This window comes from Marinobacter sp. Hex_13 (assembly GCF_001566815.1).
GTDB lineage: Bacteria > Pseudomonadota > Gammaproteobacteria > Pseudomonadales > Oleiphilaceae > Marinobacter > Marinobacter salarius.
In genome coordinates, this window is record NZ_LSMM01000002.1 from 53951 (window position 1) to 111621 (window position 57671).

A 57671-nucleotide genomic window follows, 5' to 3' on the forward strand; every position below is an offset into this window, starting at 1 on the left:
CGAGAAAGGACCACTATGGCCGACAAAGAACTGCGCCCCAAATCCGATAGACAGGCCATCGACCAGTTTATCAACGAGGTTCGCACATTGCCTAAACAGGGTGGCGGGCAGGGCAGGCTGATATTCGCGCTGGATGCCACCGCCAGCCGGGAGGCAACCTGGGATGAGGCCTGCCACTTGCAGAGTGAACTGTTCATGGCGACCCGGGATTTGGGTGGTTTGGCTATCCAGCTTTGTTACTACCGCGGCTTTGGCGAGTTCAAGGCCACAGGGTTTGTGACGGAGACCGGTCAGTTGTTGAACCTGATGAACGGCGTTTCCTGCCTGGGTGGGCGCACCCAGATCAGCCGGGTGTTGGCTCATGCCGTGAAAGAAACCCGGGAAAAGGCCGTAAGGGCGGTGGTGTTTATTGGCGACTGTTGCGAGGAACCGGTGGACGAACTGTGCCATACCGCGGGGGAGCTGGGGATGCTGCGAACGCCGGTGTTCATGTTCCACGAGGGCGCCGATGCTCATGCCAGAGAGGTGTTCCAGCAGGTGAGCAAGTTGTCTGGTGGGGCTTATGCCCCCTTCGATCGCAACAGTCCGCAGGTTCTCAAGGATCTTATGGCTGCGGTGGCGGTCTATGCTTCCGGGGGAGCCAAGGCCCTGCAGGATTTTTCCAGCAGCAGTTCTCCAGAGGTCAAGCGCTTGACTCAGCAGATCAAGTAGCGCTTGTTTCAATCCACGTTCAAGCCATCGATGGACCGATGAGTTCCGGGGTATCCGAGTGCCACTAACGCTTCTGGTCATAGCACTGTCGGTTGTTGCGTGGGTCTGGCTGCGCAACCAGCCGGCCAGCCAACGTAAGCCGGCGATGATAAAGCTGGCCTTGATGGCCGGTATCGGGATAGTGGTTCTGATGGCGGTTACCGGCCGTCTACACGCTCTGTTCGCGTTGTTGGCGTTTCTCTACCCACTGCTACGCCGGGTGCTGCCGTCATTATTGACAGGACGCATGGCGGGGGCCGGAACGGGAGATGCAAACGCAAGTTCAGGCAATCAATCCCATGTGTCCGGCGACATTCTGGAAATGAGCCTGGATCATGACTCCGGCACCATGAGTGGCAAGGTCCTGAAAGGCCCCATGGCCGGGCGAGAGCTGGCGGACCTGGGCGAAAGTGAATTTCTTGAGCTGTTGCGATACTGCCGGGCGCACGACGAGGACTCCGCCCGGCTGCTGGAAAGTTATCTTGACCGCCGGTTTGGTGACTCATGGCGTGCTGACGATGAGGCCAGCGCTGGAGGCGAAGAATCCGAAGAACAAGCCAATGCTGGCGGTCCACTTACCGAGAGCGAAGCACTGGACATCTTGGGGCTGAAGCCCGGTGCAACACAGGACGAGATCATTCGGGCTCACCGCAGGATGATGCAGAAAGTACACCCGGACCGCGGTGGGAGTAACTACTTGGCTGCCCGTATTAATGAGGCCAAGGCGTGCTTGTTGGGCTGACGGCTTCTGTCGGATCTAGGCGATCATTGTGCCAGGGGAACGTTACCCGATGTGTTAAGTGCAAAGCTGAGCAACCAACGATTCCCACGTTCAATCTTCGAAACCCGGTGTTGGTAGAGATCTGGTCGAAACAGGTATACCCGGCCAAACAAGTTGAAAATGTTCTTTTCGCAAATGAATTCACCGCCTGCTTTGGGCTTTACCAGAACACAATTGAGTTTGTACAGCCGGCCTTCGGAAGTCATGTCCAGGTGCGGTCCCACCTTGTGACCTTCTGGGTAGCGGACGAGGTACAGGTTCAGGCGTTTGGAGCGGAACAAAATCCGGGTTTTTACGTTTGCTGGCATCGGATGTGGATTCTTTGTGGAATGATGTGTTCGCTCAGTTTGCGGGCTCCGTCGGGGCGTGGTCAACTTTGGGGCAGGTTCATCGAATTTCCACTTATGCCTATATATCCAATTCAATAAGCATGCTAAAACGTCTCGCCCGGTGCTCGCTCGCTTTTTTCGGGCGCCGGGTACTCTTCCATTCATCGAGATTTCAGCATGTCAGACAAGTTCTTCTACAAAGGCCGGCAGGACGCGCGCCAGCACCACACCGCCCATGGTGGCTTCCAGACCAAGGCCAGTCAGAAGAGTGGCAGCAAGAAGTTTCCGCTAACACTGGTGGTTACCAGTGAGGCGCGCAGGCAGGAGGTCGAAGCTCAGGTGGCGGAAGCCAATCTGCATGCCAACATTACAGTGGATGCCCGCGAGGGTGCGGTTGAATCCATCACCGAACTGACGGCGCTCCTGAACAAAGGGGCGACGGTGACCACGGCGAAACTGCCTTCCCGCAATGATCCTTGCCATTGCGGGAGTGGTGCCAAGTTCAAGAAGTGCTGTGGTTGACCACGCGTTTCTCAATCGCTCTGTTTCAGACCCATTTCCCAGAAATCGATTTCCAGCCGGGTGGCGTCGCTGAATATCCGGGTAAGCTGCTCGAACCTGGCGGGGGATACATCCGCCAGTCGTTCATCCAGCCACTGGATTTCCGCGTGCATGGCCTGCTGGAACTCGTCGCTTTCATACATGGCGATCCAGGCGTCATACGGGTTTTTGTCTCCCCGAATGGTTTCTGCCCGGTTGTTCAGCCAATTGGCGATTTCCCCGTAACCCACCATGCAGGGGGAGAGCGCAACATGCAGGTCGAGCAAATCGCCGCGGTTGCCCGTGTCGAGCACATAGCGTGTGTAGGCAAGGGTGGCGCGCGCTTCCGGCAGGTTGGCAAGTTCTGCTTCTGAAATGCCCCATTCCTTGCAGTAGCTGATGTGTAGGTCCAGCTCTACATCCACGATGGCCTGCAAGCCTTCCTTTGCATGGCGGAGATCCAGCAAGGTTGGGCTTTTGTAGGCCGCCAGGGCGAAGGCGCGGGCAAACTGGATCAGGAACAGGTAATCCTGCTTGAGGTAGTGCTGAAACGCTTCGGGAGCGAGCGACGCATCGCCTAACTGCTTTACGAAACTGTGTTCAATGTAGTCGCGCCATTCTGTCCGGCAAGCCTTCCTTAGGTCTTCGAACTGATACGTCATTGTGAATATCCTTCGTCAGATTGAATGTGTTTGGGTCAGGCAACTCAACGACAAATCCTTTTCCAGCCGATAGGTATCAAAATCCCGCGCCAGAAACAGCTGGCCCTTGTAGTGCTGCATGGCTTCGGCCGCCAGTTGGTTGATATGGGGCGTACCTCCCGGCCCGGACTGGTAACGTGAGCTGAAATGGGTCAGCACCAGGTTGGGCAAGTGAGCCTGTTGGGCGAAGCGGGCCACCTGTTCAGCGGAGCTGTGTTGTGGCCAGGGGCCGACCCGGTCGGCCACGTCCTGGGTATAGGTGGCTTCGTGGATCAGCACATGGGTGCCGTTGCAGGCATCGGCCAGCAGGTCCGGGGTGTCGTTGTCGCCAGCGACGATAAGGCGGCGGGCCGCGCGGGGAATGTGCGTGTATTCGTCACTTCTGAGCAGGCGGCCATCCTCCAGCGTTATATCGTTGCCTTTCTGCAATTCGCCCCAGCCGGGACCGGGCTCGATGCCTTCCGCCCTTAATTTGTCCTGAAGTAGTTGTCGCTCCAGGCTTTGCTCGGTGAACACATAGGCGCGGCAGGCGACACGATGGGACAGTGCCACATTGGTAACCCTGACGTGCTCATCCTGCCACTGGAAATCCGATGCTTCGGAATCGATGAAGTTTAGCGAGTAGCTGAGACTGGAGTCGCTGTTTGCGAGCACTGCGCTGATGAAACGTTGTACCTGGATGGGGGCAACGATGTCCAGCGGTTCCGTGCGGCCAAGCATGGAGGCGCTGGTGAGCAGCCCTGGAAGGCCAAACGTGTGGTCGCCGTGGATATGGGTGATGAAGATGGCGCGTAATTGCACTACCGAGTAGCGGGTGCGAAGCAACTGGTGTTGCGTGCCTTCACCGCAGTCGATCAAATACCAGGGTTTGGGACCGGAGTGACACAGGGCCAGCCCGCTCACATTTCGTGACCGTGTCGGGGTGCCGGCGGATGTGCCCAGGAAAGTGAATTCCATTATTAATCCGCCCATTGCCAGGGTGGCGCATCCAACAAACCCTGCCCCAGGACTATGGTTTCGCCAAGGTCTTTGTTCAGGGCGATGGAGTTGCAGTCGCCATCCTGTTCCAGAGTTGCCACCAAACGTGGTGCGTGGGAAACGACCCACACCTGGGTTTCACGTGATGCTCGATTGATCAGGCGCCCCAAGGCAGGCAGCAAATCCGGGTGCAGGCTGGTTTCCGGTTCATTAAGCACCAATAGTGACGGTGGTCTTGGCGTGAGTAGTGCGGCTACCAGCAACAGGTAGCGAAGCGTGCCGTCCGACAGCTCCGCCTGGTTTAAGGGGCGCAGCAACCCCTCCTGCAAAAACTGCAGTATGAAACGGTTGCCGGAGTCTGCCTCAAAGTTGATGGTTGCCCCGGGAAAGGCATCCTCAATGGCATCGTACAACGCCGCCCGGTCGCCAACCTCGTGGATGGTCCGCAGAGCCGCGACTAGGCTATGGCCGTCGTGATCAAGCACCGGCGTTCGCGTACCGATTTGGGGAGTGCGGATGATGGACTGGGGATCGGTTCGGAACTGGTCGTAGAAGCGCCAGTTGCGGATGGTTTGCCGGACAGCATGAACCTCGGGCACAGCCACCGGATCGCTGATTTCGTTGAGGATGCTTTCGTAGGTGTTGAGGTGGGCGTTGTAGACTTCCCATTTACGACCGTTGCGCACTTTCACCGCAGGCCCGACCCGGTCAATCAGGCAACTGCTGGGACGGCAGACGTCTCCCGACCAAATGCACTCGCGCTTGATTTCCGGGTCAAACTGAAACATGGACGGGTCCTGGTAGCCCGCAAATCCCTGAGGGGCGGGCATGCCCAGTGAGATGGCGTAGCCGAAGTCTTCACCCACAAAGCCCAGCCTAAGCCGGCTGTTCTGTTTTTTGGCAGAGCCCTGTACGGGATCGACACCGTCTTTCATGCCTTTGGTAAAGGTCTCCGGCCCTGCCCAGAACGTGTAATCCAGCCCGCCTTCCTGCGCGATCGACGAGATTAAGTTGCCCTTTGCGGTTTCAGCCAGTAACCGCAGAGACTTGTAAAGGTTGGACTTGCCGCAGCCGTTGGGCCCGGTTACCACATTGAGGCCGGTCAGGGGCGCGACGATACTCTTAAGGCTGCGGTAGTTGGATACGGCAAATGCGTTGATCATAATCTCAAGATCACTGAGTTTGGTAAAAAAGTCTCGTTATCTCAAGCGCTCTCAGCCGCTTGAATTCGGTTTCGGCCGCTCTCTTTGGCTTTGTAGAGTGCCGCATCGGCGGCAAAGACCAATTCCTCGAGACTGCTCTTGTCATCGGGAACGATGGTGGCGCAGCCCACGCTGACGGTGATGCAATCTCGCGCCGTTGAATGGTCGTGCCTGATGTCCAATGCTTCGATGGCAACGCGGGCATTTTCAGCGACCTGTATCGCACCATTTTCGTCAGTATTGGGGAGTATCAGAATGAACTCTTCTCCCCCGTAGCGTGCCACCATGTCGGTTGAGCGCTGCAGTTGCTCCTGCAGTGTCTCGGCTACCCGGATCAGGCATTCGTCACCCATCTGGTGGCCGTAATTGTCGTTGAAGTGCTTGAAGTGATCCACATCGAGCATAACCACAGATAAGGGCTGGGGCTGCCTTCTCAGGCGCAGCCAGGTGTCTTTGAGGTAGGCGTCACCGGAACGCCTGTTGGCGACGCCGGTCAGGCCATCGCGGTCGGCCAGGCGTTGCAGTTCTTCATTGAGTTCTTCCAGCTCTGCCGTGCGTTCAACCACTTTCTCTTCCAGGAGCCGGGAATGGTCCTGTACCTGAGTGTAGAGCCGGGCGTTTTCGATGGCGACAGCCGCCTGGGCGGAGAGCAGTTGAATCAATTCCACCCGGTCGTCGGTGAAGACGGCGTCGGTCAGGTTGTTTTCCATGTAGACCGCCGCCTCAAAACGTTCCCGCACGATGATAGGGACACACAGTACTGATCGTGGATGCAGGTGAATAGTGTAGGGGTCGTTCACAAACGGGCCGTCCGCCATGGCATCGTGCAGGACCACGGCTTCGCCCCTTTGAAACACCTGGCTGATCACGCTCATTGGCAGGGCGAGGGCCTTGCCCTGACGATCGCTGAGTGTTGAGTGGGTGGGGATCTCAACCTGTGGTGACGGCTGCTCTGGCCGGATTATGGCCTCAACACTGAATGTGCCACCGGCCCGGACAATCAGGCAGCCCCATTGCCCACCGGCATTTTCCAGCAGAATCGCCAGGGTTTTCTGCAACAGCTGGTCCAGCACCATCTCGCCGGAGATCTCACGGGAGGCTTTCATAACCGATGCAAGGTCGAGACTGGCCAAATGGCTTCCTGGTGGGCTGAGGTGGGCCTGAACCCACTGACGAAGCACCGGGAACTCGTCCTCCAGCTGTTCTACCTTGCGTTGTGCGCCCCAGCGGTTGTATACCCCGTGGGCACCACGGAGATAACCCTCGGCTGAGCGCCCTTTACCTAGTGCCAGCAGGTGCCGTGCGGCGCGCTCAAAGGCAGTGGCCTCATCGCGCAGGAAGCCGTTTGCCCGTGCCGTGTCGATGGCCGTGTCATAGAGCTCCAGTGCGGCGTCGTGCCTGCCATCCAGGCGGGCGAGTTCTGCGGTCATCAGAAATTGAAGGTGGCGGAAATTCGCTTCGCAATTGTCCGCCCAACGGGTCATGCGCGCCAGGTCCCGTTCCAGGCGTTCTCGTGTGGCCTGTTGGTCAGCCCTGTTCATGGTGGGGAATAGAGTCGTGAGGGTGAGGTTGGCAACAATGTAGAAACGCACGAGCTGGGGCAGGGACATCGCGGACTTGATTAGCTTGTCCTGCTTTCTGACAAAGTGCAGTGCCTGTTCGTAGTTCCCGTAGAGCAGGTTGATCTCGGCACTGTAGATATGATGATTGGCAATGCCGGTCATGAACTGGCGCGTACTCATTGCCTCGAGACACGCCTGGTCATCAAAATCATCGGTGCTCAGACTGGCCGGTGAGTGGGTGGTGCCAAGAAAATTGCGCTGCATCTGCAGGAAGAGGGAACCGGAGTCCAGCGAATCCTGGTAGGCGCACTCGCGAACGATGTCGAGGTTTTCCTGATGCAACTGGCTTGCGGTTTCCAGATCCATGCCCGGGTCCCAGATCACGCAGTCCTGGGCACTGTAGGCCAGATAGAGCAGGTCGCCGGATTGATAGCCGGCTTCGATGCCCTTGCGGAACCAGGGCGTGAGCGTTGCCCAGTGGTTGCTCCAGTGATGAACGAACATGGCGTATACATAGATAACGCGCGCCCTCAGGCTGAGGTCATCAAGCCGTTCATTGATGGCCAGGCCAACCTTGGCGTACTGATAGCCCAGGGCGGGCTCGTTCAGCTCACCACACAAAAGCATGCCGTAGGCGGCATAGGCAAACGCCGATTCCGGGCAGTTGCCCCGATGCAAAGCCAGGTTAACCGCTTTTAGCACCAGGTAGCTGAACAGCTTGCTGCCGGAGAGAAACGCGGCCGCAAAGATTTCCATCAGCAGACGCATGGCGGTCAATGTGGCTGGGTCTTCGATGACAGGAGCGCCAACCAGATCGGTGATTTCGCGGCCAGCCAGGTTCGTCAGTACCCGTTGGCGTTCGACATCGATATCGTGCTGGCTGGGGTGTTCGGTGAAATTGACACCCAGTAGTGCCAGCCCCTCAATGGCAGCGTGAATAGACGCCTCCATTCTACCCAGCGTGGCATTCTGCCGGGTACGTATGGCGAGAATGTCGGCGCGATGCAGCCGGGAGTCCGCATGGTCCAGCATCTGTTCCAACCAATGGTCGGCCTCTTCGGTACGTCCGGTGAGGTAGAGGCAAAGCTGTATCTCTGACGCCAATGTGGCCATCAGTGAGGGCATCTGTGACCAGGCGTCGTCTGGCAGCAATTCCTCGGCGACCTGCAAGTAGTCGAGTGCCTGTTGATAGGCCGAGGTTTGTCGGGCGCGACTGCCGGCACGAAGGTTGAACTCGGCCAGTTGAAGGCGTTCTGGCCCGGACTGGATCAGCGCACGCCCCTGATTGAGATGATTAACGATATCAATCAATTGGTCATCGGCGACCTGCCCGCCGCCGTGTTGTAGCATCAGGCGCCCGACCGTTAGGTGTACCCGGGGGAGCTCGCCGGTTGCGATGAGGTTGTAGGCAGCCTGCTGCACCCGGTCATGCTGAAAACGATAGCTGGGGTTGAGCACCCGCTCTCCGTCCTGGTGTCTCGCCAGGCGATAATCACTGTGTAGCGGCAGCACGGTGTACTGTTTCAACGCCGGCAGAAGGGCCCGGGCGGTTTCCGCAACGGTATGCTCGTAGATGGTGGCGAGCGTTTGCAGGGTAAAGGTATTCCCGATGCTGGCGGCCAGTTGAAGTACGTTCTGCGTTTCGTCCGGGAGCTTTCGCAGGTTATCCAGCATGAACTCAACCACGTCATGGCTGGTTTCATCCCAACTGGCCCTGTCGAGCTGCCAGTGCCATTGGCCACTGCCCGAATCTGACCAGATTGCCCCCTGGGCATGGAACTGTCGCAGCAACTCGTTGGTAAAGAAGGGGTTGCCCTGGGCGCGGTGAAACAGCATCTCGCTCAGTGTGCGGCTTGTTTCCGGCTCGCAACGCAGGGCATCGGCCACCATTTGGTCCACCGACGATTCATCAAGCGGCCCCACAGGGATCTGATGAATTCGCCGATGGTTGTTGAGGTCATCCAGGAGCAATCTGAGGGGGTGCCCAGGGCCGACTTCATTGCTGCGATAGGCGCCAATCAACAGCAGGTGGCTCTGGTCCCTGGAGGTGACTATACGGCGTATCAGGTCGAGGGTTGGGGTGTCGCTCCACTGCAGATCGTCCAGGAACAGCACGACCGGATGGCCTTCGCCGGCAAACACTCGCAGGAATGCGGTCAGTACCAGCTGCAACCGGTTACGGCTCTCTGAGGGTGGCAGCTCGGTCACAGGGGGTTGTTCGCCGATAATCAGCGCCAGCTCCGGCACCAGGTCGATCACCAGGGCGCCGTTGGGCCCCAGCGCACCAAGCAGTTCGGTGCGCCAGCAGTCAAGCTGGTTGTCGGGCTCTAGCATGATTTGCTGCACGAGGGCACGAAAGGTGGCTGCCAGTGCTGAGTAGGCTTCGCTTTGCTGGAACTGGTCGAACTTGCTCTGGACCAGGAAGCCGCGTTCGCGGATCTGGTAGCGATCAATTTCGTTGACCAGTGCCGACTTGCCAACGCCGGAGTAGCCGTGAACCAGGCAGAAGCGGGATCGTCCCTCCACCGCCTGCTCGAACAGGCCCAGCAGCTCCTGCAGCTCGCGCTCGCGGCCGTAAAGTGCCTGGGGAATCAGAAACTTCTGCAGATGATCCTTTTCACCCAGTGTGAAGGGCAGCAGTGGCAGATCCTGTTCTATCGACGTGGCGCAACGGGATAGGTCGTGCAGCAGGCCCAGGCTGCTTTGATAACGTTCTTCCGGGGATTTGGCCAGAAGCTTCAGCACAATGTCTGAAAGGGCCTCGGGTATGTCCTCAAACACGGTGTGAGGCGCCGGAGGCAGACGACTTATGTGGCTGTGTACCCACTCCAGGGTATTGTTGGCTGTAAACGGAGGTTGGCCGGTCAGAAGTTCAAACAGCAGCAAGCCGAGGGAATAGTAGTCCGAGCGGTAGTCGAGGCTCCGATTCATGCGCCCGGTCTGTTCCGGCGACATGTAGGCCAATGCCGCCTCGGGCTGATTGGGCAGCTGTTTGGCCTGCCGCTCCTGCCCCAGCTCCGATGCTATATTGAACCCCGACAGCACCAGTGCGCCACTTCTTGAGTCAAACAGGACGTTATGGGGTGTCAGCGACTTGTGCACGATGTCCTGTGCGTGGATGTCGCTCAGAATCTGTACCAGGGCCTGGGCTATTTTCAGCGTCTGGGGCAGGGGCAAGCGTCTGTTACGGCTCTCGGCCATTACCGAGGCAAGCGAACGCTCACAGGGATCGGTGATGAGCGCCAGGTTCCCACTACCGTGTGGCAATATGTCATGAACCCTGCGTACGCCTTTCACGCCGTCGAGCCGTGAAGCAATGCTGGCTTCGTGATTGAGCGTGGCCACCTGCCTGCGGTCGGGATATTCGGTATCAAGGGTTTCAATGCAGACGTCTGCACCGTCCGAGAGTCGCCGTGCGCGATAGGCCGCCCGGCCTGCTTTTCTCCAGAGGCAGAAGGAGATTGTGTATCCGGGCAGCTGTAATTCGCTCTGCATCAGGTGCCGCTCCTGGGGATCACGCCTGGCAATGGAACACTCGATCGAAGGTGGCGCTGAAGTCCTCTTTGGCGTTGTCCAGTAGGGGGTGGCCATGGCCACAGAGAACGTGTTTGAAGTTCAGTGTTTTGAGCCGGTTAAAATCCTCGGCAGCAGGTTCCGCCGCCTGCAGCCAGACTGGGCCAATGTTGGCGGGTGTGAAGAAGCCCATCTGCTCCATTCGCTGTCGCGAGGCGTCGCAGAAGTGCTCGTCGGGTTTCAGCCAGTTCTGCAGGGCGTCACAGGCTATCAGGATGCCGCCATCCCGCTGGAGGTGGAGTACGCCTTCAGGAAGTTTGGTAGTTTGGAACTGAAATAGCGATGCGTCACTCAGGGGCAGCGTCTGGCCGAGGACGTTTGCCTCTCTTTCAGACCCGCTTTGGTCCTCCGGTTCCAGACCTGGCATCACCCAGTACTGCGCCTGGTAACGGTCAACATAGAACGCATCGTCACGCCCATGCAGAGCGCCAAGCCGAATCACGTCGGTTACTTTTCCCAGTCGGTCCAGTTCCGCCAGGCCGTCATCATCAAGGCGGACCGTATTGATAAGGATCAGCCGTTCACCGTCACGGACGATGGTCATGTTGCGGCTGAATTGCCAATCCAGGTCCATAAGGACGGTTTCCATGGCACCACTGACAAAAAACAGATCCGGCAGGATCTCTTCGATGGCATTGTGTGCCAGGGCTGGCGGGAAAGACGGCATGAGAACTCCTCAGTCTTTATCATAGTTATAGCGGCCGACGTAGCGATACTCTCTGGCGTATTCGTTCAGATAGGCGTTGAGGTATCGCTTCTGGGCCTTGTTGAGGCGTCCGTTCCGGATATCGTCCATGGTTTCATCAACCTTGCTGCTGTCCAGCCGTCTGAGGTGAAAAAGCGTCATGTCCCTGCCTCCAAAAAAGCCTTTGAGGAAGTGGTGCAGAGGCCTCGCCTCGGACATATCAAACACGGCCCCGTAGAGGGCTGTGTACAGCGGCTGTTTTGCCAGCAACGCCCGGTCAAATGTTGGGTAGTCTCCGGGTGGTGCCGCGAACGTTGGGTACTCATCAAGTTGATGAATGGGCTGATTGGCCAGTGACTCCAGGTATTTGCCATCCAGTCCGGCCTGGCGGCCTCCCTCCAGAACGATGTTCAGGTAACGACGGCTTGGTCGGCAGTCGTTGTCGATAAATTGGGGCATGCCCACATAGGTGAGAGCAGAGACCTTCGGGGCCATTGCCGCGCTAGGGTTATCCGGCTCTACCTCGATCTCTATGCGGTTATAGCCATGCCCGTAAGCTTCGGCCTGATCTAACAGAGAAAGCGCCTCGTCCGGGCATTCATGGAGCACGCCGAGAACCCGGTCGTCCGGGTGGCCGGTGTTTTCGATGTTGCCAACACCACCCTCATGGCGGAAGAAGTGCTGCACGTTGAAGCGCAACTGCCATCCGTGCAGCACCGCTTTCGTAGATGCCCGAGGCTCGACACCCTTCGCTCTCAGCGAGAGCATGCTCATGTTGGAGCCAAAGCCAAAGTAGTAAAACATAGATTCAATAGGTTACAGGTTAACCTGCCCTCAGGTACTTTTCTATAACCTGCCACGGCAAAGGCGGTGGCAGATTGGCTTATCAGCAATACGGCCAGGTATCGGTTTTCGCGGAGCTACCTTTACCCCGGGATATTGGGGCTTAATGGTAGTCTATATGGCATCATTATTTATGATCTCGCGTTGAAGTTATACCCGAGTATTGAAAGTGCCAAACCCCGTTCCCTTTAGCCTGAAACCATGACCTCTCTTTATTCACTATGATTCAGCATCTCACAGAAGCCCTTGTCCCTCTGCTGTCTTTGATACTCCTCGGGGCCATTCTTGGCCGAAAAACCGATTTTTTTGACGGCAAGGCATTGGCTGGCCTGGTTACCACCGTTGGAATCCCCGCGTTGCTGCTCCACTCCGTATTGAGCATGGATATGGGCATTTTAGGAATGGGTGCCCTTGTAGGCATTACCGTGGCCTGGCTGGTCGTCATGGCGATGGTCACTGCACTGTTGCTTACGCTAGCTGGCCTGCCGGTGAGGTCCTATCTTCCGGCGTTGGTGCACCCGAATACGGGCAATATGGGGATTCCGGTGTGCTTTGCGCTGTTTGGTCCGCAGTCGCTTGGGCTGGCGGTGGTGATTTCCTCGGTGATTCAGGTCAGTCATTTTACGTTGGGAATCGGCTGCCTGTCCGGGCGGTTTTCCATCAGGGCAATGCTGAAGAACGGGCCCGTCCTGGCATTGATCGCAGGTGCTTTTCTGTTGGCGACAAACATTCGCCCGCCTGGACCGGTGATGATAACGCTGGATATGCTGGGCTCGATTACCGTACCGATAATGCTAATGCAATTGGGCAGCTCTATTGCCAACCTGCGGCTGTCAGGCGCGCGGGATATGCTAAGGCCTCTCGTGTTCAGTCTGTATCGGCCATTGGGTGGTCTAGCCCTTGCGTGGGTGCTGTTGCTGATTTGGCCGTTGAGCGCCATGGAAGCGCAGGTTTTCCTGATTCAGTGTGCGATGCCGGTGGCGGTAATGAGCTACGTACTGTCGGTGCGCTATCAAGGGCCGTCGCAGGAGATCGCTTTGACTATTCCAATGTCGTTGCTGGTTTCTTTGGGGATTGCCGTAATTTTTGCCCTGTTTGCGTAGTGGGCAGCGCCCGGGATTGCTGCGGCGAACATCAGGTCGGCTTGCGGCTCCAACGTATTGACGGTGCCCAGTTTCCGTAGTCACCCTGAATGAACCGTGTCTACCAGCAATCGTTTGGCCGGGCGGGAGAGTATTCTGACTGATCACACGCCAGAACAATCCGGTGACCGCGCGCTAAGAAGTGCAATGCTTGTAGCGCTTGCAGCCCTTTTCTGGGGGCTTTCGGGTGGTATCGGCGCCATCCTGCTCGCAGAAGGGTGGGGCTCGTTCGTAGTCTCGTTCTACCGGGGGATTGTCGGCCTGCTGTTTGTACTTGTCTGGCTGATTCTACGTCCTGGGAACAGCGGATTGGCCAAGCCGCGGCTCTGGTTCTGGGCGGCGGTGGCCGGCCTTGGCGTGGCGGGCAACTTCTCCTTCTATTTCCTCAGTATCTCCGAGGGCAGCGTTGCCGTCGCGGCGACCCTCATGTATTGCGCCCCGGTGTTCGTGTTTCTGGTTTCCTTTGCCATCGGGCTGGAGCAGCCGACGCCGTTCAAATGCGTGGCCATTGTCATCGTTATTGTCGGCATCGCTCTACTCACGGGTATCTATGACGTTGGCGGTAGCAGTATTACGTGGGTTGGCGTGGTTGCCGGCCTGCTTTCGGGGTTGTCCTATGCATTGTTTATTTTCGGCTTCAAGTTTGCTGCCAGGAACGGCAGCCCTCAGGCTGCTCTGGTGATCGCGTTTGCCGTGCTCGGTATTGTTCTGATCTGGCCAGCCAGCCTTGTGCAGGTCATTGCTGTGCTGGGTGCACCGGAATGGCCGATGTTCATTGCGCTGGGGGTGCTCGGTGGTGGCGTGTCTTTTATAAGCTATATCGTGGGTCTCAAGCACACCGTACCAACCGTCGCTGCCGTTGTAGCGATGGTCGAACCTGTTACCGCTACGCTCTTCGGCATTTTATTGCTCAATGAGAGCTTGGGCGGCGTCCAGTTCCTCGGCATGGGGCTCATCCTGGTCACAGTGACGGCCTTGAGCGTCTATTCGAGCAAGTCCCAGTAGTAATCAACCGGGATTTCAGCGTTCTCTGGCGATAGCCATTTGCCTTCAGAAACATGAAATCTCGCCCACAATTTGGCGTGCCGTTCGATTAGCTCCTATGTTGTCGGAAAGACTCGGGGAGGAATCGTCATGGAAGCTCTCGCAAAAAAGTTGGGTCTCAGGACCAACCCGACCATCTTTTTCACGTCCGCTGGGATCATGATCCTGTTTCTGGTCGTGCTCCTGATTGCGCCCGGCCCAATCGGAGAGGCCTTCGGAGCGGGGCGTGAATGGATTGTTACCAACCTGGGTTGGTTTTTCATTTTCGGGGTGACGAGTTGGGTAGCGTTCCTCTTGTGGGTTGCGCTCAGCCGATTCGGCGCCATCCGGCTGGGCGGCAACGACGCGAAACCGGCCTACAGTAATATTTCCTGGTTCACCATGCTGTTTGCCGGCGGCATCGGTACCGTGCTGATGTTCTGGGGCGTGGCCGAGCCCATCTCGCACTTTTCTTCCCCGCCGAGGCCGAATGTCGAGCCCTATTCGGTCGAAGCCGCCGACGATGCCATGAGCTTCGCTATCTACCACCTGGGGCTGCACACCTGGGCGATCTTCACCATGCCGGGGCTTGCCTTTGCGTATTTTATCTATCGTTACGACCTGCCGATGCGCTTCAGTTCGGTGTTCTATCCGTTGATCGGCGACCGCATATACGGGCCTCTCGGCAAGACTCTCGACGTGTTCGCAATCCTCGGCACGCTGTTCGGTGTGGCGGTGTCAATCGGGCTGGGCACGCAGCAGATCAACGCCGGGCTGACGGAGTTGTTTGGTATTCCGGATGCGGTAATCACCAAGGTGCTGATCATTGCCATCCTGACGGCCGTCGCTGTGGGGTCGATCGTCGCCGGGCTGGACTCTGGTGTGAAGCGGTTGTCCAACATCAATATCGGTATGGCCGTTGGCCTGATGGTATTCGTGCTCTTCACCGGTTCGACGGTTTTCCTTCTGCGAGCCGTGGTTGAGACGTTCGGCCTCTACATATCGAACCTGCTGCCCATGGCCTTCTGGAACGACACACTTGCAAGCTATACCGGCGACGATGGCGGCTGGGGATGGCAGGGCAGCTGGACGGTATTCTACTGGGCCTGGACGGTGACCTGGTCGCCCTTTATCGGCATCTTCGTGGCGCGGATTTCACGGGGGCGGACCATCCGTGAATTCGTGCTCGGGGTCCTGTTCGCGCCATCAATCTTCACCCTGATCTGGTTCGCCATTTTCGGCTGGTCAGCAATGCAGATCGATGGCATTGGGACGGAGGCCAGGGAGGCGCTGGGCGAACAGGCGGGGGTGTTGTCACAAGCCGTAGGGGAGAGTGTTCCCCTGGCCATGTTCGCGTTCTTCGAAAACTTCCCGGGGGCTACGTTGATTCAGGGCTTGGCGGTTGTGATTGTCGCCATCTTCTTCGCGACCTCATCGGACTCCGCTTCCCTGGTGGTCGATATGTTATGCACGGGCTCTCCGGACCCAGGCCCCTGGCATCAACGCGTTTTCTGGGGTGTGTCTGAAGGCATGCTGGCAGCGATGCTGATCGTACTTGCCGGTGATGCCGGGCTGACCGCGTTGCAGGAAGTGATCACCGTGGTTGGCCTGCCGATGTTCATCCTCGTATTCGCCATGATGTTTGCCCTGTTCCGCGGCCTGGCCCAGGAGAAACTCAGCGAAGTGAGGGTGGGCAGTCCACCGCGGCCGGAGCAGTTGTGACCTGAATGCCAGGAAAGAGGATAAGTCTACGCTGCATTATATCTGCTTGTAGACCACCTCTGACAACCGGCTGCGGTTGCCATCCGTATCCAGGGTGCGGATAGCGAAGTACCAGGTGCCTTCGGTGAGCTCGTCCACCAGCAACTCGTCGATAGAGGCGTCGCCAACGGCCAGGCTTTGGTCCAGGCTGTCCTCGCTGTTGCCGTAAACCACCTCAAAGCCGGCAATTTCGCCCATTGCGAGACTGTCTCCATTTTCTCTGGTGAGCGGCGCGGTCCAGCTTAGCAGGGCTGCGTTGGCCGGAACGGTGTCCTCGGGGCTTGGCTCGGGGGCCGGCGGTTCGCTGGTGTCGTTGTCCGTTCCGTTGTCGGCGACAGTATCTCCAGTGCTGTTGTCGTCACTGGTATCGGGCTCTGGTGTATCGACAACGCTTGTGTCGTCTTCGCCGTATACCTCTGCAATGGTCTTGAAGCGTTGTACGTAGCGGTATTCGGCCACCACGAGTCTTTGGCTGATGACGCTCGAGTCCACCTCGGCCTGCAGCTCAGAGGCCTGCACTGCCGCGGCAGACACGAGATCGGCCAGAGCGATGTTTTCGCCGTCGCCCATCAGGCTGATCTGGCCGGTTTCGAGAATCTGGGTTGCCACGTTGTTCAGGACATCGGAAATGTTGTTCCATTGGGCGTTGTTGTTGACCAGGGCAAGGAAAGCCGCATTGGCAACGGCGACCTGCAGGGCATCGGCAGACACGCCGTTAAACTCGTCCAGGCGAGTCAGGTCTGGCGGGTCGAGGCGCAAGGAGCCTGCTGCCAGGCCAAACCAGCTTTCAACCCTTTCATAGGCCCCAGAGAGTGCATCGGGGGAGAGCCCATTCTCGTTACGCTCAGCCAGCGCCACGGCCAAATGGGTCAGCGGCGTGAGGTTGACGGTCTCCATGCGAAGATCACCGGCTCCGCGCAGACTGAAACTATCGTCCAGCATCATGGTGTCGCCAAAGGCAACCGGCTCGGCGCCGCTGCGTTCGCATTGGGGAACGACGTCGCAAGTCATGCGGGTATTACTGTCAGCGGTAAGTTCTACCAAAGCCCAGCTGTCCGCCTTTCCTCGCAATTGCCACACATAACTACCGTCGTTTGCTGTCAAAACCGGTTTTGCGGCCTGTCGCTGTGGAGCATAGTAGCCGTCTTTGTCGGATATCAGGCGAGTGGCGGTCACCAGGCCTTGTTGAATAACGCCTTTCATGGCGGCGCCGGCAAGCTCAACCGTTTCAGCCGCCGGAGTGGTTGACGCTTCTGACTGTGGTGTCGTGGCGTTGTCTGAGGACGTCATGTCGAGACCGCAGCCCGAAAGCAGAACCGCTAAAGATAGAGTCAGCAGTCCATGCTTCGTTAAATTATTGCCGCAAGTTGACATTGTTTCGCACCAATTTATTGACGAGTTCGGACGAATCTTACAGCGGCATTTTTCGGTTATATGCGGTCTGGTTCAGGGTTTTTCGGGTGAGAATCGTCAGGAAGTTGGCGCTTACAAAGCGATACACGGTGAGACTGAGCGTTACATGGTCTCGGGGCGATTTTGGTTCCTTAGTTCGCTGTTATTTATACAGTTTATGCAATCGACCCGGCAGCCGGGACATTTGCTTGGGCGCGGCCGGACTATTAGCGATTACAAATTTAAACGGTGGGCAGGAGTTGGATATACCTCTAAGTATTAATGCGTAGTTTTTCTGCGGCGCTCTAAGTAATCACTGCGTATTGGTTTGGTCATTCCTACGGATTGTTAGTTCTCGCTCAAATCGTGACCATAAGTCGCGAATGACGACCCGAGCATCGTTCTAATACAACAAACACAACAGGAACAAGATCATGAAAAACTTCTTGAAAGCTGCTGCGACCGCCGCAGTGGTGTTCTCCGTGCTGTTCACGTCCTTTGCCCACGCTGCTGATAAGAGCTACACCCTCCGACTCGCAGAAACCTGGGGGCCGAACTTCCCGATTTTCGGTGATGCCACCAAGAACATGGCGGAAATGGCCGAAAAAATGTCCAACGGCCGGCTCAAGATCCGGATCGATTCCGCCAACCGCCACAAAGCGCCTTTTGGCGTCTTTGATATGGTCAAAGCGGGCCAATACGATATGGGCCATTCAGCGTCTTATTATTGGAAGGGCAAAGTGCCCAACACCCTTTACTTCACCAGTATGCCGTTTGGTATGAACGCTCAGGAGCAATGGGCGTGGTTCTACCACGGTGGCGGTATGGAGCTGATGCAGGAAGTGTACGAGCCCCATAACATGCTGTCGTTCCCGGGCGGTAATACGGGCAACCAGATGGGCGGCTGGTTCCGCAAAGAAATCAAAACCCTGGAAGACCTCGACGGGCTGAAAATGCGAATCCCCGGGTTTGCTGGCGAAGTCTTTGCCGAAGTTGGCGTTAATCCTACCAACATCCCGCCAGGAGAGCTTTACACCGCCCTGGAGCGCAACACCATCGATGCGGTTGAGTGGGTAGGCCCGGCCCTGGACCTGCGTCTGGGTTTTCAGCAGATTGCTGACTATTACTACACCGGCTGGCATGAACCCGCCACCGAGTTGCAGTTCCTGATCAACAAGGATGTCTGGGAGGACCTGCCGGCGGATCTGCAGGAAGTTCTGCGTGTCTCTATGCGTACGGCATCCTACGACATGCTGACCCAATCCGTGCATGCCAATGCACAAGCTTGGGCATCCATTCGTGACGAGTACCCGAACGTCAAGGTCAAAACCTTCCCGGACGATATCTTCAAAGCCATGGTCGCGGCTAACGAAAAGGTCCTGGAAGCGTATTCCAGGGATAACGAGCAAGGTCAGCGCATTATCAAGTCACAGCAGGCCTATCTGGACAAAACACGTGCTTACATCGACATCTCCGAGCGCGCCTACCTGAACACCATGGCCGAACTGGAAGAGTAAGTTTCCCGCCATTGGCCGGATGCTTGGCGCTTCGCAAGAAGCGTCGGCATTCGGGTGTTTTCATGAGTCCTATTTAATCCCGATTGGTCCGGAGTCCCCGCTTCGGCAAGAGGAGTTGTAATGCGTTGGTTAATTGCTGTGGATGATGGGTTAGGCGCTGTATCTCGAGCGTGTGGCTGGGTCGCAAGCGTGGCATTTGTCCTGATGATGCTGAACGTTTTCTACGATGTGGTGGCTCGGTATGCCTTCAATGAGGTATCCATTGGGATGCAGGAATTGGAGTGGCACTTGTACGCCGTCGTCTTTCTGATGGGCATTCCTTACGCCATGAGGACGGATGGTCACGTGCGAGTGGACGTTCTCTATGCCGGCCGCAGTGAAGCTTTCAAGGCTTGGGTCAATCTTGTTGGGGCCCTTTTTTTTGCGCTTCCGATTGCCGCCATGATCGCCTGGCTGGGTTGGGGATACATGCTTGATGCCTATCACATGGGGGAAGGCAGCGGAGATCCGGGAGGTTTGCCCTACCGCTTTATTGTTAAAGGGCTGATTCCGTTTTCTTCATTCTGGCTGGCGGTTGCCAGCGTGGGCATGGCGACCTTCGCTCTCAGGGTTCTTGTCAAAGAATCCGCCTACGACGAGCAAACCGGTGCAGGAGGTCTGGCATGATCGGGATGATAATGTTTGGGGTCTGCCTCTTCATGCTGCTGTGGGGCTTTCCTGTTGCGTTTACGTTCGGCGGCGTTGCGTTGATTTTTGGCCTGATTGCAGAGGGGCCGCAACTGTTTGCCTTCATGCCATTCCGCATTATGAGCATTATGCAGAACACGGTGTTAATGGCGATACCGCTGTTCATTTATATGGGCATCGTGTTGCAGCGCACCCGATTGGCGGAGCAATTGCTGGAGTCCATGGGGCGACTGTTTGGTGGATTGCCCGGGGGACTGGCGATATCCACCATCGTGGTCGGTGCTTTACTGGCCGCCTCCACTGGAGTGGTGGGTGCCAGTGTCGTGGCCATGGGGTTGATTTCGCTCCCGGTCATGCTGGCGAATGGCTATGACAAAAAGCTTGCCTGCGGCACCATTTGTGCCTCAGGCACCCTGGGGCAAATTGTGCCGCCATCCATCATCCTTATCATCCTCGGTGACGTGCTCGGCTTGCCTGTAGGGGACCTTTTCAAGGCCGCGGTGATCCCCGGTGTGGTGCTTGTGGGGCTCTACATCGGGTATATCCTGTTCGTCAGTTGGCGATCGCCGGGAACGGCGCCAGCGATGCCGCGGGATAGCGATGACAGCCGGGCACAGGAAATCGGCAAAGCCCTGATGGCGATCATACCGCCGCTGGCATTGATTGTTGTGGTACTGGGCTCGATCTTTACCGGTATCGCAACGCCGACCGAATCTTCAGCCCTGGGTGCCGTCGGCGCGCTGGTTCTGGCCGTGGCCTATCGCCAGTTTTCCTGGCGGATGATGTGGGAAAGCTCTCGGGATACGGTCAAGGTGACGGCCATGGTCTTCGCCATTCTGGTAGGGGCAACCGCCTTCTCCATGGTGTTCAGTTACACCGGTGGCGACTACCTGCTGGAGGAGTGGATGCTGCAACTGCCGGGTGAGAAATGGGGCTTCCTGATCCTGACCATGCTCATTATTCTGGTTTTGGGTTTCTTCATCGACTTTGTTGAAATCTCCTTCATCATCGTACCTATTTTGGCGCCCATCGCTGAACTGATGGGTATCAATATGCTCTGGTTCGCCATCCTGATCGCGATGAACCTGCAAACAAGCTTCCTGACGCCGCCCTTCGGGTTCAGTCTTTTCTACCTGAAAGGAGTATCACCACCCGAGGTTAAAACCACCGACATCTATCGCGGTGTGGCGCCATTCATACTGCTGCAGATAATGGTGCTGATCGCGATCCTGATCTTCCCCGCGTTCTTTGGTATGTCATCCTCCTGAGCGAGTTCTGGAGGCTTTTATTAATGACGCTGAGGGCATGTTTCGATCTGGCTGAAGTACCTTGACTGGAGGTTTGGCGGGCCTTGGGAGACTCTTTTCCAGGCCCGCTCTTTTTTACGGTTTGGGTTAGACTGATGGAGTCTCGCAACCGATGCCTAGATGGCGTGTGCTTATAAAGGACAATGTGACGGTCATGTCGTTAAGAACAAAATTGATACTGCTTGCCCTGGTTCCCCTGCTGGTGGTGACCGGTATTTTCTCCGCGGTGACCTTGCACCAGGGCGACATACTCATGGAACGCGAACTGCAGATTTTTGAGCAGAACCTGCGGCGGTCCAAGGAAACAGCGTTGAAAGACTACGTTTCCATAATGCGCACCGCTATCGAATTTGTCCGTCAGAACGCGGCCAATGATGATGAAGCCCGCGACAAGGTTATGGCTCTGATGCAGGAGGCCTCATTCAGTGACGACGGCTATTTCTATGCCTACACCCATGACGGATTGAACCTGGTCCACGCAGCACAGCCGGCCCTGGTCGGGCGGGATATGTACGATTTCCAGGACAGTAGCGGGAACTATCTGATCCAGAATCTGATACGGATTGCTGACAATGGCGGAGGGTATTACCAGTATCTGTGGCAGCAGCCTTCCACCGGCAAGGAAGTGGATAAAGTTGGCTACGTTGAACAGATTGAAGACTGGCAATGGATGTTTGGTACGGGATTGTATATCGATGATATTGCCGCTGAGATGCGGGCCATCGAAGCGGGCGTGGACGCTAACGTTAAACAGACCCTGTGGGCCATTCTGTTGGCGTTGATGGTATCAATCGGTGTTGTGGTGTCTGCGGGGGTTCTGTTTAATGTGCACGAACATCGCTTGGCGGACCAGAATCTGAAAGAGCTGAGCCACAAGACCGTGCAACATCAGGAAGAAGAACGCCGCCGAGTATCGAGGGAATTGCATGATGGCATCAACCAACTGCTGGTGTCTGTGAAATATCGGTTGGAGACGGCCATGACCCATATTCCAGAGGGTGACTCCGTCGCCCAGGAGTCACTGGTGAAAGGCGGAGAGGTTTTAAACCGTGCGATACAGGAAGTACGGCGTATTTCCCATGATCTGCGCCCCAGCGTACTGGATGACCTGGGGTTGTTGGCGGCGCTCAACCAGTTGCTGGATGACTTCCGCGAACGTAGCGGGATCGTTATGGACATAGATATCCAGCCACCGCAGGAGGATATTTCCGAGGAAGTAGCTACAACGCTGTATCGTATTGTTCAGGAGGCCTTGTCGAACGTTGAGAAACACGCCCAGGCCACCCGGTTGGCGCTGAGCCTGGAAGAGGATGCGGAGGGACTCTTTCTGTGCATTTCCGACAACGGCGTGGGCATTGCCGAGAAAGATGCATACGCCAGACGAGGCATCGGGTTGCGTAATATGCGCGAGCGTGTGGAGTTTTTGGGTGGGGAGTTTGAGGTGTCTCCGCGGCCAGGAAACGGAACCCGGATAATGGCTTCGTTCAAACAATACCAGGCATAGTCGAAAGAATAAGGATAAGCCTGGCGGTCTAGTAAACCTGACGGTAACGGTCCTATGAGCACATCAGAATCTGTAGTGAAGGTCATGCTGGTCGATGACCATATCCTTGTCCTGGAAGGTATCAGGGCGCGGCTGGAACAGGAAAAGGGCATCGACGTCGTCGGCCAGGCAACCGATGGGCTGGAGGCCCTGGAACGGGTCAAAGACCTGAAGCCGGACGTGATCATGATGGATGTCAGCATGCCGAACATGAACGGGATTGAAACAACGAAAATTTTCCAGGAGCGCTATCCCGATCTGAAAGTGCTTATCCTCAGCATGCACGACAACCGGGAATACATTTCACAGCTGATGTTTCATGGCGCCAAGGGTTACATCCTGAAGGACGTATCGGTTGAGGAAATGGTGAGCGCCATTCGTACCGTGGCTGATGGCGCCACCTACATCTGCCGGGCAGCGACCGAGACGTTGTTTCGTCATGGGGAAACAATGGAGCCGGTGGAGAGCAAACTTACTCGCCGCGAGGAGGCCATTCTTTCCAGAGTGGCCAAAGGGCTTAGCAGTAAAGCCATCTCCAATGAGCTCAACATCAGCGTGAGAACGGTGGAAACCCATCGGCAAAACATTAAGTCCAAGCTGGATTTGAATACCACGGCGGAGCTGACCAAGTACGCCTATGACCAGCAGTTGCTCTGAGTCAGAATAGCCCCATCTGGGGCTGGGTCTCGTCGAGGTCCAGGGCATCAACCATGGGTGCCCGTTCACGCAGTAACTCATTCCAGAGCGCCGCCAGGGAAAGGGCATCGCCCTTGTTCGGCATGTGCATGAAAATATAGGGACGTTTCCCTTCCTCGATCCACGCAGCTGCGCGCTCAACCCAGGGTGCGAGAAACGGACGGTTGGCCTCCAGGTCGGGATGGCCGACAAAGCGGATCACCGGCGCTGCATCCACAGGGAGCAGATGCACTGGTACTCGCGGCTTTTTGCGCTGTGCATCGCGTGTTTCCTCGTTATCCGGCGTCGCGGCAAAGAGTGCCCGGCTGTCCATGCACACCCGTGCAATGCGGCGTTCTCTCAAGCCACGATTCAGGGCTTTCTCGGCCTCTCCCTTGTCAAAGAACGCACTGTGGCGAACCTCAACGGTGCAGGTCAGGGTCGGGGGCAGGGCATCCATAAATCGCCAGAGGTTTTCCAGACGCTCTGGCCCGAAACTGGCGGGAAGTTGCAGAAGAATGGGGCCAAGCACATCGTTGAGTGGCGCAATTATCTCAAGAAAGTCAGATACTTCGCGGCCAGCGCCACTCAGTAGACGGTCATGGGTGATCAGGCGTGGAAACTTCAACAGAAAACGAAAGTCATCGGGCACCTGTGACCGCCACTGTCGGCACTGTTCCTGGCTGGGCGTGGCGTAAAAAGTGGTGTTGCCCTCCACGCAATTGAGGGCACTGCTGTAACGCGCCAGCGGGCTCTGACCGGGAGGGAGTCGGCTGGTCCAGTCGGGATGTTGCCACTGGGGGCAGCCGAGAAAGTAGGGTTGTGCCATGGTCCCGTTTTACCACCGTTTATCAAGGGTCTGCTAAAAATTAGTCTCTGTATGTCACAAACATCAGGGCTGCCCCGTCTACCTCTGTAGAACCTACGTGGACATGATGCCACCTCGTGTCCCCCCATGCAGAGGAGTAAGATAATGGAAACGCGATTGAATGCCTACAAGGCCTCCCCGGATGCCATCGCCGCAATGACCCGGCTGGAGGAGTACGTTGGCAGTTGTGGGCTGGAACACAGCCTCATCCACTTGGTGAAAACCCGGGCATCCCAGATTAACGGTTGCGCCTATTGCCTGCACATGCACACCAGCGATGCCCGCAAAGCCGGTGAAAGTGAAGCACGGCTCTACCTGCTGTCCGCTTGGCGTGAGTCCGGGCTCTACACACCTCGTGAACGGGCTGCCCTGGCCTGGACCGAAGCACTGACGAACGTGGCTGACACCGGTGCACCCAGTCAGGATTACGAGCAGGGGCGAGCGCATTTCACCGAGAAGGAGTTCGTCGACCTGACGTTGCTGATCGGTGCGATCAACGTCTGGAACCGGATCAGCGTAGGCTTTCGGGCGGTTCACCCGAATGACCGTAAACTGTAACCAAGTACGCCGGGAACCAATTGCCATGAATGAACAGCCCGCGCATCAGTTTGATCACTGGCGCCGATACCTGACAGGCGTCGCGTACCGCATGCTGGGTTCGGTGACGGAGGCAGAGGATGTGGTGCAGGATGCATACCTGCGTTGGCACCATGCCGATCACCTGTCAGTCGATGATGTGCGGGCCTACCTGACCACGGTCACCAGCCGGCTTTGTCTTGATCGCCTTCGCGCCGCTCATCGGCAGCGGGAGGTCTATGATGGTCCCTGGCTGCCGGAACCTATAGTCGAAAGTCAGGACACTCCGGCAGGCGCCGAGGCGCTTGCCAGTGATGTGTCCTTTGCCCTGATGCTGGCGCTGGAGCGGTTGTCTCCCCTGGAACGTGCTGCATTCCTGTTGCACGATGTATTTGGGCTGGATTTCAGCCAGGTCGCTGTGAGCCTGGAACGCAGTGAAGCCAGTTGCCGCCAACTCGCAAGCCGCGCCCGGAAACGTGTGCAGGCTGAGCGCCCGCGCTATGAGGTGAGTTCAAGCGAGCATAATCAGTTGACCGATCGATTCTTCGACGCCGCCCGCAGTGGCGATGTGGCAACGTTGAAGGCGCTGCTGAGTGAGAACGCCATACTGCATACCGATGGTGGGGGAAAGAGGATTGCAGCGCGGCGCCTGATTCTTGGTGCCGACAGGATCAGCCGGTTCTTTGAAGGCGTGGCGCGCAAGTCTGCATCGCCCAGCCCTCGGTGGGTTAAAGCCGTTTTCGTGAATGGGCTACCGGGATGGTTGACCATCGAACAGGATGGGCTGCCACAGATCACGACACTGGATGTGGTGGATGGCCGTATCCAGTCGGTCTATGTCGTGCGCAACCCGGACAAACTAGGGCATTTGGCCAGCCACCTGCCAGAGTTGCGTGTTTAGGGTGTCACACTGGCGCCACCCCGAAGAGCCATTGGTGAGCCCACATTACCAGCACCGCATAAACCGCGAGGCCACCAACAACCGCTATGGCATCGTTCGCTTTGCTGGCCGGCAGGGTCGCAATCGGCCGCTGGGTTCTGCGTTTCAAGGAGATCCGATCCACCACGGCCCAGGCCAGGAAAGAGCCGAACAGCAACAGGTCGTGCAGCATCCCGTTCGCGAGTATGTGAGCCAAAGCCCAGAGCTTGACCGCGACGAGCATGGGGTGCCCAAGTTTTGCCTTGATCTTGCCCGGGAAATAGGTGGCCAGCAGTAGGGGAAAGACCGGAATCAGAAGGAACATGGCCAGGTGCCGGAGCCAGCCTGGAGATGTGTAAATGACGGTCGGGTCGAGGCGGGCGTTGCCATACCCCCAAACGATCAGAACCAGACCGACCAATGCGGCCAGCGAGTAAAGCCCCTTGAACGCCCCTTCGCCAAGGGAGTTGTGCAGGCGATTGCGCAGCGGTTCGTTGACGATGGACAGAGAGTGCACGCCAAGAAATAAAACCAGACCAACGATCAGTGTTGCCATTTACCCATGCTCCGTTGAGAAATTCCAGACAGTATAGTTGCGCAAACCGGGACAGGGCAGCCTCAAGCGTTTATCATCCGGAGCCTGTTTTACCGGATTGAGAAGGCCCCATGAAGTTTCCAAAAGTCACGGTCGTATTGGTTTCCGCAGCCCTGTTGTTCGTACTTTGGGAGCAGACCCGGGAGCGCCCGCAACCCGTGGATGCCCGCCGTTTTGCCAACCTTGCGGATAATCCAGTCGAACTTAGCGTAGCCATGGACTGGGTCGTTCGCCAACTCCCCGTGTTGTGTGAGGACGCGACTGGACAGGATTCGGACTCCGGGGCTCATTCGACGTGCGTCAGTGAAGGGGAGACCCGTACATCGGCCTGCCGACGTGCGGTTTATGATCGTTTTCCGAGTGTGATCGCCTCGGAACAGGTGTTCCGAGATGTCGCCCTCAGCGCGATGAACTGCCTTGTCCCGCAGTCCGGATTGGTTGAATAAGCTTTTAACCAATGACGTACAGGACGTATGGACGGTGTTTTATGCGAGTATCCCGGACGAACACCTGAATCGGCACTATAGTGGGGTAACATCAACACCATAGTGAGTTTCCGTGTTCTGTGGCCAGACGATGACCCGTACTCAATGCCTCGATAGTGTCCTCCGGCTCCAAAGCCGAGCCCTCTTTATTGCCGGGACTCTCTCTTTCAGTCAGATCGCTTGGGCGCAAATTGACACCGACAATTGTATTGTCAGCGAAATCCAGCCGGACGCCATTGATCTTGACCAGCCCCGGGATCAACTGGCTCGCCAGAGCGACTTGGATATTCCGGCAGGTGCCAGAATCGGCCGAATAAACATTATTCGGCGCCCGATCTTCGATACCACCGATCCGGAACAGGACAACTTTCTTTATCGCACGCTGAACGCCCTAAATACCCCGACCTGGAAATCGGCCCTGCGTGCCCAGTTGGTGTTCGACGAAGGTGACGTTTACCAACCGGGTACGCTGGACGAATCCGAACGTATATTGCGGCAGAGTGAGTACCTGACGGCCGCGTGGATCGGTGTTACCCGCGTTTGCGGGAATGAGCTGGAAGTCACTGTCCTTGCACGTGACACCTGGACGTTACTGCCGAGCGTTGGTGCTTCCAGGACGGGAGGCGAGAATAAAACCAACACCGGCCTTTCTGATCCGAATTTCCTGGGTTCCGGCAAGAGCGTGGGGATCTCCCACAAAAAAGATGCCGACCGCAGCGAGACCAGTGTCGATTTCGATGATCCGAACGTGCTTGGCTCCCATTGGCAGGCAGGCCTTTCCTACGATAAGCGCAGTGATGGGCGCGGTCGCAGTGCCTACCTTGAGCGTCCATTCTACAGTGAGCTGGCGGAGTGGCGATTTGGCCTGAGTGGTGAGGATGACATTCGCGAACAATCCCGCTATGTGGGGGCGGAGGCAATTGCGGACTATCGGCAGGACCGCGATTTTGCCAGTGTTGATGTCGGCTGGCGACTGGCAGAACGCAATGGCAGCCAGTTAAGACTGCTTGCCGGTTTTCGCTACGATGCCCGGGCGTTTGAGCGCTTACCGGATGAAACCAATCTGGACCTTCTGCCCGATGATCGGACACTGAGCTACCCATGGGTCGGGTTTGACTACCGTGAGAACCGCTTCCGGGAAATGACAAACCTGACTCGTCTGCAACGGGTCGAGGACGTGCGGGACGGCTTCGTGTGGCGTACCGAGCTGGGGTACTCCTCGCCGGGACTTGGAGCGACGGAAGACCGCGCCGTACTGAATATGGACTTCCGGGATGCTTTGCTGGCCACTGACACCAACTACGCCAGCTACGGGTTCAGTCAGAGCGGCACCTGGCGATTTGACCAGCACCGTTTCGAGAATCTTATCGGAACCCTGAGCCTGGAGTACTTTCATGGCGGGGCAGTGGACTGGAACAGTTGGTACACCAACCTGTCGTTCACGGCAGCGCACAATTTGACCGTGGATCAACAGCTTCTTATTGGCGGTGACAACGGCCTTCGTGGTTATCCGAGCAACTACCAGCAGGGCAACAGAAGAGCGCTGTGGACACTGGAGCGCCGTTACTTCCCGGACTGGCACCCTTTCGAGCTGTTTCGCATGGGGGGTGTGATTTTCACCGATGTAGGCAGAGCCTGGTTTGATGATGGTCGCAATAGCGGACCCGATGACGGCGTACTGACGGATGTGGGATTCGGCCTGAGGCTGGCCTCAAGCCGGATCGAAGTACAGCGAATGCTGCACCTGGACTTCGCCTTCCCGCTGGCGGGAGATGACAGCGTTGACCAGGTGCAGGTCTTGTTGCGGGGTCGTTCGCGATTCTAAGCGACAGTCATGTCACTTGATCCACTTGTCGCCCCAATGGGTGATGTCGTGCTTCTGCTCCACTTGCAGTGTGCGGGCGCCAGCGGCCGGTTCTGCTTCTTCCGCGGCAGCAATTTCCTCGTCAATCACTCGCGTTGAGAGTGACAGCCAACTGGTCACGAAGGCGGCAGCATCGCCGTTGATCTCAAGAGCGAGCTCGTCGACGTTGGTGATGTCGTCACAGGCTGAGTGATAACAGGGGTCGAAAGCAACGCCAGCCTCGCCACCGAACTTGGCCGCCTGCTCTTCGGTTTTCAGCACTTCCGCACCGGTAAACAGCCCGCCAAACGCAATGCCGTCCTCGAAGAACTGCGCGTAGTCTGAGCGGAAGCTGATTTGCGTGCCCTCTGAGGCGATTTCACGCAGGTTGAAGTACTTCTCGAACAGCGCCTCCGTGGCGGCTGATCCCGGAGGACCTGCCAGATCGAAGTCAGAACCATCGCCATCGTAGATAAAGTTGCCGAAGTTGGGCGAACCAATCATGTCGTAGTTCAGGTAGACCTTGATCTTGTCCTTCTCTTCCTGGGAAAGGCTGTTGACGTAGAACGTTGAGCCAACCAGGCCGGCCTCTTCCGCACCCCACCAGGCAAAGCGGACCTGATTACGGGGGTGAGCCCGTTTCATTTGCAGGGCCAGTTCAAGAAGCGCAGCGCTGCCGGAGCCATTGTCGTTGATACCAGCCCCTTCAAACACTGAATCCAGGTGAGCGCCCGTCATCACGACGTTGTCAGGGTTGCCCCGATTGGTTTCGGCAATCACGTTGGAGGTTTCGGTTTGCTCTCTCACCACGTTGGTTACGACTCTGAGCTGGAGGTCCTGCTGCTCAACCCAGCCAGCGCCAATGTCGTAGGTGGTGAACACGACGGGAACTCCCCCGGCGTAGTCATCGCCGAGCGTGGCGTTGATCAGGCCTTTGCGGTCTTCCGTGTTGCCCTGGTTGAAGATCACCACACCCGCGGCGCCAGCATTGGCCGCGTTGGTTGCTTTCTGCCCGAAGGCGCAGGCTCCCCGTTGGATGACGGCGACCGATCCAGCGGGGAAGTCGGTAAAGTCCTCGGGTTCACAGCCACTGGTGGAGGTATTGTCGGGGCCGAGTTGAACGTCAACGGCAACGGCCATGCCCGTCACATCGCCCGGCTCCGTCTGGGACAGGTAGGTAAAGTCCTCTTCCCAGACATAGTCGGTCGGAGTGGGTGCCGTGGCCTGCAGAATGCCGTCTCCGGTCGGGTAGAAGGCATTGAAAGGAAACTGCTGGATGGTCACGTCATAGCCCGCACTCTCCAGTGTGGTTTTAACGTAATCGACCGTCGCCTGGTATCCAGGTAAGCCGGCAGCGCGATTGCCATCATTGGCTTCGGCAATGCCGTATAACCGGTCCAGGTGGTATTGGATGTTGCTTGCCTGCATGCAGCGGGGCAGACCAAATGGCGTGCTATTGAGAATGCCAAAGCGACACTCAAACGGACTGATTCGATCCGGGCTCCAGAAATCGTTGAGTAAATCGCCGGTGGATTTCTGGCCTGGCGAGGCGTGTGCGGTTATTGCAAAGAAAAGGGATCCTAAAGCCATGGTGCGGCTTGCGGTGCTGATTTTCATTGTGATTCTCCAATCCTGGGAGTTTGTTGTTAGGTCCGCTTGTGGCGGACTTTCAGCGCGGGGAGGCCTGAATGGATGTTAAACAGGCGCCCGGGCATCACTACTTCCATCGATGCCTACCGCAAGACTAGTCGCGGTTTTTTTGTCCATCCAGGCGGAAAACATTACAAAACGTTAGGTTTCGGGAGGCGCCGACGTGAGCGTTGGTCACGTCGGCGTTGGGAGGCAGGAAGGGCGCTCTTGCGGTGCGCTCAGAATCCGTAGGAGCGGGAAATGGTCTCCTTTTCGCCGGACTCAACCAGTGCCTGGTAACTTTTGTTCAGAGCCTGCAGGATCTCGGGGGCGGTGTCCTTGTGGACGGCGAGATACATTGGCGTTTCACGGAACACCAGAACGCGCTCGAGCCCGGTTACATCGGACGCATCAGCAGCCAGGTATGGGCCAGCCAGACCGTCAGCTACCCAGAGGTCAATCTGATCCTGGACCAGGCGGCGCGCATTCAGGCCGTTGTTGCTGATTGCGGAAACGTCAAAGCCCTTGTCGATCAAAAAGTTGGTCATGACGTCGCCCTTGTACCCACCGATCTGATAGCTGTGGGCATCGTTCAGGGTGTTCAGTTCAATGGACGAACCGGGTTTGGCGAACAGTGTCCATTCGATGGAGGACAGTGGCCCCACCCAGTCGAAAAAAGGCGCTCGATCCTCTGTTTTGGATACACAGTAGATGGCGTGGTCAGGATGCCGTTCGGCCCGGTTGAGGCCATAGCTGAGGTCCCGGAGTTTAATGCTGTAATCCAGCTCGGCTTTACCCAGAAGCGCCTTCACGACATCGGTACAAAGACCCGTGATGTCTGCTTCTGAGTGGGCAAATGGCTGACCATTGGTGGTCATGTTATAAGGAGGGTATTGCTCTGTGTAGATCCGCAGTTCTTCTGCGGCAGTCGTACAACCTGCCGTTAACATCAGGGCCATTGTCAGCCCGAATTTTCCTTTCATGAACCCACTCCACATGTATGGTTACGGTATTTACGGAGTGCGGCATGATATTGAAGAGGAATCCAGCGTGGCATGCTGGATTCCTCTTCTTTACATTTTGGCAATGTAGTGAAAGTGGCAGGTAATGCTGACGTTCTACCGGGCGTTTGTCCGGGCACGGTAGACGGAAGGTGTCTCTCCGAACCTCGCCTTGAATGCCCGGCTGAACTGGCTGGCGTCGTTGAAACCGCAGTTGAGGGCGATGGCAGTGATTTTACTTCCCGGTTGGCGGAGTAGGTCCCGGGCCCGGGTCAGGCGTTGTTCCTGAACGTATTGATAGGGTGCGCAGCCAAAGGTCGCCCGGAACAGGCGGGCAAAATGGTAAGGGCTCAGATTAACCCAGCCCGCCATGTCCGCGAGGGTCAACGTCCGGTCCAACTGCGCGTGAATACGTTCCTGTAGCAATCGGCGGTAACGCAGTGAGAGTTGTCCGGTAACAGAGGGAGTTGCCTGCTGTACGTTCGAGTGACGACTAACCACCTGTAGTAACAGCCACTGGGCCAGGTGATCCATCGCCATGGACTGACCGGGGGCGAGCCAATCACTCAGTGCCAGTAACTGGCCCGCCTGGGCCAGAACCGGGTCCTGCGTGTGGTATCGCTCACTGAGTTCAACCCGGTCAGGCTCGCAGTCCCAGGTCTGTTCTGCGCAGCGGGCGATGTCCAGGTCATTGAAGTAGAGGTGGAAGAATTCGAATTGGCCGTCGATCTGCCAGGTGGATTGACTGCCGGCGGGAAACAGGCAAACAGCCCCCGGAAAGCCCTGGCTCACGGCCCGTCCGTTTACCACCCGCCTCGCTTTGTCGCCCTCGTTAATGTAAATGCTCAGGGCGTGATGGCGCGGTCGCTCGTAACGCACCTCGCCCTTGCGGTTCTGCCACTGTGCGAGGGCGCGGCCCTGGTCCAGCTCCATGAGCTTTTGAGGCGCCACGCCAGCGGCTCGCAGCGCGTCCACAATGTCGCGGCGTTCCCTGTGGGGATTCTTCGTTGAATCGGGTATCTGGGGTGAGCTGGTCTGCATATCGGGCCTCCGCAAGAATCATCCATGGTTGCGCAGGATCTGACAAGTTTTCCCCTTCGCGCTGTCATAAGATCGGCCACTAGATACATCAATGCGTCACTTATTAAAGGGAATGACTATTATGCCGATTTCCATGCACTACGGTTTGACGGTACTGATCTGGGGCCTGACCTGGACGGCCATTCGCCTGCAGGTTGAGTCTGCGCCGGTGGATGTTTCGGTGTTCTATCGTTTTTTGATGGCTTCTGTTGTGGCTCTGGTGGTGCTTGCATTGCTTGGGCGCCTGCAGACGTTGACGCTCAAGCAGCATGGCTGGCTTTTTTTGCAGGGGCTGACGCTGTACAGCGTGAACTTCCTGCTCATATACCGTGCTGCCGAGTCCATGACCAGTGGTTTGCTGGCGGTGGTGTTTTCACTGGCGGCGCTGTTCAATGCCTTGAATGGCTGGCTATGGTTGCGGTTGAAGCCCACCGCCCGTCTGTATCCCGCTGTGGCGTTAGGGATTACAGGCGTGGCGCTGCTGTTCTGGCATGATTTGCAGCTTGGTAACGCCACCGGTGCCAGCATCCTGTTTGCGGCTGCCGGCACGTTCTGGTTTTCCATGGGGAACCTGGTGAGTATCAAGGTTCGGCTGGCGCAAATCCCCTTGTTGGTGGCGAATGCCTGGGCCATGGTTTACGGCGCTGTGATCCTCGGCGTCTGGTGTCTGTTGCAGGGAGTGGAGTGGGTGGTGCCAACCTCCGCGACCTTCTGGGGCGCAACGGTTTTCCTGGCGGTACCCGGCTCCATTATTGCGTTTTATTGCTACATCACTGTGATCCAGACCCTCGGTGCCGACCGGGCTGGCTATGCAACGGTGCTGTTTCCGGTGGTTGCCCTGAGTGTATCGACCTGGCTGGAAGGCTTTGAATGGACAACAACCGCCGTATTGGGTGCCCTACTGGCCATCCTGGGAAATTACGTGCTGTTTCGCCGAGTCAAATGATATCCCGTGGGGCCTCGGAAACCGCTACCTTGTATGGAGCTTCAGATGCGTCACCTTTTCCGAGAGACGGCTGGGTTCCGTGCCGAGGATGTCATCCAGTGAGGAAGGCCGATGGATCCAGAAGCCCTGGAGAAGATCCACGCCGATCTCCTTGAGTAACGACGCTGCATCCTCGGACTCGACGTACTCGGCCACCGTGATCATGTCCATGGTTCGGCCAATGTCATGAATGGCCCTGACCATTGCAAGGTCTGTTTTGCTGGTGACGATATCGCGAACAAACATCCCGTCGATCTTCAGGCAGGTAACTGGCAACCGGCGCAGGTAACCAAACGACGACAACCCTGAACCGAAGTCGTCCAGGGCAAAGCTGCACCCCATGTCGCTCAGGCGTTTCATGAAGGCCTGAACTTCCAGCAGGTTATGGACGGCGGCAGTTTCGGTGATTTCGAAGCAGATCTTGTTCGCTGGAACCCCGTAATGGTGGAACCTGCCAACCACAAAATCCGCGAAGTCTGTTTGATCGAACGAGCGACCAGACAGGTTGATGTGGCAGGCTTCCAAGGCACCAAGGTGTTCTGGGGCGGCGGACAGTTTTTCGAGTACATTCTCGATAACCCAGCGGTCGATTCTCGATGCCATGCCATAGCGCTCCGCAGGGGGCAGGAAAGCACTGGGAGGCACCACCGAACCATCCTGTGAGCGCATGCGAATCAGCACCTCGTATCGCAACCCCTTGCCCCGGCCCGTGGGCGGGGCAATTATCTGGCATTCAAGGAAAAAGCGGTTGTCCTGAAGCGCGGTCTGAATGCGGTTGTGCCATTCCATCTCGCCCTGCTGGGAGGCCATCTGCTTGTCGTCCATCGACATCACGCACACGCGGTTGCGGCCGCTGTCTTTGGCGGTGTAACAGGCAATGTCGGCGGCTTTCATCAGGGCGCTGATGCCCGCGCTTTCTGCGGTTATAGGCACCACGCCAATACTGCAACTGATGGTGTGGCTGGTTTGCTGCCAGGAGAACACCAGGTGGTCGAGAGAGGCCCGCACCTTTTCAGCCACATGATGGGCGGTGTCGAGGTCGCAGTTCTGAAGAATGATACCGAACTCGTCGCCGCCCAGTCTGGCCAGGATGTCCGCTTCGCGTAGATTCTTTGAAATGATGTCGGATACCTGGCGCAGAAGTTGGTCGCCCGCGTCATGGCCCGACGTGTCGTTCGCCAGCTTGAACTGGTCCAGGTCGATGTAGCAGAGGGCGTGTTGCTTTCCTCCGTTGCGGACGTGCCCGAGATGGCTGGCAAGCTGCTGCTCAAAGGCTCTTCGGTTTATCAGGCCGGTCAGGCTGTCATGGGTCGCCATGTAGCTCAATTCCGTCGACAGACGGTGAGACTCGGAAATGTCTTCCATAACCGTTGTGAAGTACGCTGAAGCGCTGGGCACATCCCACACGCGGGATACGGTGAGCCTGGCCCACAAGAAGTCATTGTCTTTTCGAACAATGCGATGCTCGGTCGTATAGCTGTCGATGTTACCGAAGCTGATATCCCGTCGTTCTTCCCGGGCAACGTCCCAGTCTTCCGGATGGACCAGCTCCCGATAGGGGCGATGCACAAGGTCATCGGGCCGGTAGCCAAGGATGTCGCAGGTCGCCTGATTGGCATTAACGATTCGGCCCTCGGTATCAATCTGGATGATACCGATGGCGGACTGCTCGAAGATCGAGCGGAAGTTCTGCTCGGTTCGATTGAGCAGTCTCACCAGCCGGAATCCCAGGAACCAGGACAGCAGCGCCACAAGAGTCAGGAACAATGCACTGACAACAGACAGGAAGCTGGCGGCCCAACGCGAGGCGTCTCCCATGGAAAGGCGGAATTCCCGGGCATTCACCTGCAGTTGCTGGTCAACAATCGCGAGCTTGTCTCGCAGGGCCTGCAGTTGCTCGCGATCCGGAGGTGCCGCCAACCACTCTCGTTCCATCGCGTTGCCGATCTGATCCAGTTCAAACAGCAGGTCATCGGCGCCCTCCCAGGCGGTTAACGCCCGCTCCAGTTGATCAAGCCACGAAAAAAGACGGATCAGCAGAATCATGCGGGTCAGGTCTTCTTCATGGTTGCCCCCTTGGAGAAAACCATGCTTGGCACGTTGCCAATCGAGCGTATCGGAGGTGATGGCGACGCGGGCGTGCAGATCGCCGATGGGAACCGCCAGCGCCTGCCTCGCCTTCGCAAGGTGCGAAAAATCACCAGATTCGGAAAACCGGTTGAGGTGGTGGACAGTATCGATCTGCGCTCGGGACCAGACGCTTTCGCCCCAGGTATAGGCAGTGATTGCCGACTGCACCTGCACCACGGCGACCATGAAACACACCGTCAGGATGATCGTGAGGCACAGTCCTGCCACCAGCGCAATCAGTTGTCTTTGAAGATTGGGTTGCTGTCCTTTGCGTCGCATGGCTGCCGGTACTCTCCATACATGGTGCAAAACAACATAAATGGCGCACCACAAATAGTGCCAGTAGGTGGCGCTTTCTCGATGGGGCGCCGGCTTACAACGTATGCCCCAACAACCCCAGAACGCCGAGGATGATCAGATAGCCCGCCACGATGTAGTTCAGCAGCTTTGGAAACACGAGTATGCCAATGCCCGCGCCCAGGCTTATCAGTGGTGCCAGTTCAAGGTGAAGTGTCATAAGAGTAGTATCCCTGTCGAGTACGTTGGAGCGTGTTTTTTCTATCTTTCATCGTAGTCGGTAAGTCTGCACAGTGCATCCACGCACGCCTCGATCTGTGACTCGCTCGCACTCGCGAATCCCATCACCAGCCCGGTTTGCACTGTTTTTCCGATGTAGTGCTCGCTGAGGGCCGTGCTGCCGAAGCCCAGGCCTCTCAGTTGCTGGCTCAGGGCAAGGTCATCCACGTTGCCTTTCAGAACCAAATGCATTCCGGCACTTTCCGCTATAGGGGCCAGCCTGCCGCCAAGCTTTTCGGTAACCCGCGCCTGAAAATGATGCCACTTATCACGATAGAGTTGGCGCATACGGCGCAGATGTCGTGTGAACTGGCCGCTGTCGATGAACTCGGCGATGGTTGCCTGGGTCAGTAATGGTGTCTCTCCGCCGCTGACACGCTTGGCCCAGAGGAAATGGTCGACGAGTGCCTCTGGTACGATCAGGTAGCCGACGCGCAGGGCTGGCAGCAGTGTCTTACTGAAGCTACCCACATAGAGAGCGGGGGCGGTATCGAACATGCCCTGAATGGCTGCAAACGGTTTGTTATAGAAATGGAACTCGCTGTCGTAATCGTCTTCCACGATCCACGTCTGGTTTCGGCGCGCCCACTGTAGCAATGCCATGCGCTGTGACACATCGAGAATGCCCCCCATGGGGTACTGATGAGTTGGGGTGCAGAACAGCAGTTTGGCAGCGCCAAGGCTGTCCAGGACACCAACATCCAGAACCTGTTGCTTGAGCGGTACGGGCAGCAGTGGGTTGCCGTGACGACCAAGGGCGTAGCGGGCGCCCCGGTAGCCGGGGTTCTCAACAAAGACCCTGTCACCGGGTTTTAACAGCACGTCTGCAATCAGCGACAGCGCCTGTTGAGCCCCATTGGTCACGATCACTTGGTGTTCCTGGCAACGCACCCCGCGGGAAGCTCGTAAATAATCAGCAATGGCTCTGCGCAATGGCTGGTAACCCTGGGTTGTGTCATAGCCGCGAAGGCTTGTTCGGCTCTCCTGATGGTGCAGTATTCGGTTCCAACTGCGAATGGGGAAGGCGTTGATGTCGGGCAGCCCGGGCTGGAAGGGCAGGTTGGCGTCCTCCCCGAGCTTCAGGCGGCTGGCGGGAGCCGGCGGCAGTGGCGGCAAGGTCATGGCCTGCGTGGTTTGAATGGCTCCGCCGGTAGGTTGGTTGATGGCCAGGTTGAGGTCTTGATGCACGAATACGCCCCGACCAGCCCGGCTTTGCAGGAAACCTTCGGCTTTCAACTGGTCGTAAACGGCATTGACGGTGTTGCGGCTGATACCCAGGTCTGCTGCCAGCTGACGGCTGGAGGGCAGTTGGCTTCCCGGCGGATAACGTCGATGGATAATGCGTTGGGACAGGTGTTGATAAAGCTGTGTTTGCAGCGGTGTGGTGTGTTCGAACCGTATATCGTCAATCACCTTAACTGGTCCTATTGAAATCTATAATCTGGATCTTTCCATGGTATCAGATGTTGCTTCTAATAGAGACGTACTTTGCAAAAGGAGCATACGATGTCTCGGAAGGAAATCACGGATACCCCTTTATCACTACCGTTATCACCGCCGTCATCACCGCTGTCTTGCTGTCCTCGCAGTCGGGTGAAGCGCGCGGCCAGGAGAGCCAGTTATGAGCGGGCGCCGGCTTACGCTCTGATCGATAGATTAAAAACAGCGCATGTGGGTTTTGTGGAAGAAGGTGAGCCACGCATCATCCCGATCACGGCCTGGCGTCTTGCTGACGACCTTTACCTGCATACACTCAGCGGTGGCAGGTTGGCGCAGACGCTGGCATCGGGACAACAGTTGTGCATTTCATTTGCCGTGACAAACCAGTGGGTAATGACTAAGTCAGCGTTCCACCACAGTGCCAACTATGAATCGCTGGTGCTGTTTGGCAGGGCCTCGCCAGTGTCGGATGATCGTGAGTTCGACGCCGCGTTCCAGGCCATCATTAATCAGATTGAACCGGGCCGCTGGGAGCAGGTGCGTGCCCCTAATGCGAAGGAGCGGAAGGCAACGGCATTGTTCCGGATTCCGATCGAGGAGGGCGCGTTCAAAAGCCGGGATGGTGGTCCTGGAGAGGAACCCGAGGATATGGCGCTCCCGGTGTGGCACGGTGTGCTGCCCGCGTAAGGTGAGTATAGGCGTTGATGCCCCCGATCGTTGGCCGGCAGGTTATGATTGGGGGTCATTCAAGGTAAACTGTGTTCACAATCGTTTCATTTACTTGCCAGATAACACAGGCAGCAACGCATGTCCGATGTTGATCCCCTGAAAGCCTTGTCCGATATTGCCAGTGATGCCCATACCCGCATCCAGGCTGCCCATGAGCACATCAACCCAGTGTTGGAAGTGCGCCGGGGCATGCGTGATTCGGGTATTCCTGCGGATGTCATGACCATTGACTGTCTGCGCACCCGTCGCCGCATAACGTTGATCCTGCACGACAACCAGCCAGGCGTGTTGTTGTATCAGTTTGTGACCATCGATGATGAAGTGGGTGATGAGTTCCAGGGCATGGCGTTGTCGGAGGTCAGTGCCCAAACGCTGGTGGACTGGATGCAGGATTATTTTGGATAAGCGGGCCCTTATGTCGGGCGCCTGACACACGAGGGGCAGCATGGAAGCATTATTGATTATTCTGGCACTTGGTCTTGCCATACTCCTGCCGGTGGGCTCCGTGCTGGGTATTCTTGCGTTTTCCCGACGTCGTGATCAGTCGGAACGCCTTGAGTCCCTGAACCGGGAAGTGTCCCGTTTGCGCGAAGAAGTGACTTATCTAAAACAACATTTGGGCGGAAAGGACCAAGACCAGCCGGCCCCGGAGCTGGAGCTTGAACTCGACGAAGCCGTTGTCGAGGACACGCCAGCCCCTTCTGAATCAAGCCCCTCTTCTGACACAAGCCCCTTTCCTGACACAAGCTCCCCGGGAGCGGATGCGACGTCACGCGATAAATCTCGCTTTGTCCAGGCCCTGAAGGATAACTGGATGGTCTGGCTTGGTGGCCTGAGCGTTGGGTTGGCCGGTATTTTCATGGTCAGCCACTCCATCAACGCAGGAATGATCGGCCCATCGCAGCAATTGATGTTGGCGCTATTCAGCGGTCTTGCGTTGCATGCGGGAGCGGAGTACCTGCGTCGTCGCAACCGGGGTGCAAACGAAGTATTTGCGGCGCTGGCGGGTGGAGGCAGTATCACCCTCTATGCGGCATTGCTGGCGGGCGTTCACCATTACGGGCTGGTCGGCCCTACCGTGGGTCTGTTCGGGCTGGCCATTGTGTCTCTGGGTACCATGGTGCTGTCGCTGTTTCATGGCCCGCTGCTTGCTGTCATGGGGTTGAGTGGCGCCTATCTGGTGCCGTTATTGATCGGTGGCGATGATGGCAGCGTGGCTTTTGTGCTGTCTTACAGTTTCCTGATCACCGTCAGTTCGTTGATGTTGATGCGTTATGTCTATCGGGACTGGCTTTGGTACGCCACGTTATCCGGCGCGTTTCTGTGGTGGTTGGCCACGTCCAGCGGAGCCGCCATCGGCGCCTCAACAGCCTGGTACATCGCCGCCCTGTTTGTGGTGTTTGCCATGGTTCCGGTTCGCGCAAAGCAGGCGTTGCCGTATTTACGGGAAGTCTTGATATCCCTGCTGGTTCTCTGGGCACTATCGATGGTCGGGCAGGGTGATCGCCCGTTTTTCTGGAGCTGGCTTATCATATTGCCGGCCGCAGCTCTGGTGCCGCAGAGTCGTGGAGCGCTCTGGTTCCTGCCCTGGGCCGCGGTGCTGGTCAGTGCGCTGGGATGGCTCGGATACGTCGGGCGCAATGGCACCGAGGTGACCTATTTTACGCAGATGGCGCCGGAGCATCAGGGTGGTTTTCTGTCCTACCTGATTGGGGCCGCCATACTCTCCACCGGGCTCGGATTATGGCACTGGGTTCGCCAGAATGATCGCCGCCGATGGGCCTCCTTCACACTGTTGTCGCCACTGGTTTGGGCGGTGCTGGGTTGGCTGTTAATACACGGCCACCAGACGTCGTCCGCCTGGTCGGTTGCAATGTTGCTGGTTGGCGGCGTATACGGCGTTCTCGCGTGGAAGCTCGAAAGCGTGCAGCGCTATCGAGTGGGCGTTGTCTGGGCAGTGATGGCGGCACACGTCAGCTATTCCCTGGCGGCGATAATGATTGTTCGTGAGGCGTCACTCACCCTCGCCCTGTCTGCTCAGTTTGTCAGCCTTACCTGGCTGGCGCGGCGTTATCAGATGCCCGAACTTCACCTGCTGTTGAAGGTGGCCCTGGCCCTGGTGGTGGCACGGCTGACGTTCAACCCCTGGCTGCAGGATTACGATACCGGTCTCCATTGGTCACTCTGGAGCTATGGTGGGGCGACGTTGTTTGCCGGCATTGCCACCTGGCTGGCGGGGAAGGATCGCGCCATTCGTCCTTGGCTGGAGGGGGCAACCCTGCATCTACTGGTGCTGTTCCTGGGTGCCGAGATGCGTTACTGGCTTTATGATGGCGATATTTTTTCCCAGCAGTACAGCTTTACCGAGGCTGCAATCAACACACTGCTCTGGGGTGCACTGGGCGTGACCTATATGGTGCGTGCCGGGGCAAGTGAGTCACTGGCCTGGCTGTACCGGTTGTTCTCGCGGATACTGGTTGCGCTGTCGATGTTGAGTTATCTCGCTCTGGTGACGCTGCACAATCCCTGGTGGGGCAGCGGCCATATTGGCGATACACCGATCATCAATATGCTGCTTCCCGCCTACGGTGGTCCCATTCTGCTGGCACTTGCGGTCAGCCGGTTTCCCTTGCTTGCGCCCCGGTTCTGGTCGTTGTGCGTGGCGTCTGCCGGTTTTCTGCTGTTTACCGCGCTGGAGATCCGGCAACTCTGGCAGGGGAGTGACATGGGGTTGTCGTTCGGTATGTTAGAGGGTGAGCTTTACACTTATTCGGTTGTCAGCCTAATGTACGCGATCGGCGCTATTGCCTACTCCGCCAAGCGTGACAATGCGGTGCTCTACAAGGCTGGTATGGCTCTGTTGGGACTGGTGATTGCCAAGATCTTTCTGGTCGATATGGCCGGCCTACAGGGGCTTTGGCGAGTGGCGGCCTTTATGGGGCTTGGGCTGGCGTTACTGGGGTTGGCCTGGATGTATCGGAAAGCGCAGCCTTCGGCGGGTAATCAGACCCTCTCCGACTGATCAGGTGGGGCCGCGGGAGCGGCCCCACCCAGTTGTTTGCCGGTCGCTTACTTCGCTGTGATGGTTTTCATCACAAGCTTACCGTCTTTCTTGATGGGACCATCTTCCTTGGCGCCCAGGGTGTATTCGAAAATGCCCGTTTTCATGCCACCGTCTTCGCTATGAAGCATCAACATCAGCATGTCACCGGATTTGACGTCTTCAGTCAAAATGGCGGCCACATCTGTGTTTTTACCCTTGCGAAGGGGCGCGTGTGCCACGACCGGGCCTGGCTTGCCACTCTCATCCGTGCGGTGCACCACGAGCCAGCCATTTTTCTCGGCAACCACTTTCTTGGCAGTCACGGTGCCGTCCGCAACTGACTGATTGTCTCCCCAAACCCCGACTTTCATGTTGTCCATTGCCAATGCGGAACCAGAAGCCAGAGTTGCGGCTAGAAATGCGCTTGTCATCAAATGCTTCTTCATTGTGTTCTCCTTGCTTTCGGGTTGATCCCATCCTGATATTTTGTTCGATGGGTGTAACCACAGTTACGGGGCGTGGTTCCCAAAAGTTTCAGCAAGGTAAAAAGAATCAGTGAGAGGGTTCAGAGGCCCCATCAGCAACGGGATACAGGTAGCCGTGTATGGCTGGCCCGGTGGGCTGGCCAGTAGGTGAACCGCCTTCAGGCTCTACGCTGATACCGAAGGTGGCTTCCTTCAGTAGTTCAGGATCGTAGTCACGAAGTGCTGCGCGCTCCAGCTCAAAGTTGTCGTTGAGTACGCCCAGGGAACGGGGATTCGGCCCGAGTGAATCGGCCTTAATCCACATCTGGTAGGATTTTCCCTGCATGGGTTCGGCCGTTACCGGACGAATCTGCATTTGACGGTTGTTGAGGTCTACCGAGAGCATGAAGGCCGGCTGCTGGTCATTCTGCTGGAACACGGCCACAAACGATTGCGGGCCCTGCTCTGGCGCAGGTTGGAATATGAGAACGGCCACCAGCACCATGGCAGCGGCAGACGTCAGGGCCGTACTCCACTGCCAACGCCGAAGGCGCTTGTGCAGGGAAACCACGTTGGATTGATCGTGGCTGTCAGTACCAACACTCGCTTGGCGCGTCTCAAGGGCATCGATGTGTTGTGCAATCCGTTGATACAGCTCAGGGTCTGGCGTGACCGGCGTTACTTCATCCGCCAGAGCAGACAGGCGCTGCTCCCAGGCAGTGATCATTTCGTCGAGATCCGGTTCGCTTTGCCGACGCACGGCCACAGCGGCCCGCTCCCGGGCTTCCAGTGTGCCCAGGACGAACTCTGCTGCAAGCATGTCCAGATCGTCGCGGTCGGTCATGGTGTGAGACACCCCTTCAGTTGTTTCAGTGCCCGATGCAGCCAAGTTTTGACGGTATTGACCGGCTGATCAAAATGCGTGGCCAGATCTGCTCTGGACCAGCCGTTCAGATAGGCCAGCCGCACCATGTCGCGGCGGTCTTTTTCCAGTTCCTCCAGGCAAAGGTTCAGTTGGTTCACGGTCTGCTGGCTTTCCACTTGTGATTGGGCATTGGGTACTTTGCTGGCAAGCTGCTCCAGCTCATCTTCCGGTGCCTTGCGACTTGCCGGCTGCTTTCGCAACTCGTCGATAGCACCGTTGCGGGCAATGGTGACCATCCAGGTAATCGCAGAGGCCTTGGACGCGTCGAATTGATCCGCTTTTCGCCAGATCTTGATATACGTATCGTGAACGACTTCCTCGGCCCAGCCCCGGTTATTCAAGATACGGGTGATGGTACCAAGAAGTTTCGGCGCCGTTGCTTCATACAGTGTTGCAAACGCTGCGCGGTCTTTTGCGGCAACGCCCTTAAGAAGCTGGCTGAGTTGGTCGGGGGACTCTGACATGGATGGCGACTCCGCGCCTGATGGGGCGCGGCCAGTGGTGGATGAACTGAACGGTTCAGACATGCAGGAGTCGCCAACGGGTGTGTGAAAAGTTGCCTCGTGATACGCAGATTGCCGTGTTCGGGTTTATTTCGTCAAGCAAGTTTGTGTGTGAGCCCTTCACCAACGGTAGCGGACGCTGGCAACCACGCTGCGGGCTTCGCCGTAGTAGCACCAGTAATCACAGCTTGCGACGTATTCCCGGTCCGCAACATTGGTGACGTTCACCTGTGCCTGCCAGTTGCGGGTTACATCGTATTGGGCCATCAGGTCCAGAACCGTGTACGAGGGAACATCGGTCGTGCCGTCGCGAGTAGAGCCCACATAGCGTGCGCCGCCGCCGATTTTCAGGCCTGGCACGTGGTCGACGAAACTGTAATCCAGCCAGGCTGACGCCATATGTCTAGGGATAAGCGGGGCTGCGCGTTCGCTGTTGTCGGTCTCGGTTTCCTTGATCGTGGCATCGCTGTACGTGTACGCGGCGGTCAGTTCCAGTTGGTCGGTCAGGTAGCTGACACTCTCTAGTTCAAAGCCAGCCGTGGTGCGCTCCCGGTCCTGGATCTGGAAACCGCTTTGGCTGGTGCCGAGGGAATTCTCTTCTTCGATCCGGTAAATCGCCGCTGTTACGTAGCCATCCAGATCGTCCGGAGCGATTTTGACGCCGGCCTCCAATTGCTTGCCTTTCCTTGGTTCGTAAAGGTCGCCAGTGCCATCAGTACCTGAAATAGGCTGAAATGATTCGGTGTAGGACATGTAGGGCGAGAATCCGTTGTCCGCCAGATACATCACACCACCGGAGAGGGAGAATTCATCAGCATCGGCTTCCTGGCGTGTGCCGGCCGTACGATTAACGCTGTCGACTTCGGCCTGGTCAAAGCGACCACCGGCCAGGAACACCCAGCGATCATCCAGGCGCAGTTGATGTTGCAGGTAGTAGCCTGTCTGCTGCTTGTTGATGTCCTGTACGATCAGATCTGTGGCAGTGATTGGCGTGAAGTTGCCGTACTGCGGGTCGAACAGGTCGATAGGACCGCCAAACGGAGTAGATCCTCCAGCGCCGTTCTGTTTGCCCTCGTTTTCAAGATCCTGATAGTCCACCCCGAACAGCAACGTGTGTTCGGTGCGGTCGGTAAACCACTTGCCCACCAGGCGATTGTCGATTGTCCAGCTGTTGATCTCGCCGTCCCGGTAGACCAGATAGCGCTGACCTTCCCGCGGACCTGTCTGGAAGAAGATAAAGCTGCTGCGTAACAGCAGGTCTACCTGGCTGTAGCGGAAGTCCTGCTCGAAGGTCCAGGTGTCGTTTAGGCGATGACTCAGTGAATAGCCGATGGCTGACTGGGTGCGTTCGTTGGTGTCGTAGCCTGGCTCGCTGTAGTTGGTGGACGGGTCCACTTTGCCAAAAGGCGTGTCGTCTATGGTGCCAAATGGCAGCTTGAACGGATTGGTCGGAATGGCGTCGTCCTTCTGGATACTTGCCAATAAGGTGAGCTCGGTGCTGTCAGACATCTCCCAGGTCAGGCTTGGGGCCAGGTAGTAGCGCTCGTTCTCGGTGAAACCCAGATCGCCTTCGTTATAGCGGTACAAGCCAACCAGACGGTAGCTGAGATCGTTTCGATCGCCGACGGGTCCGGACGTATCGACCCCAAGCTGGCGATGCTCATCGGTTCCTGCCTGCAGATTGATCTGGCCCTGAACAGTATCGGTAGGTCGCTTGCTGATTGCATTGATGACACCACCCGGAGGCGCTTCGCCGTACAGAATGGACGCAGGGCCTTTGAGCAGTTCTATGCGCTCCAGGCCAAAGGGTTCAGGTAGCCACTGGTAGAACCCCTCGCGATAGATTCGCAGGCCGTCCTGATAAGTCGACTGGTCGAAACCACGTATCTTCAACCAGTCGGTATCGTTGTCCTCACCATACTGTCCCGAGAGCACCCCGGCACGGTAGCGGAAGGTTTCATCAAGCGCCTGCACGTTGCGCTCTTCCAGTTCCTCCTGCTCCACCACCGAGCCGGGCCGGGGGGTTTCCATCAACGGGGCTTCCACTTTCAAAGCGGTTGCGGATACAACCAGCTCTCCCAGGCTCGTTGGTTCGCTGGCATCGTCCTGCGCAGCCGCGATAGCTGGAACACAGATTGCCGAGCAGGTTGCCAAAAGGGTTAGTGTGCGCCTGATCGCCAGCGTGAGCTGGTGCGGGGTGGGAGACTGGGCCATCGAAAACCTCCGGAAAACGCTGGGAGAGAAATGAACGGATGTTCATGTTGGATGGCGGCAATCATATCAGCCGGATTAAATAATGCAAATCAATCTCATTATGATTAATGATTTCAGGTGGCATTCTCACTCGTAGGTCTGTGTTCGGCGGCATGTCGTGACGAGCTGAGGAAAGCACTTTTCTGAGTAGCAAATTCGGAGTTTTGCAAATAGAGTTAAGGTCTTATCAGTCTTTTCGATACAGCCTTCCAGGAGTATGCCCGTGTCTGAGTCAGAACAGTTTGCCAGTGATAATTACAGTGGCATTTGCCCGCAAGCCTGGTCCGCAATGGCCGAGGCGAATGGTTCTGACGAGCCAGCGTATGGGGAAGACCGCTGGACACAACGAGCCGCCGATGGGCTTCGGGGCCTATTCGATACCGACTGCGATGTCTTTTTTGTGTTCAACGGCACTGCCGCAAACTCACTGGCACTGGCATCCATGGGGCAGTCATTCCACAGTGTGATCTGCCACGAACTGGCGCACATCGAGACCGACGAGTGTGGCGGGCCGGAGTACGCTTCCAACGGTGCAAAACTGCTTTTGGGGCAGGGGCCGAACGGCAAGCTGACGCCAGAGAGTATTGAGCACCTGGTCACCAAGCGCACGGATATCCACTACCCCAAACCCAAGGCCCTGAGCCTGACCCAGGCAACTGAGGTGGGTACTGTCTATTCTCCAGACGAGCTACGCGCGATCCGGCAAACGGCTGATCGTTTCAACTTGAATATCCATATGGACGGAGCTCGTTTCGCCAATGCCGTAGCGGCGCTGGATGTGCACCCTTCCGAGATTACCTGGAAAGCTGGCGTGGACGTACTGTGTTTCTCGGGCACCAAGAACGGCCTGGCTCTGGGGGAGGCCGTTGTGTTCTTCAATCGTGCGTTGGCAGAGGACTTCGAATGGCGCTGCAAGCAGGCGGGGCAATTGGCGTCAAAGATGCGCTACATTTCCGCGCCCTGGTGCGGGCTGCTTGAAGGTAATGTATGGCTGGAGAATGCCCGGCACGCGAATGCCTGCGCAGAGCGACTGGCGAAGGGCCTGGAAGGCTTGCCGGGTATCGGGCTCCGTTACCCCAGGCAAGTGAACGGCGTATTTGTAGAAATGCCTGACCCGGTGCAGGCGGCGCTGCGCGACAAAGGGTGGAAGTTCTACAATTTCATCGGCGGAAGTGCCCGTTTGATGTGCTCCTGGTCGACCACCCCGGAGCAGGTTGATCGCTTTCTGGCGGACTTGCGGGCGCTGGTGTCCTGATTTTGGTGTCGGGCCTCTCGCCAGCGTCGTCGCTTCATGATATATCAGCACCCTGTTTGTCCCACTTTAAATTCCGGAATCCGTAGCAATGCCAAAAGCAGGTGAAATCAAAAAGAATTCGGCGATCGAGTACGAAGGTGGTGTCTACTTCGTAAAAGATATTGAGCGTTCTGTCCCGCAGGGGCGTGCCGGTGGCAGCCTGTATCGCATGCGCCTTTACGACGTTGTAACCGGCTACAAGATCGACCAGACCTTCAAGGACTCCGATATGCTGAACCTGGCGGATCTGGTCCGTCGGCCAGCAACGTTCTCCTATTCGGATGGCGAGGAGTACGTCTTCATGGATAGCGAGGACTATACGCAGTACAGCCTGAATGGCGAGGCCATTGCCGATGAACTGCTGTTCATCAACGAAGAGACTCAGGGCTTGATGGTGGTTCTGGTGAGCGATGCGCCAGTGGCGCTGGATTTGCCCCCTACGGTGGACCTGCTGATCGAAGAAACCGACCCGTCGGTAAAGGGTGGCTCGGCCACTGCCCGCACCAAGCCGGCCAGGCTCACCACCGGCCTGGTGGTGCAGGTGCCCGAGCATATTTCCACGGGCGACCGCATTAAGGTCAATGTCGATGAGCGGCGGTTTCTGGGGCGGGTTTGATCCTCGGCTTACCCGATAGCGGGGCTTTCGGTGCCGTTGTGGCTCATAGCCCCGCGTCTTTCACATTCTCCATGACCACAAACGTGCTGGTCTGCAACACATGGGGCAGCGCCGATATCTGCTCCCCCAGCACTTGCCGGTATTCTGCCATGTTCCGCGTGCGTACTTTCAGCAGGTAGTCGAAGTTGCCGGCAATCATGTGGCATTGCTCTACCGCTGAAATCTGCTTCACCGAATGGTTAAAGGCCGCAAGGGCATTGCTGCTGGTGTCGTTCAGGGTGACCTGGGCAAAGGCAATATGACTCTGTCCGAGTTTGGTCTGATTGATCAGGGCTGTGTAACCCGTGATATAGCCCTGTTCTTCGAGGCGCCTCATACGGACCTGGCAGGGGGTTTTTGACAAACCAACACGTGACGCCAGTTCGGTGACGGTCACCCGTGCGTGTTTTTGCAGTTCGCGGATGATGGAGTGATCGATCCTGTCCAATTCGACCATAACTTATTTCTCGATATGGATATACGGCTATACAAAGCCAAGAATATAATCAAATTGCCTGCATTTTAAAACTTTATGGGCAAAGAGTCTTTCGTGAGTTGTCTATACTGGGGATGTTCCGTCATACATGCCCCAGTTGATATCCCCGGAGATCTCCGATGACCCATTCCGATTCCCCTCAAAAGCAAACCCTCCTGGAACAGCTCTCCGAGGCGTTGGAGGGTGAGGACTACGACCCGGACGATTCCGGCCATCTGCGTGACGTTGTGGCGACGATGCTGGAGGAGTCCCAGTCCTGGGACGACGCGCTGCACCGCCGTTTGACCGAGGTGTTGGGTAAAGCGGAAGGAAAGCGTTGGGCGGGGATGTTCAGCGGCGGGTTCCCTTCGAGTTACCGATCGAGATTCTCCGTCGCGGAGGCCGCTGGCGATATCCAGCAAATCCAGTCCATTGCCCTCAGTTCTGATGTGCCCATGAGGTTCTACACATCATCGGAGCAGGGAGAGCAGGAACTGAACTTCAAGCTCTACAGTCAGGGCAAGCCGGTGATTCTGTCAGATGTGATTCCGATCCTTGAGAATCTTGGCATGCGAGTGTTGGGGGAGCACCCGTATCGTATTCGGCGGCGTGACGGCGAGCAGTTCGGTGTCAGTGATTTTACCGTGGAATGTCATTCCCGCTGCCGTGGCGCAGATGTCGAAGCGGCCAAACCGCGACTTCAGGAAGGGTTCCGGGAAATCTGGAATGGTTTCGCTGAAAACGACGACTTCAACCAGTTGATGATGGCGGCGGGTCTGAATTGGCGTGAAGTCAGCCTGCTGCGAGCCTACTCCCGCTACATCAAGCAGTTGCGCTTCGGATTTAGCCAGCCCTTTATTGCCGACACCCTGGCCCGGCACCTGGATATCACGGCGTTGCTGGTCGCCCTCTTCAGCGCTCGTTTCGATCCTGTTTTGGGCAATCGGGAATCTGAATCCGAGCACATCGAGAACCGGATTCTTGAGGCTCTCGACGCCGTAACAAGCCTTGACGACGACCGTATCCTCCGGCGGTTTTATGTACTGATCAAGGCCACCCTCAGAACCAACTATTTCCAACGCCAGGACACCGGCGAGTTCAAAGGCTATATCTCGCTTAAACTCGATCCTTCCAGCATCCCGGATATTCCCAAGCCATGCCCGCGTTTCGAGGTATTCGTGTGTTCCCCTCGGGTGGAAGGGGTTCATCTCCGGGGAGGCGCCGTGGCCCGTGGTGGTTTGCGCTGGTCCGACCGTAGCGAAGACTACCGCACAGAGATACTCGGGCTGGTGAAGGCCCAGCAGGTCAAGAATTCGGTCATCGTACCCGTGGGTGCCAAAGGGGGCTTTATCGTCAAGCAGCCTCCGGAAGGCGGCTCACGCGAGGCACTGAGAGAAGAGGGTATTGCCTGCTACCAGACATTCATCCGCGGTTTGCTGGACCTGACCGACAACCTGAATGAAGGCAGCGTAGTGCCACCGGTTGACGTGGTCCGTCACGACGCCGATGACACCTACCTGGTGGTGGCCGCCGACAAAGGCACGGCGACCTTCTCTGACATTGCGAACCGGCTTTCCGGGGAATACGGCTTCTGGCTTGGTGACGCTTTTGCCTCCGGCGGCAGTGAGGGGTACGACCATAAGAAAATGGGTATTACCGCGAAGGGCGCCTGGGAGTCGGTCAAACGTCATTTCCTTGAGAAAGGCATCGACACCCAGGCCGACGAATTCACCGTTGTGGGTATTGGCGACATGGGCGGGGACGTGTTTGGCAACGGTATGCTGCTGTCGGATCGCATTCGCCTTGTGGCAGCCTTCAATCACCTGCACATCTTTGTGGATCCGGAGCCGGATGCAGCGGCGTCGTTCGCCGAACGCAAGCGCCTGTTTGAAACGCCGGGATCGAGTTGGGAGGACTACAGTGCAGAACTGATCAGCGAGGGTGGTGGTGTGTTCTCACGGGCTGCCAAATGGATTCCCGTGTCGCCACAGATGCAGGCACGCCTCGGCATCCGTGAAACCCGCCTGCCGCCCAATGAGTTGATCAGTGCGCTGTTGCAGGCCCCGGTGGACATGCTCTGGAATGGTGGTATCGGCACCTACGTGAAAGCGGCTGGCGAGACCCATGACGACGTCGGCGACAAGTCCAACGATGCCGTAAGGATAGACAGCCACCAGCTACAATGCGGGGTCCTTGGTGAGGGCGGAAACCTCGGTTTCACCCAGCTTGCTCGCATCGGTTTTGCCAGAACCGGTGGTGCCGCCAATACCGACTTTATTGATAATGCCGGTGGGGTGGACTGTTCGGACCATGAAGTAAACATCAAGATTCTGCTCAACGAGCGGGTGCGAAGCGGGAAGATGACGCTGAGGCAGCGTAACCAGATGCTCCGGGCAATGACTCCGGAAGTGTCGGAGCTGGTGCTGCGGAATAATTACCGTCAGGCCATGGCTCTGAGCCTGGCCGCCACGGGGGCGGTTGCCACTACGGACGAGTACGAACGCCTGATGCGGCGGTTGGAGGCAGAGGGGAAACTTGATCGGTCCCTCGAATTTCTGCCCGACGACGAGGAACTCCGCTCGCGGCGAGAGCGTGCTTCGGGGCTGACTCGCCCTGAGCTTTCGGTGTTGATTTCCTACGCCAAGATTGAACTGAAGCAGGCGTTGCAGGCTGCGCCTATTGTTCACGACGATCGTTTCTCCGCAGCCCTGTACTCCGCTTTCCCGGGCTCGTTGCTCAAGCGTTTTCCAGACGCGATCGATGCCCATCCCCTGCGCGGGGAAATCGCTGCAACGCAGATTGCCAACGATATGGTGAATCGCATGGGCATCAGTTGGGCGGACAAGCTGCGTAATGCCACCGGTGCCGACTGTGGCCGGATTGCCGCCGGCTACCTGATCTCCCTCCAGATCCATGACGTAGAAACCCAGTGGAAAGCGATCGAAGCGCTTGACGGGAAAATCAGTGCCGGCGTGCAGGCGGAGTTGTTCAGCGATGTGATTCGCCTGGTTACCCGCAGTACCAGCTGGCTGTTGCACAATCGCCGGGCTGACCTGGACCCGGAAGCCTGTGTTGCCCACTATCAGCGGCCGCTGGCAGAGGTGTTGGCGTCGACAGAGAGCCTGGAGGCGGTGATTCCTGCAAGTCGGTGGCAGGAACGCTATGATAAATACTGTGAGCACCATGTTCCGGAAAAACTGGCAGCCTATGCCGCCTCTGCAGAAAGCCGCTATTGGCTGATGGATATTATCGAGATTGGTCGTCAGTTGGATCGGGATCTTGAGTCGGTGGCCTGGGTGTACTTCAGCTTGGGTGAAGGTCTCAAACTGACCTGGCTGGACCGTCAGATGCGTGCCTTCAAGGCCCGAGGGCACTGGCAGGTACTGGCGACGCTTCATTACAGGGACGAACTGGACCACCAGTTGCGGAACCTGACCGCGAGTGTACTGTCCTTCGCGTCCGAAGGGGGCGGATCGATGTCTCCTGAGCAGTCGCTTGAACGTTGGCGTGAAGACAAGCAGGCTCTGTTGAGCCGTTGGCAAAAGATGCTGGCTGATATGCAGGCCGCGAGTGACGTGGATTGTGCCGTGTTCTCGGTGGCCCACGGCGTGCTTCGGGAGCTGGCTGCAAAGGCAGCTTAGTCATCTGTCAGGGTGTTTTCGTCTGAAAATTAATCATTTCACAGGAAAAATGTAAATTTTAATTAACCAAAAAAGCCTGAACGTCGCGCTTGTATGGTTTTTACAGTCAAATAGTCTTTGTCGTTCCCGGTAGAATGCGGGAAAGATAAACAACTGAGAGGGTTCAACCATGAGACCGCAGCAATCAGAGACTCCCACACTGGTCGATAGCCGGCAGGCCATCCGCAATTATTACCTCGCGGACGAACACAAGGTGATTAGTGAGATGATTGCTGGCGCCCAGTTGACCCGGGCAGAGCGCGATGGAATCTCGGAGCGCGCCGCCGATCTGGTACGCAGCGTCCGCAAGAATGCCAAGTCCACCATTATGGAAAAATTCCTGGCGGAGTACGGCCTCACGACCAAGGAAGGCGTTGCACTGATGTGTCTGGCTGAGGCGTTGCTGCGTGTGCCGGACAATATGACCATTCACGAGCTGATCGAAGACAAGGTCACTTCTGGCGCCTGGGGTACTCACGTAGGCAAGGCGTCCTCAGCACTGATCAATACGGCGACCGTGGCGCTGTTGATGACCAGCAATCTATTGAAAGACTCTGAGCGACACAGCGTGGGTGACACGTTGCGCAAGCTGCTGAAGCGTTTCGGCGAGCCGGTCATTCGCACGGTTGCCGGTCAGGCCATGAAGGAAATGGGCCGTCAGTTCGTGTTGGGCCGTGATATCGACGAAGCCCAGGACGAAGCCAAAGAATACATGGAAAAGGGGTATACCTATTCCTATGACATGCTTGGTGAGGCTGCCCGCACCGATGAGGACGCCAAGCGCTATTTCGACTCCTACTCCAATGCCATTGATAGCATTGCCAAGGCCTGCAAAGGCGATGTGCGCAAGAATCCGGGTATCTCCGTCAAACTGTCCGCACTACTGGCCCGATACGAATATGGCAATAAAGAGCGGGTGATGAACGAACTGCTACCCCGCGCCAAAGAGCTGGTAAAGAAGGCCGCAGCGGCCAATATGGGGTTCAATATTGATGCCGAGGAACAGGATCGGCTTGATCTGTCCCTTGACGTCATTGAAGCCCTGGTCGCGGACCCGGAACTGGCCGGTTGGGACGGTTTTGGTGTTGTGGTTCAGGCTTACGGCAAGCGTTCAGCCTTCGCGCTGGACTGGCTGTACGGGCTGGCTGAGAAGTACGACCGTCGCTTTATGGTGCGCCTGGTAAAAGGCGCGTACTGGGACGCCGAGATCAAACGCGCCCAGGTAATGGGCCTGAGCGGTTTCCCGGTATTCACCCGCAAGGCCTGCAGTGACGTTTCGTTCCTCTCCTGCGCAACCAAGCTGCTGAACATGACCGACCGGATCTATCCGCAGTTCGCCACCCACAATGCCCACTCGGTATCGGCGGTGCTCGAGCTGGCCAAATCCAAAGGCGTGGATAACTATGAGTTTCAGCGCCTGCACGGTATGGGTGAATCACTCCACAACGAAGTGTTGAAAACCAGTGGTGTGCCTTGCCGGATTTATGCCCCGGTTGGCCCCCACAAAGACCTGTTGGCGTATCTGGTACGTCGCCTGCTGGAGAATGGCGCCAACAGTTCCTTCGTGAACCAGATCGTGGACAAGAGCATTACGCCGGAAGAAATCGCCAAAGACCCGATAGACTCCGTTAAAGAGATGGGCAGTAATATCTCAAGCAAGGCGATCGTCCACCCCTTCAAGCTCTTCGGCGAACAGCGCAGAAACTCCAAGGGTTGGGACATCACCGATCCGGTGACGGTTGCGGAAATCAACGAAGGCCGGGACGCCTATCGTGACCATCGCTGGAAAGGCGGTCCGATCATCGCTGGCGAAGTATCCGGTGCGGAAGTGCAAATGGTCCGTAATCCCGCCGACGCGGAAGACACGGTTGGCCATGTGACGCAGGCGTCCGAGGAGGACGTGAACACAGCAATCACCGCAGCTCAGGAAGGCTTCAAGGCCTGGTCGGCCCGGTCCGCCGAAGAGCGGGCCGAGTGTCTTCGCAAGGTCGCTGACCTGTATGAGGAAAATGCCTACGAGCTGTTTGCGCTGGCCACCCGCGAAGCCGGTAAGTCGCTGCTGGATGGCGTCGCTGAGATTCGGGAGGCGGTGGACTTCGCCCAGTTCTATGCCAACGAAGGTATTCGCTACAAGGACAGCGGTGAGTCGCGCGGAGTCGTGGTGTGTATTTCGCCCTGGAACTTCCCGCTGGCGATCTTTACCGGCCAGATTCTTGCCAACCTGGTAGCAGGCAATGCTGTGTTGGCCAAGCCGGCCGAGCAGACCTCGCTATTGGCGGTAAGGGCCGTGGAGCTGATGCACCAGGCCGGTATTCCGGAAGATGTGATCCAGTTGCTGCCGGGCACCGGTGCGACGGTTGGCGGGGCGTTGACATCCGATTCGCGGGTCGCCGGCGTTTGCTTCACCGGCTCGACTGCGACGGCCCAGCGCATCGACAAGAAGATGAGCGAGAACATGGCCCCCGATGCCACCCTGGTGGCGGAAACCGGTGGTCTGAACGCCATGATCGTGGACTCCACGGCGCTGCCGGAACAGGTGGTGCGGGATGTTCTGGCGTCATCTTTCCAGAGCGCGGGCCAGCGCTGTTCTGCACTGCGCATGCTGTATGTGCAAAAAGACATTGCCGACCACCTGCTGGAAATGCTGTATGGCGCGATGGATGAATTGGGCATTGGTGATCCCTGGTTACTGTCCACCGATGTTGGCCCGGTCATCGATGAGACGGCCAGAAAAAAGATTGTCGACCACTGTGACAAATATGAAGCCAAGGGCCGGCTGATGAAGAAAATGACGGTGCCGGAGAAAGGCAACTTCGTGTCACCTGCGGTGATCAGTGTCAGCGGCATTGAAGAGCTGGAAGAGGAAATCTTCGGCCCGGTGCTGCATGTGGCCACATTCGCGGCCAAGGACCTGGACAAAGTCGTCGATAGCGTTAACGCCAAGGGCTATGGACTGACCTTCGGTGTTCACAGCCGGGTTGACCGCCGCGTCGAACGCATCGCCAGCCGTATCAAGGTTGGCAACACCTATGTTAACCGCAATCAGATCGGTGCCATTGTCGGCTCTCAGCCGTTCGGTGGTGAAGGTCTTTCCGGTACCGGCCCCAAGGCCGGCGGCCCGCAGTACGTGCGTCGTTTCCTGAAAGGCGAAACGGTTGAACGCCCGGCGGATGTCAGTGCCAAAGCGGTGGATATCAAGAAGCTTGAAGGGCTGATTGGCAAGGTAGTGGATGTGAAAGCGCCTGCGCCGGAGCCCAGAATTGAAGCCATGAAGCCTGTTTTCGGTGATGTGCCAGCACCGCTGGACGCCCATGCCGAGGAATTGCCGGGGCCAACGGGTGAGCTGAACCGCCTGAGCAATCATGCCCGGGGTGTGGTGCTCTGTCTTGGTCCGGACAAGGAAACCGCGTTGGAGCAGGCTGCAATGGCTCTGTCCCAGGGCAACAAGGTGGTTGTGGTTGCGCCGGGCACCCAGGATACGGTTGACCGTGCTGCCAAGGCCGGTTTGCCGATCGTGGGTATTGAGGGCCTGTTGGAGCCAGAGGCATTGTCCCAGGCGCGTGGTTTCCAGGCAGCCGTAAGCTGCGCTGAGCCGTCCTTGCTGAAGGAGTACCGTCAGGCCCTGGCGAAGCGGGAAGGTGCGCTGTTACCGCTGATCACCGAACACAAGCTAGACCAGAGGTTTGTGATTGAGCGCCACCTGTGTGTGGACACCACGGCGGCGGGTGGCAACGCCAGCCTGATTGCAGCATCCGAGTAACGACCTGTCACCTTGCAACGCCCAGGGAAGGGCGTTGCAAGGGTTTGGGTTACGCAGAGTCAGCGATCTCCCGGAATGCGTTGATCAGGGTGTCTGGCTCCTGCGCACCGGATATCAGGTACTTCTGGTTAATGATGTAAGCAGGAACTGCCGACACACCTGCCTGCTGATACTGTGCCTCTTCCTCCCGAACAGCCTCTGCATACTGGTCAGACGCCAGTACCTCGCGCGCTTGCGAGCCGTCCAGGCCAATCGTTTCCACACAGTGGATCAGCGTATCCGGATTGGAGATATTCTCGGCGCGTCCGAAATAGGCCTCGAAAAACGCCAGTTTCATATCGGTCTGCTTGCCCTGTTCACCGGCCCACTTCACCAGCCTGTGGGCGTCAAAGGTGTTGCGAGTGTGACGTTCCTGTAGCTTCTCGAAGTTCAGTCCCAGCCCCTTGGCAATATCCATCATCTGCGCCTGATTGGCTCTCATCTCGTCCTCGCTGCGGCCGTATTTGCGGCTCAGGGCGGGCAGGATGGGTTCGCCGTCACCGGATGGGTCCGGGTTCAGCTCAAAGGCATGCCATGCAACAGTGAAGTCCATGTCGTCTTTCAGGGCGTCCATCGCCTTTTCCAGGCGGGCATAACCAATGGCGCACCAGGGGCACGCAATATCGGAAACAATGTCGATGGCTATTGGGGTCATGGTGGCTCCTGTGTGTAAGGGCGAATAAGGGCAGGGTACCTGAAAGTTAAGCGGATGACTGCCCGTGCAGGCTTTTGGCCGTCCGGGCGCGCGGACACCTCTGTCCGGCGTTCCGGGCATATCGTTATTCGGAACAATCCCTGGGATGAGGGAAATCAGCAACCTGCAATCCTGGCACGTATCTTTCAGTTGCAACACTGCCGAACAATAAATCCAATAAAAGGAGCTCAAGATGTTCCAACTCATCGCACGTCAGGTGCGCGGTGGCACGCTATCGGCATTGCTGGCCTCCGCCGCCCTGATGATTCCTGCTCTTCCCGCGGTCGCGGGCCAGACAGATTCCTATACCCTGCCACAACAATCCTACAATCAGTCCAGGGCCCGTAACTACAAGGTGTACGTGCCCTCGAGCGTGCAATCGCCTGCACCCATGGTGATGGCATTGCATGGTTGCAAACAGACCAACAACGACGTGCTCAATGACTGGGGGCTGAAAGCCGCAGCCGATGAGTACGGATTCATTCTGGTTGCCCCCTTCATTACCAGCTACGACGGGCTGCGTAATGAAAACTGTTGGGGCTTCTGGTTTGATCACCATCGCCATGAAGGCGCTGGCGAAGTGGAGGACCTGCACCAGATTGCACAGGCTGTTGAATCCAATTACACCATTGACGCCAATCTCCGTTATATCACCGGCCTGTCTTCCGGCGGTGCCATGGCAACCGTAGCCTCGGTGGCCCATAACGAATACTGGGCGGCGGCCGCGCCTGCCTCGGGCCTGCCGTACGGTGAGGATTCTGCGTCTGTCTCATTGTCCGGACAGTGCCCCGGTAGTGCGACGTTTCACAGCGTATCGCGGGTATCCTCCGACATGCAGTCGGAGGTGGACGACCAGTATCCGATCCCGCTCATGGTGTTGCAGAACGAGAACGACTGTACCGTGCTGAAAGAGGCGGCTGATAACACCCGGGATGCGCACCTGCAGGTGTTTGGCGAGTCCGGGTTCCAGACCACGGGCCAGGCCTACGCCTCGTCAGTCGCCTGTTCACCCTATTATCAGAACAACCACAGCTGCGAGCACATCCGTTATACCCAGGATGGCACCAACGGAGCGCGTTCGGTGGTTGAAACCGTCTACCTGGACGGCCCCCTGTCGACCCCCAATACCCAGGATACCAATCATGGTCACTACTGGGTTGGCGGAGAGCATGGTAATAATGGCAAATGGTCCGTGAGGGTGGGGCCCAGCTATCCGGATATCATCTGGGATTTCTTTAACCGCCACAGCCGCGATGGAACCGAGCCCGAGGGTTTTCCGGTCATCACACTAATCGGCGATAACCCGATGACCGTGGCGATCAACACCACGTTTACCGATCCGGGTGCCACCGGGCAGGATGCCGAGGACGGTTCACTGACGGTAACGGCTGACTGCAGTGCGGTGGATACGTCAACGGTCGGAACCTACACCTGCGACTACAGTGCGACTGACAGCGACAGCAATACCACGACGAAAAGCCGTCAGGTCGAGGTGTATGACCCCAACGCACCTACCGAGACCTGCGAGCAGGCGACAGCGTCGCCCAATGCCCACATTTCGGCAAACCGGGCCTACGCTGGAGGTAACTCCAACCTGAGGGCCTATGCCAGTGGCGACGACATCGACATTGGGGGCTCCTTCGACACCTGGAGCAATGTCACCCTCTATGAGGGCGATCCGGGGCTCTGGTATACGTCCGAACCCAGCGCTTGCAGCGGAACCGGCGGAGGCGGTGATGGTGGTGGCTCCGGCGGCGATGTCACCTGCCAGGACTGGAACGATACCCATCTCAACCATGATACCGCTGGCCGGGCGTACTATTCAGGGGGGTACTACACCACCGGTGGTAACGATTACCTGGGCGCGGTATCCGGCACCTACAGCTGGGTGAAGGAGACCGACAGCGGCGTGTTCGAAGCCGGCCAATGTAACTGATCGCCATCGAAGACAGGCGATCACAGGGGGCGGGAAACCGCCCCCTGTTTCGTTGTTATTCCAGAATAATTTCGCGGGTGGTGAGTGATCGGAATTCCCCGGG

47 protein-coding genes (1 of these 47 cut by a window edge) are annotated in these 57671 nt (G+C 57.3%); 24 read left to right on the plus strand and 23 right to left on the minus strand.

What is annotated here, in order from left to right; all coding sequences use genetic code 11:
* The first annotated feature begins 15 nt into the window (after positions 1 to 15).
* Both AXW11_RS01570 and AXW11_RS01575 read left to right on the plus strand, forming a co-directional pair.
* Positions 16 to 711 (plus strand): hypothetical protein, encoded by a 696-nt coding sequence (locus AXW11_RS01570; RefSeq protein ID WP_091640797.1) that lies wholly within the window; start codon positions 16 to 18, stop codon positions 709 to 711.
* A gap of 58 nt (positions 712 to 769) precedes the next feature.
* Positions 770 to 1492, plus strand: coding sequence for a DnaJ domain-containing protein (locus AXW11_RS01575; RefSeq protein ID WP_041334136.1), 723 nt, complete (start codon positions 770 to 772; stop codon positions 1490 to 1492).
* Between the two features lie 23 nt (positions 1493 to 1515).
* On the opposite strand, the gene AXW11_RS20830 is transcribed toward AXW11_RS01575, so the two are convergent.
* Complete coding sequence (locus tag AXW11_RS20830) at positions 1516 to 1839, minus strand: 2OG-Fe(II) oxygenase (RefSeq protein WP_007152700.1); 324 nt, start codon at positions 1837 to 1839, stop codon at positions 1516 to 1518.
* A 198-nt stretch (positions 1840 to 2037) separates the two neighbouring features.
* On the opposite strand from AXW11_RS20830, the gene AXW11_RS01585 reads away from it, so the two are divergent.
* Positions 2038 to 2382 (plus strand): PBPRA1643 family SWIM/SEC-C metal-binding motif protein, encoded by a 345-nt coding sequence (locus AXW11_RS01585; protein WP_085679529.1) that lies wholly within the window; start codon positions 2038 to 2040, stop codon positions 2380 to 2382.
* Between the two features lie 11 nt (positions 2383 to 2393).
* Here the strand turns inward: AXW11_RS01585 and tenA are convergent, their stop codons facing one another.
* Genes tenA through AXW11_RS01615 form a run of 6 tightly spaced genes read right to left on the minus strand, consistent with a single transcriptional unit; the run spans position 2394 to position 11905 of the window.
* Complete coding sequence (gene tenA, locus AXW11_RS01590; RefSeq protein ID WP_041334140.1) at positions 2394 to 3062, minus strand: thiaminase II; 669 nt, start codon at positions 3060 to 3062, stop codon at positions 2394 to 2396.
* Positions 3063 to 3077: 15 nt separating this feature from the next.
* Positions 3078 to 4058 (minus strand): ribonuclease Z, encoded by a 981-nt coding sequence (locus AXW11_RS01595; protein WP_041334142.1) that lies wholly within the window; start codon positions 4056 to 4058, stop codon positions 3078 to 3080.
* 2 nt (positions 4059 to 4060) lie between these two features.
* A complete protein-coding gene (locus tag AXW11_RS01600; RefSeq protein ID WP_091640799.1) occupies positions 4061 to 5242 on the minus strand; it encodes an AAA family ATPase in 1182 nt (393 codons plus the stop codon).
* Positions 5243 to 5283: 41 nt separating this feature from the next.
* On the minus strand, positions 5284 to 10338 hold the full coding sequence (locus tag AXW11_RS01605) for a diguanylate cyclase (protein WP_091640802.1): 5055 nt from the start codon (positions 10336 to 10338) through the stop codon (positions 5284 to 5286).
* A 19-nt stretch (positions 10339 to 10357) separates the two neighbouring features.
* A complete protein-coding gene (locus AXW11_RS01610; RefSeq protein ID WP_041334144.1) occupies positions 10358 to 11083 on the minus strand; it encodes a hypothetical protein in 726 nt (241 codons plus the stop codon).
* Between the two features lie 9 nt (positions 11084 to 11092).
* Complete coding sequence (locus AXW11_RS01615; RefSeq protein ID WP_091640812.1) at positions 11093 to 11905, minus strand: gamma-glutamylcyclotransferase family protein; 813 nt, start codon at positions 11903 to 11905, stop codon at positions 11093 to 11095.
* Positions 11906 to 12165: 260 nt separating this feature from the next.
* On the opposite strand from AXW11_RS01615, the gene AXW11_RS01620 reads away from it, so the two are divergent.
* The 3 genes from AXW11_RS01620 to AXW11_RS01630 all read left to right on the plus strand — a co-directional run bounded on the left by AXW11_RS01620 (position 12166) and on the right by AXW11_RS01630 (position 15831).
* Positions 12166 to 13047 (plus strand): AEC family transporter, encoded by an 882-nt coding sequence (locus AXW11_RS01620; protein ID WP_041334147.1) that lies wholly within the window; start codon positions 12166 to 12168, stop codon positions 13045 to 13047.
* A gap of 186 nt (positions 13048 to 13233) precedes the next feature.
* Positions 13234 to 14091 (plus strand): EamA family transporter, encoded by an 858-nt coding sequence (locus AXW11_RS01625; RefSeq protein ID WP_041334148.1) that lies wholly within the window; start codon positions 13234 to 13236, stop codon positions 14089 to 14091.
* 129 nt (positions 14092 to 14220) lie between these two features.
* The gene (locus AXW11_RS01630; RefSeq protein WP_091640816.1) at positions 14221 to 15831 is read left to right on the plus strand and encodes a BCCT family transporter; all 1611 of its coding nucleotides are present in this window, start codon (positions 14221 to 14223) and stop codon (positions 15829 to 15831) included.
* Between the two features lie 36 nt (positions 15832 to 15867).
* Here the strand turns inward: AXW11_RS01630 and AXW11_RS01635 are convergent, their stop codons facing one another.
* Positions 15868 to 17160, minus strand: coding sequence for a hypothetical protein (locus AXW11_RS01635; protein ID WP_091640819.1), 1293 nt, complete (start codon positions 17158 to 17160; stop codon positions 15868 to 15870).
* Between the two features lie 536 nt (positions 17161 to 17696).
* Here AXW11_RS01635 and AXW11_RS01640 point away from each other — a divergent pair.
* The 5 genes from AXW11_RS01640 (at position 17697) to AXW11_RS01660 (ending at position 22973) form a co-directional block, all read left to right on the plus strand.
* Positions 17697 to 18779, plus strand: coding sequence for a TRAP transporter substrate-binding protein (locus tag AXW11_RS01640; protein ID WP_007152684.1), 1083 nt, complete (start codon positions 17697 to 17699; stop codon positions 18777 to 18779).
* A gap of 120 nt (positions 18780 to 18899) precedes the next feature.
* Positions 18900 to 19445: a TRAP transporter small permease subunit gene (locus tag AXW11_RS01645; protein ID WP_007152683.1), complete on the plus strand. Its 546-nt coding sequence runs from the start codon at positions 18900 to 18902 to the stop codon at positions 19443 to 19445.
* On the plus strand, positions 19442 to 20734 hold the full coding sequence (locus tag AXW11_RS01650; RefSeq protein ID WP_075196986.1) for a TRAP transporter large permease: 1293 nt from the start codon (positions 19442 to 19444) through the stop codon (positions 20732 to 20734). The genes AXW11_RS01645 and AXW11_RS01650 overlap by 4 nt, the downstream gene beginning before the upstream one ends.
* 193 nt (positions 20735 to 20927) lie before the next feature.
* Positions 20928 to 22277 (plus strand): cache domain-containing protein, encoded by a 1350-nt coding sequence (locus AXW11_RS01655; protein WP_041334152.1) that lies wholly within the window; start codon positions 20928 to 20930, stop codon positions 22275 to 22277.
* Between the two features lie 54 nt (positions 22278 to 22331).
* The gene (locus AXW11_RS01660; RefSeq protein WP_041334154.1) at positions 22332 to 22973 is read left to right on the plus strand and encodes a response regulator transcription factor; all 642 of its coding nucleotides are present in this window, start codon (positions 22332 to 22334) and stop codon (positions 22971 to 22973) included.
* A gap of 1 nt (position 22974) precedes the next feature.
* On the opposite strand, the gene AXW11_RS01665 is transcribed toward AXW11_RS01660, so the two are convergent.
* Positions 22975 to 23820, minus strand: a complete 846-nt coding sequence (locus tag AXW11_RS01665) for a DUF72 domain-containing protein (protein WP_040474317.1) — start codon at positions 23818 to 23820, stop codon at positions 22975 to 22977.
* A 144-nt stretch (positions 23821 to 23964) separates the two neighbouring features.
* Here AXW11_RS01665 and AXW11_RS01670 point away from each other — a divergent pair, with 144 nt between their 5' ends.
* Both AXW11_RS01670 and AXW11_RS01675 read left to right on the plus strand, forming a co-directional pair.
* Complete coding sequence (locus AXW11_RS01670; protein ID WP_007152678.1) at positions 23965 to 24417, plus strand: carboxymuconolactone decarboxylase family protein; 453 nt, start codon at positions 23965 to 23967, stop codon at positions 24415 to 24417.
* 25 nt (positions 24418 to 24442) lie between these two features.
* Positions 24443 to 25336 carry a sigma-70 family RNA polymerase sigma factor gene (locus AXW11_RS01675; RefSeq protein WP_091640825.1) on the plus strand — a complete coding sequence of 298 codons (894 nt, stop codon included), beginning with the start codon at positions 24443 to 24445 and terminating at the stop codon, positions 25334 to 25336.
* A gap of 4 nt (positions 25337 to 25340) precedes the next feature.
* Here AXW11_RS01675 and AXW11_RS01680 read toward each other — a convergent pair whose 3' ends face one another.
* Entirely contained in the window at positions 25341 to 25910 is a 570-nt protein-coding gene (locus AXW11_RS01680; RefSeq protein ID WP_041334158.1) for an NnrU family protein, read from the minus strand.
* 110 nt (positions 25911 to 26020) lie between these two features.
* Here AXW11_RS01680 and AXW11_RS01685 point away from each other — a divergent pair, with 110 nt between their 5' ends.
* Positions 26021 to 26395 carry a hypothetical protein gene (locus tag AXW11_RS01685; protein ID WP_091640828.1) on the plus strand — a complete coding sequence of 125 codons (375 nt, stop codon included), beginning with the start codon at positions 26021 to 26023 and terminating at the stop codon, positions 26393 to 26395.
* 130 nt (positions 26396 to 26525) lie between these two features.
* A complete protein-coding gene (locus AXW11_RS01690) occupies positions 26526 to 28259 on the plus strand; it encodes a BamA/TamA family outer membrane protein (protein WP_041334160.1) in 1734 nt (577 codons plus the stop codon).
* A 12-nt stretch (positions 28260 to 28271) separates the two neighbouring features.
* Here the strand turns inward: AXW11_RS01690 and AXW11_RS01695 are convergent, their stop codons facing one another.
* The 3 genes from AXW11_RS01695 to AXW11_RS01705 all read right to left on the minus strand — a co-directional run bounded on the left by AXW11_RS01695 (position 28272) and on the right by AXW11_RS01705 (position 31948).
* Complete coding sequence (locus AXW11_RS01695) at positions 28272 to 29894, minus strand: M28 family metallopeptidase (protein WP_041334163.1); 1623 nt, start codon at positions 29892 to 29894, stop codon at positions 28272 to 28274.
* A gap of 251 nt (positions 29895 to 30145) precedes the next feature.
* A complete protein-coding gene (locus tag AXW11_RS01700) occupies positions 30146 to 30889 on the minus strand; it encodes a substrate-binding periplasmic protein (RefSeq protein WP_051947020.1) in 744 nt (247 codons plus the stop codon).
* 135 nt (positions 30890 to 31024) lie between these two features.
* The gene (locus AXW11_RS01705; protein ID WP_041334166.1) at positions 31025 to 31948 is read right to left on the minus strand and encodes a helix-turn-helix domain-containing protein; all 924 of its coding nucleotides are present in this window, start codon (positions 31946 to 31948) and stop codon (positions 31025 to 31027) included.
* Between the two features lie 121 nt (positions 31949 to 32069).
* On the opposite strand from AXW11_RS01705, the gene AXW11_RS01710 reads away from it, so the two are divergent.
* The gene (locus AXW11_RS01710; RefSeq protein ID WP_036209353.1) at positions 32070 to 32933 is read left to right on the plus strand and encodes a DMT family transporter; all 864 of its coding nucleotides are present in this window, start codon (positions 32070 to 32072) and stop codon (positions 32931 to 32933) included.
* A gap of 24 nt (positions 32934 to 32957) precedes the next feature.
* Here AXW11_RS01710 and AXW11_RS01715 read toward each other — a convergent pair whose 3' ends face one another.
* The 3 genes from AXW11_RS01715 to pdxR all read right to left on the minus strand — a co-directional run bounded on the left by AXW11_RS01715 (position 32958) and on the right by pdxR (position 37091).
* A complete protein-coding gene (locus tag AXW11_RS01715) occupies positions 32958 to 35381 on the minus strand; it encodes a putative bifunctional diguanylate cyclase/phosphodiesterase (RefSeq protein ID WP_091640831.1) in 2424 nt (807 codons plus the stop codon).
* 94 nt (positions 35382 to 35475) lie between these two features.
* Positions 35476 to 35619, minus strand: coding sequence for a DUF3096 domain-containing protein (locus AXW11_RS01720; RefSeq protein ID WP_007152669.1), 144 nt, complete (start codon positions 35617 to 35619; stop codon positions 35476 to 35478).
* 41 nt (positions 35620 to 35660) lie between these two features.
* The gene (pdxR, locus tag AXW11_RS01725) at positions 35661 to 37091 is read right to left on the minus strand and encodes a MocR-like pyridoxine biosynthesis transcription factor PdxR (protein ID WP_091640834.1); all 1431 of its coding nucleotides are present in this window, start codon (positions 37089 to 37091) and stop codon (positions 35661 to 35663) included.
* A gap of 93 nt (positions 37092 to 37184) precedes the next feature.
* On the opposite strand from pdxR, the gene AXW11_RS01730 reads away from it, so the two are divergent.
* The 3 genes from AXW11_RS01730 to AXW11_RS01740 all read left to right on the plus strand — a co-directional run bounded on the left by AXW11_RS01730 (position 37185) and on the right by AXW11_RS01740 (position 40869).
* A complete protein-coding gene (locus AXW11_RS01730; RefSeq protein WP_075196998.1) occupies positions 37185 to 37805 on the plus strand; it encodes a pyridoxamine 5'-phosphate oxidase family protein in 621 nt (206 codons plus the stop codon).
* Between the two features lie 120 nt (positions 37806 to 37925).
* Entirely contained in the window at positions 37926 to 38252 is a 327-nt protein-coding gene (locus AXW11_RS01735; protein ID WP_036209362.1) for a hypothetical protein, read from the plus strand.
* 40 nt (positions 38253 to 38292) lie between these two features.
* Complete coding sequence (locus AXW11_RS01740; RefSeq protein ID WP_041334168.1) at positions 38293 to 40869, plus strand: DUF2339 domain-containing protein; 2577 nt, start codon at positions 38293 to 38295, stop codon at positions 40867 to 40869.
* Positions 40870 to 40916: 47 nt separating this feature from the next.
* On the opposite strand, the gene AXW11_RS01745 is transcribed toward AXW11_RS01740, so the two are convergent.
* The 4 genes from AXW11_RS01745 to AXW11_RS01760 all read right to left on the minus strand — a co-directional run bounded on the left by AXW11_RS01745 (position 40917) and on the right by AXW11_RS01760 (position 44996).
* Positions 40917 to 41336, minus strand: coding sequence for a DUF7282 domain-containing protein (locus AXW11_RS01745; RefSeq protein WP_041334169.1), 420 nt, complete (start codon positions 41334 to 41336; stop codon positions 40917 to 40919).
* 106 nt (positions 41337 to 41442) lie between these two features.
* Entirely contained in the window at positions 41443 to 42198 is a 756-nt protein-coding gene (locus AXW11_RS01750; protein WP_041334171.1) for an anti-sigma factor, read from the minus strand.
* Entirely contained in the window at positions 42195 to 42743 is a 549-nt protein-coding gene (locus tag AXW11_RS01755; RefSeq protein WP_041334173.1) for a sigma-70 family RNA polymerase sigma factor, read from the minus strand. Before AXW11_RS01755 ends, AXW11_RS01750 begins: the two co-directional genes overlap by 4 nt.
* A gap of 159 nt (positions 42744 to 42902) precedes the next feature.
* Entirely contained in the window at positions 42903 to 44996 is a 2094-nt protein-coding gene (locus AXW11_RS01760; RefSeq protein WP_177190576.1) for a TonB-dependent siderophore receptor, read from the minus strand.
* A gap of 256 nt (positions 44997 to 45252) precedes the next feature.
* Here AXW11_RS01760 and AXW11_RS01765 point away from each other — a divergent pair, with 256 nt between their 5' ends.
* Together AXW11_RS01765 and efpL are read left to right on the plus strand one after the other, a co-directional pair.
* The gene (locus AXW11_RS01765) at positions 45253 to 46290 is read left to right on the plus strand and encodes a threonine aldolase family protein (RefSeq protein WP_036209376.1); all 1038 of its coding nucleotides are present in this window, start codon (positions 45253 to 45255) and stop codon (positions 46288 to 46290) included.
* 88 nt (positions 46291 to 46378) lie between these two features.
* Positions 46379 to 46945, plus strand: coding sequence for an elongation factor P-like protein EfpL (gene efpL / locus AXW11_RS01770; RefSeq protein WP_036209377.1), 567 nt, complete (start codon positions 46379 to 46381; stop codon positions 46943 to 46945).
* A gap of 43 nt (positions 46946 to 46988) precedes the next feature.
* Here the strand turns inward: efpL and AXW11_RS01775 are convergent, their stop codons facing one another.
* On the minus strand, positions 46989 to 47441 hold the full coding sequence (locus AXW11_RS01775; RefSeq protein ID WP_007152658.1) for an Lrp/AsnC ligand binding domain-containing protein: 453 nt from the start codon (positions 47439 to 47441) through the stop codon (positions 46989 to 46991).
* A gap of 158 nt (positions 47442 to 47599) precedes the next feature.
* On the opposite strand from AXW11_RS01775, the gene AXW11_RS01780 reads away from it, so the two are divergent.
* Both AXW11_RS01780 and putA read left to right on the plus strand, forming a co-directional pair.
* Positions 47600 to 51100 (plus strand): NAD-glutamate dehydrogenase, encoded by a 3501-nt coding sequence (locus AXW11_RS01780; protein ID WP_091640837.1) that lies wholly within the window; start codon positions 47600 to 47602, stop codon positions 51098 to 51100.
* Between the two features lie 169 nt (positions 51101 to 51269).
* Positions 51270 to 54899 (plus strand): bifunctional proline dehydrogenase/L-glutamate gamma-semialdehyde dehydrogenase PutA, encoded by a 3630-nt coding sequence (putA, locus tag AXW11_RS01785; RefSeq protein ID WP_041334174.1) that lies wholly within the window; start codon positions 51270 to 51272, stop codon positions 54897 to 54899.
* A 49-nt stretch (positions 54900 to 54948) separates the two neighbouring features.
* Here the strand turns inward: putA and AXW11_RS01790 are convergent, their stop codons facing one another.
* The gene (locus tag AXW11_RS01790; protein ID WP_041334176.1) at positions 54949 to 55593 is read right to left on the minus strand and encodes a DsbA family oxidoreductase; all 645 of its coding nucleotides are present in this window, start codon (positions 55591 to 55593) and stop codon (positions 54949 to 54951) included.
* 232 nt (positions 55594 to 55825) lie between these two features.
* On the opposite strand from AXW11_RS01790, the gene AXW11_RS01795 reads away from it, so the two are divergent.
* A complete protein-coding gene (locus tag AXW11_RS01795) occupies positions 55826 to 57568 on the plus strand; it encodes an extracellular catalytic domain type 1 short-chain-length polyhydroxyalkanoate depolymerase (RefSeq protein WP_091640839.1) in 1743 nt (580 codons plus the stop codon).
* A gap of 55 nt (positions 57569 to 57623) precedes the next feature.
* Here the strand turns inward: AXW11_RS01795 and AXW11_RS01800 are convergent, their stop codons facing one another.
* Positions 57624 to 57671 carry the final stretch of a pseudouridine synthase gene (locus tag AXW11_RS01800; RefSeq protein ID WP_091640842.1) on the minus strand. The gene runs 645 nt beyond the window's last position, so only the last 48 of its 693 coding nucleotides appear in the window; its start codon lies beyond the right edge, outside the window — the gene reads right to left on this strand; the stop codon is at positions 57624 to 57626.

Bases quoted from the DNA above. Each gene is read 5' to 3' on its own strand.
- AXW11_RS01570 (WP_091640797.1), top strand. From the start codon at position 16: ATGGCCGACAAAGAACTGCGCCCCAAATCCGATAGACAGGCCATCGAC.
- AXW11_RS20830 (WP_007152700.1), bottom strand. From the start codon at position 1,839: ATGCCAGCAAACGTAAAAACCCGGATTTTGTTCCGCTCCAAACGCCTG.
- AXW11_RS01585 (WP_085679529.1), top strand. From the start codon at position 2,038: ATGTCAGACAAGTTCTTCTACAAAGGCCGGCAGGACGCGCGCCAGCAC.
- tenA (WP_041334140.1), bottom strand. From the start codon at position 3,062: ATGACGTATCAGTTCGAAGACCTAAGGAAGGCTTGCCGGACAGAATGG.
- AXW11_RS01595 (WP_041334142.1), bottom strand. From the start codon at position 4,058: ATGGAATTCACTTTCCTGGGCACATCCGCCGGCACCCCGACACGGTCA.
- AXW11_RS01600 (WP_091640799.1), bottom strand. From the start codon at position 5,242: ATGATCAACGCATTTGCCGTATCCAACTACCGCAGCCTTAAGAGTATC.
- AXW11_RS01605 (WP_091640802.1), bottom strand. From the start codon at position 10,338: ATGCAGAGCGAATTACAGCTGCCCGGATACACAATCTCCTTCTGCCTC.
- AXW11_RS01610 (WP_041334144.1), bottom strand. From the start codon at position 11,083: ATGCCGTCTTTCCCGCCAGCCCTGGCACACAATGCCATCGAAGAGATC.
- AXW11_RS01615 (WP_091640812.1), bottom strand. From the start codon at position 11,905: ATGTTTTACTACTTTGGCTTTGGCTCCAACATGAGCATGCTCTCGCTG.
- AXW11_RS01620 (WP_041334147.1), top strand. From the start codon at position 12,166: ATGATTCAGCATCTCACAGAAGCCCTTGTCCCTCTGCTGTCTTTGATA.
- AXW11_RS01625 (WP_041334148.1), top strand. From the start codon at position 13,234: ATGCTTGTAGCGCTTGCAGCCCTTTTCTGGGGGCTTTCGGGTGGTATC.
- AXW11_RS01630 (WP_091640816.1), top strand. From the start codon at position 14,221: ATGGAAGCTCTCGCAAAAAAGTTGGGTCTCAGGACCAACCCGACCATC.
- AXW11_RS01635 (WP_091640819.1), bottom strand. From the start codon at position 17,160: ATGACGTCCTCAGACAACGCCACGACACCACAGTCAGAAGCGTCAACC.
- AXW11_RS01640 (WP_007152684.1), top strand. From the start codon at position 17,697: ATGAAAAACTTCTTGAAAGCTGCTGCGACCGCCGCAGTGGTGTTCTCC.
- AXW11_RS01645 (WP_007152683.1), top strand. From the start codon at position 18,900: ATGCGTTGGTTAATTGCTGTGGATGATGGGTTAGGCGCTGTATCTCGA.
- AXW11_RS01650 (WP_075196986.1), top strand. From the start codon at position 19,442: ATGATCGGGATGATAATGTTTGGGGTCTGCCTCTTCATGCTGCTGTGG.
- AXW11_RS01655 (WP_041334152.1), top strand. From the start codon at position 20,928: ATGTCGTTAAGAACAAAATTGATACTGCTTGCCCTGGTTCCCCTGCTG.
- AXW11_RS01660 (WP_041334154.1), top strand. From the start codon at position 22,332: ATGAGCACATCAGAATCTGTAGTGAAGGTCATGCTGGTCGATGACCAT.
- AXW11_RS01665 (WP_040474317.1), bottom strand. From the start codon at position 23,820: ATGGCACAACCCTACTTTCTCGGCTGCCCCCAGTGGCAACATCCCGAC.
- AXW11_RS01670 (WP_007152678.1), top strand. From the start codon at position 23,965: ATGGAAACGCGATTGAATGCCTACAAGGCCTCCCCGGATGCCATCGCC.
- AXW11_RS01675 (WP_091640825.1), top strand. From the start codon at position 24,443: ATGAATGAACAGCCCGCGCATCAGTTTGATCACTGGCGCCGATACCTG.
- AXW11_RS01680 (WP_041334158.1), bottom strand. From the start codon at position 25,910: ATGGCAACACTGATCGTTGGTCTGGTTTTATTTCTTGGCGTGCACTCT.
- AXW11_RS01685 (WP_091640828.1), top strand. From the start codon at position 26,021: ATGAAGTTTCCAAAAGTCACGGTCGTATTGGTTTCCGCAGCCCTGTTG.
- AXW11_RS01690 (WP_041334160.1), top strand. From the start codon at position 26,526: ATGACCCGTACTCAATGCCTCGATAGTGTCCTCCGGCTCCAAAGCCGA.
- AXW11_RS01695 (WP_041334163.1), bottom strand. From the start codon at position 29,894: ATGAAAATCAGCACCGCAAGCCGCACCATGGCTTTAGGATCCCTTTTC.
- AXW11_RS01700 (WP_051947020.1), bottom strand. From the start codon at position 30,889: ATGAAAGGAAAATTCGGGCTGACAATGGCCCTGATGTTAACGGCAGGT.
- AXW11_RS01705 (WP_041334166.1), bottom strand. From the start codon at position 31,948: ATGCAGACCAGCTCACCCCAGATACCCGATTCAACGAAGAATCCCCAC.
- AXW11_RS01710 (WP_036209353.1), top strand. From the start codon at position 32,070: ATGCCGATTTCCATGCACTACGGTTTGACGGTACTGATCTGGGGCCTG.
- AXW11_RS01715 (WP_091640831.1), bottom strand. From the start codon at position 35,381: ATGCGACGCAAAGGACAGCAACCCAATCTTCAAAGACAACTGATTGCG.
- AXW11_RS01720 (WP_007152669.1), bottom strand. From the start codon at position 35,619: ATGACACTTCACCTTGAACTGGCACCACTGATAAGCCTGGGCGCGGGC.
- AXW11_RS01730 (WP_075196998.1), top strand. From the start codon at position 37,185: ATGTCTCGGAAGGAAATCACGGATACCCCTTTATCACTACCGTTATCA.
- AXW11_RS01735 (WP_036209362.1), top strand. From the start codon at position 37,926: ATGTCCGATGTTGATCCCCTGAAAGCCTTGTCCGATATTGCCAGTGAT.
- AXW11_RS01740 (WP_041334168.1), top strand. From the start codon at position 38,293: ATGGAAGCATTATTGATTATTCTGGCACTTGGTCTTGCCATACTCCTG.
- AXW11_RS01745 (WP_041334169.1), bottom strand. From the start codon at position 41,336: ATGAAGAAGCATTTGATGACAAGCGCATTTCTAGCCGCAACTCTGGCT.
- AXW11_RS01750 (WP_041334171.1), bottom strand. From the start codon at position 42,198: ATGACCGACCGCGACGATCTGGACATGCTTGCAGCAGAGTTCGTCCTG.
- AXW11_RS01755 (WP_041334173.1), bottom strand. From the start codon at position 42,743: ATGTCAGAGTCCCCCGACCAACTCAGCCAGCTTCTTAAGGGCGTTGCC.
- AXW11_RS01760 (WP_177190576.1), bottom strand. From the start codon at position 44,996: ATGGCCCAGTCTCCCACCCCGCACCAGCTCACGCTGGCGATCAGGCGC.
- AXW11_RS01765 (WP_036209376.1), top strand. From the start codon at position 45,253: ATGCCCGTGTCTGAGTCAGAACAGTTTGCCAGTGATAATTACAGTGGC.
- efpL (WP_036209377.1), top strand. From the start codon at position 46,379: ATGCCAAAAGCAGGTGAAATCAAAAAGAATTCGGCGATCGAGTACGAA.
- AXW11_RS01775 (WP_007152658.1), bottom strand. From the start codon at position 47,441: ATGGTCGAATTGGACAGGATCGATCACTCCATCATCCGCGAACTGCAA.
- AXW11_RS01780 (WP_091640837.1), top strand. From the start codon at position 47,600: ATGACCCATTCCGATTCCCCTCAAAAGCAAACCCTCCTGGAACAGCTC.
- putA (WP_041334174.1), top strand. From the start codon at position 51,270: ATGAGACCGCAGCAATCAGAGACTCCCACACTGGTCGATAGCCGGCAG.
- AXW11_RS01790 (WP_041334176.1), bottom strand. From the start codon at position 55,593: ATGACCCCAATAGCCATCGACATTGTTTCCGATATTGCGTGCCCCTGG.
- AXW11_RS01795 (WP_091640839.1), top strand. From the start codon at position 55,826: ATGTTCCAACTCATCGCACGTCAGGTGCGCGGTGGCACGCTATCGGCA.